This is a genomic window from Streptomyces macrosporus (assembly GCF_039533145.1).
GTDB classification, from domain to species: Bacteria; Actinomycetota; Actinomycetes; order Streptomycetales; family Streptomycetaceae; genus Streptomyces; species Streptomyces macrosporus.
Window position 1 is genome coordinate 1 of sequence record NZ_BAAASZ010000020.1, and the last position, 57,671, is coordinate 57,671.

46 protein-coding genes and 2 tRNA genes are annotated in these 57,671 nt (G+C 73.4%); 27 read left to right on the forward strand and 21 right to left on the reverse strand.

Annotated elements, in window-relative coordinates; translation table 11 throughout:
• The 9 genes from ABD335_RS12155 to ABD335_RS12195 form a co-directional block, all read right to left on the reverse strand.
• Positions 1–272: zinc-ribbon domain-containing protein (locus ABD335_RS12155; RefSeq protein WP_344322276.1), on the reverse strand; the 272-nt coding region annotated here is incomplete at its 3' end.
• A gap of 2 nt (positions 273–274) precedes the next feature.
• Positions 275–2,770 (reverse strand): serine/threonine-protein kinase, encoded by a 2,496-nt coding sequence (locus ABD335_RS12160; RefSeq protein ID WP_344322278.1) that lies wholly within the window; start codon positions 2,768–2,770, stop codon positions 275–277.
• Complete coding sequence (locus ABD335_RS12165; protein ID WP_344322279.1) at positions 2,767–4,089, reverse strand: hypothetical protein; 1,323 nt, start codon at positions 4,087–4,089, stop codon at positions 2,767–2,769. The genes ABD335_RS12160 and ABD335_RS12165 overlap by 4 nt, the downstream gene beginning before the upstream one ends.
• 41 nt (positions 4,090–4,130) lie before the next feature.
• Entirely contained in the window at positions 4,131–5,120 is a 990-nt protein-coding gene (locus ABD335_RS12170; protein WP_344322281.1) for a glutamate ABC transporter substrate-binding protein, read from the reverse strand.
• 85 nt (positions 5,121–5,205) lie between these two features.
• Positions 5,206–6,624, reverse strand: coding sequence for a hypothetical protein (locus tag ABD335_RS12175; protein WP_425583614.1), 1,419 nt, complete (start codon positions 6,622–6,624; stop codon positions 5,206–5,208).
• Positions 6,625–6,952: 328 nt separating this feature from the next.
• Positions 6,953–8,035 carry an N-acetylglucosamine kinase gene (locus ABD335_RS12180; RefSeq protein WP_344322283.1) on the reverse strand — a complete coding sequence of 361 codons (1,083 nt, stop codon included), beginning with the start codon at positions 8,033–8,035 and terminating at the stop codon, positions 6,953–6,955.
• The gene (locus ABD335_RS12185) at positions 8,026–9,297 is read right to left on the reverse strand and encodes a family 4 glycosyl hydrolase (protein ID WP_344322286.1); all 1,272 of its coding nucleotides are present in this window, start codon (positions 9,295–9,297) and stop codon (positions 8,026–8,028) included. The genes ABD335_RS12180 and ABD335_RS12185 overlap by 10 nt, the downstream gene beginning before the upstream one ends.
• Before the next feature lie 32 nt (positions 9,298–9,329).
• Positions 9,330–10,553, reverse strand: a complete 1,224-nt coding sequence (locus ABD335_RS12190) for an ROK family transcriptional regulator (RefSeq protein ID WP_344322287.1) — start codon at positions 10,551–10,553, stop codon at positions 9,330–9,332.
• Between the two features lie 155 nt (positions 10,554–10,708).
• Positions 10,709–11,905, reverse strand: coding sequence for a mechanosensitive ion channel family protein (locus ABD335_RS12195; RefSeq protein ID WP_425583615.1), 1,197 nt, complete (start codon positions 11,903–11,905; stop codon positions 10,709–10,711).
• A 226-nt stretch (positions 11,906–12,131) separates the two neighbouring features.
• Between ABD335_RS12195 and ABD335_RS12200 the strand changes: the two genes are divergently transcribed.
• A complete protein-coding gene (locus ABD335_RS12200) occupies positions 12,132–12,671 on the forward strand; it encodes an HNH endonuclease (RefSeq protein ID WP_344322288.1) in 540 nt (179 codons plus the stop codon).
• 145 nt (positions 12,672–12,816) lie between these two features.
• Here ABD335_RS12200 and ABD335_RS12205 read toward each other — a convergent pair whose 3' ends face one another.
• Entirely contained in the window at positions 12,817–16,047 is a 3,231-nt protein-coding gene (locus ABD335_RS12205) for a beta-N-acetylglucosaminidase domain-containing protein (RefSeq protein WP_344322289.1), read from the reverse strand.
• 416 nt (positions 16,048–16,463) lie between these two features.
• Between ABD335_RS12205 and ABD335_RS12210 the strand changes: the two genes are divergently transcribed.
• The 6 genes from ABD335_RS12210 to ABD335_RS12235 all read left to right on the forward strand — a co-directional run bounded on the left by ABD335_RS12210 (position 16,464) and on the right by ABD335_RS12235 (position 22,095).
• Positions 16,464–16,718, forward strand: a complete 255-nt coding sequence (locus tag ABD335_RS12210; RefSeq protein WP_344322291.1) for a hypothetical protein — start codon at positions 16,464–16,466, stop codon at positions 16,716–16,718.
• Between the two features lie 40 nt (positions 16,719–16,758).
• Complete coding sequence (gene malQ / locus ABD335_RS12215) at positions 16,759–18,954, forward strand: 4-alpha-glucanotransferase (RefSeq protein WP_344322292.1); 2,196 nt, start codon at positions 16,759–16,761, stop codon at positions 18,952–18,954.
• Between the two features lie 10 nt (positions 18,955–18,964).
• The gene (locus ABD335_RS12220; protein WP_486387925.1) at positions 18,965–19,258 is read left to right on the forward strand and encodes a hypothetical protein; all 294 of its coding nucleotides are present in this window, start codon (positions 18,965–18,967) and stop codon (positions 19,256–19,258) included.
• A gap of 442 nt (positions 19,259–19,700) precedes the next feature.
• Positions 19,701–20,360, forward strand: a complete 660-nt coding sequence (locus tag ABD335_RS12225) for a vWA domain-containing protein (RefSeq protein ID WP_344322295.1) — start codon at positions 19,701–19,703, stop codon at positions 20,358–20,360.
• 221 nt (positions 20,361–20,581) lie between these two features.
• The gene (locus tag ABD335_RS12230) at positions 20,582–20,764 is read left to right on the forward strand and encodes a hypothetical protein (RefSeq protein ID WP_344322296.1); all 183 of its coding nucleotides are present in this window, start codon (positions 20,582–20,584) and stop codon (positions 20,762–20,764) included.
• A 98-nt stretch (positions 20,765–20,862) separates the two neighbouring features.
• Positions 20,863–22,095, forward strand: coding sequence for an SMI1/KNR4 family protein (locus tag ABD335_RS12235; protein WP_344322298.1), 1,233 nt, complete (start codon positions 20,863–20,865; stop codon positions 22,093–22,095).
• 200 nt (positions 22,096–22,295) lie between these two features.
• Here the strand turns inward: ABD335_RS12235 and ABD335_RS12240 are convergent, their stop codons facing one another.
• Positions 22,296–23,012, reverse strand: a complete 717-nt coding sequence (locus ABD335_RS12240; RefSeq protein WP_344322299.1) for a DsbA family oxidoreductase — start codon at positions 23,010–23,012, stop codon at positions 22,296–22,298.
• A complete protein-coding gene (locus ABD335_RS12245; RefSeq protein ID WP_344322301.1) occupies positions 23,009–23,155 on the reverse strand; it encodes a hypothetical protein in 147 nt (48 codons plus the stop codon). Before ABD335_RS12245 ends, ABD335_RS12240 begins: the two co-directional genes overlap by 4 nt.
• 146 nt (positions 23,156–23,301) lie before the next feature.
• Between ABD335_RS12245 and ABD335_RS12250 the strand changes: the two genes are divergently transcribed.
• Entirely contained in the window at positions 23,302–23,790 is a 489-nt protein-coding gene (locus ABD335_RS12250; RefSeq protein ID WP_344322303.1) for a MarR family winged helix-turn-helix transcriptional regulator, read from the forward strand.
• 75 nt (positions 23,791–23,865) lie between these two features.
• Positions 23,866–25,362 carry an MFS transporter gene (locus ABD335_RS12255; protein ID WP_344322304.1) on the forward strand — a complete coding sequence of 499 codons (1,497 nt, stop codon included), beginning with the start codon at positions 23,866–23,868 and terminating at the stop codon, positions 25,360–25,362.
• Positions 25,363–25,478: 116 nt separating this feature from the next.
• Here ABD335_RS12255 and ABD335_RS12260 read toward each other — a convergent pair whose 3' ends face one another.
• Together ABD335_RS12260 and ABD335_RS12265 are read right to left on the reverse strand one after the other, a co-directional pair.
• A complete protein-coding gene (locus ABD335_RS12260) occupies positions 25,479–27,179 on the reverse strand; it encodes a TIGR03767 family metallophosphoesterase (RefSeq protein WP_344322305.1) in 1,701 nt (566 codons plus the stop codon).
• 219 nt (positions 27,180–27,398) lie between these two features.
• Positions 27,399–28,133, reverse strand: coding sequence for a Clp protease N-terminal domain-containing protein (locus tag ABD335_RS12265; RefSeq protein WP_344322306.1), 735 nt, complete (start codon positions 28,131–28,133; stop codon positions 27,399–27,401).
• Positions 28,134–28,381: 248 nt separating this feature from the next.
• On the opposite strand from ABD335_RS12265, the gene pepN (ABD335_RS12270) reads away from it, so the two are divergent.
• Entirely contained in the window at positions 28,382–30,958 is a 2,577-nt protein-coding gene (gene pepN / locus ABD335_RS12270) for an aminopeptidase N (RefSeq protein WP_344322307.1), read from the forward strand.
• Positions 30,959–31,058: 100 nt separating this feature from the next.
• Here pepN (ABD335_RS12270) and ABD335_RS12275 read toward each other — a convergent pair whose 3' ends face one another.
• Both ABD335_RS12275 and pepN (ABD335_RS12280) read right to left on the reverse strand, forming a co-directional pair.
• Positions 31,059–32,111, reverse strand: a complete 1,053-nt coding sequence (locus ABD335_RS12275; protein ID WP_344322308.1) for a hypothetical protein — start codon at positions 32,109–32,111, stop codon at positions 31,059–31,061.
• Positions 32,112–32,239: 128 nt separating this feature from the next.
• Complete coding sequence (pepN, locus tag ABD335_RS12280; protein ID WP_344322309.1) at positions 32,240–34,843, reverse strand: aminopeptidase N; 2,604 nt, start codon at positions 34,841–34,843, stop codon at positions 32,240–32,242.
• A 222-nt stretch (positions 34,844–35,065) separates the two neighbouring features.
• Here pepN (ABD335_RS12280) and ABD335_RS12285 point away from each other — a divergent pair, with 222 nt between their 5' ends.
• On the forward strand, positions 35,066–35,716 hold the full coding sequence (locus ABD335_RS12285) for a mycothiol-dependent nitroreductase Rv2466c family protein (RefSeq protein WP_344322310.1): 651 nt from the start codon (positions 35,066–35,068) through the stop codon (positions 35,714–35,716).
• A 335-nt stretch (positions 35,717–36,051) separates the two neighbouring features.
• Here ABD335_RS12285 and ABD335_RS12290 read toward each other — a convergent pair whose 3' ends face one another.
• Complete coding sequence (locus ABD335_RS12290) at positions 36,052–37,464, reverse strand: amino acid permease (RefSeq protein WP_425583616.1); 1,413 nt, start codon at positions 37,462–37,464, stop codon at positions 36,052–36,054.
• A gap of 306 nt (positions 37,465–37,770) precedes the next feature.
• Here ABD335_RS12290 and ABD335_RS12295 point away from each other — a divergent pair, with 306 nt between their 5' ends.
• Genes ABD335_RS12295 through ABD335_RS12305 form a run of 3 tightly spaced genes read left to right on the forward strand, consistent with a single transcriptional unit; the run spans position 37,771 to position 39,729 of the window.
• Positions 37,771–38,379, forward strand: coding sequence for a biotin transporter BioY (locus tag ABD335_RS12295; protein ID WP_344322311.1), 609 nt, complete (start codon positions 37,771–37,773; stop codon positions 38,377–38,379).
• Positions 38,380–38,405: 26 nt separating this feature from the next.
• Positions 38,406–38,894 carry a ribose-5-phosphate isomerase gene (locus ABD335_RS12300; RefSeq protein ID WP_344322312.1) on the forward strand — a complete coding sequence of 163 codons (489 nt, stop codon included), beginning with the start codon at positions 38,406–38,408 and terminating at the stop codon, positions 38,892–38,894.
• Between the two features lie 7 nt (positions 38,895–38,901).
• Positions 38,902–39,729 (forward strand): Fpg/Nei family DNA glycosylase, encoded by an 828-nt coding sequence (locus ABD335_RS12305; RefSeq protein WP_344322313.1) that lies wholly within the window; start codon positions 38,902–38,904, stop codon positions 39,727–39,729.
• A gap of 16 nt (positions 39,730–39,745) precedes the next feature.
• Here the strand turns inward: ABD335_RS12305 and ABD335_RS12310 are convergent, their stop codons facing one another.
• A complete protein-coding gene (locus tag ABD335_RS12310) occupies positions 39,746–40,978 on the reverse strand; it encodes a GNAT family N-acetyltransferase (protein ID WP_344322314.1) in 1,233 nt (410 codons plus the stop codon).
• 113 nt (positions 40,979–41,091) lie between these two features.
• Between ABD335_RS12310 and ABD335_RS12315 the strand changes: the two genes are divergently transcribed.
• Together ABD335_RS12315 and ABD335_RS12320 are read left to right on the forward strand one after the other, a co-directional pair.
• Positions 41,092–42,246 (forward strand): PP2C family protein-serine/threonine phosphatase, encoded by a 1,155-nt coding sequence (locus ABD335_RS12315; RefSeq protein WP_344322315.1) that lies wholly within the window; start codon positions 41,092–41,094, stop codon positions 42,244–42,246.
• Complete coding sequence (locus tag ABD335_RS12320) at positions 42,239–42,994, forward strand: endonuclease V (protein ID WP_344322316.1); 756 nt, start codon at positions 42,239–42,241, stop codon at positions 42,992–42,994. The genes ABD335_RS12315 and ABD335_RS12320 overlap by 8 nt, the downstream gene beginning before the upstream one ends.
• A 53-nt stretch (positions 42,995–43,047) precedes the next feature.
• Here ABD335_RS12320 and ABD335_RS12325 read toward each other — a convergent pair whose 3' ends face one another.
• The gene (locus ABD335_RS12325) at positions 43,048–44,274 is read right to left on the reverse strand and encodes an acyltransferase family protein (RefSeq protein WP_344322317.1); all 1,227 of its coding nucleotides are present in this window, start codon (positions 44,272–44,274) and stop codon (positions 43,048–43,050) included.
• A 565-nt stretch (positions 44,275–44,839) separates the two neighbouring features.
• Between ABD335_RS12325 and ABD335_RS12330 the strand changes: the two genes are divergently transcribed.
• Positions 44,840–45,034 carry a hypothetical protein gene (locus tag ABD335_RS12330; protein ID WP_344322318.1) on the forward strand — a complete coding sequence of 65 codons (195 nt, stop codon included), beginning with the start codon at positions 44,840–44,842 and terminating at the stop codon, positions 45,032–45,034.
• A 55-nt stretch (positions 45,035–45,089) separates the two neighbouring features.
• Here ABD335_RS12330 and ABD335_RS12335 read toward each other — a convergent pair.
• Positions 45,090–45,163 (reverse strand) — tRNA-Gly (locus ABD335_RS12335).
• Positions 45,164–45,266: 103 nt separating this feature from the next.
• Here ABD335_RS12335 and ABD335_RS12340 point away from each other — a divergent pair.
• The 5 genes from ABD335_RS12340 to clpX all read left to right on the forward strand — a co-directional run bounded on the left by ABD335_RS12340 (position 45,267) and on the right by clpX (position 49,941).
• Positions 45,267–45,343, forward strand: a tRNA-Pro gene (locus tag ABD335_RS12340).
• A 96-nt stretch (positions 45,344–45,439) separates the two neighbouring features.
• The gene (tig, locus tag ABD335_RS12345; RefSeq protein WP_344322319.1) at positions 45,440–46,849 is read left to right on the forward strand and encodes a trigger factor; all 1,410 of its coding nucleotides are present in this window, start codon (positions 45,440–45,442) and stop codon (positions 46,847–46,849) included.
• A 258-nt stretch (positions 46,850–47,107) separates the two neighbouring features.
• Entirely contained in the window at positions 47,108–47,710 is a 603-nt protein-coding gene (locus ABD335_RS12350) for an ATP-dependent Clp protease proteolytic subunit (RefSeq protein WP_324921986.1), read from the forward strand.
• Between the two features lie 64 nt (positions 47,711–47,774).
• Positions 47,775–48,461, forward strand: a complete 687-nt coding sequence (locus ABD335_RS12355) for an ATP-dependent Clp protease proteolytic subunit (RefSeq protein ID WP_344322320.1) — start codon at positions 47,775–47,777, stop codon at positions 48,459–48,461.
• A 190-nt stretch (positions 48,462–48,651) separates the two neighbouring features.
• Positions 48,652–49,941, forward strand: coding sequence for an ATP-dependent Clp protease ATP-binding subunit ClpX (clpX, locus tag ABD335_RS12360; RefSeq protein ID WP_344322322.1), 1,290 nt, complete (start codon positions 48,652–48,654; stop codon positions 49,939–49,941).
• 166 nt (positions 49,942–50,107) lie between these two features.
• On the opposite strand, the gene ABD335_RS12365 is transcribed toward clpX, so the two are convergent.
• Positions 50,108–51,031 carry a hypothetical protein gene (locus tag ABD335_RS12365; protein ID WP_344322323.1) on the reverse strand — a complete coding sequence of 308 codons (924 nt, stop codon included), beginning with the start codon at positions 51,029–51,031 and terminating at the stop codon, positions 50,108–50,110.
• Between the two features lie 133 nt (positions 51,032–51,164).
• On the opposite strand from ABD335_RS12365, the gene ABD335_RS12370 reads away from it, so the two are divergent.
• From ABD335_RS12370 to ABD335_RS12390, 5 genes are all read left to right on the forward strand, one after another.
• Positions 51,165–53,813, forward strand: coding sequence for a valine--tRNA ligase (locus ABD335_RS12370; protein WP_344322324.1), 2,649 nt, complete (start codon positions 51,165–51,167; stop codon positions 53,811–53,813).
• Positions 53,814–53,902: 89 nt separating this feature from the next.
• Positions 53,903–55,441, forward strand: coding sequence for a bifunctional tetrahydrofolate synthase/dihydrofolate synthase (gene folC, locus ABD335_RS12375; RefSeq protein ID WP_425583617.1), 1,539 nt, complete (start codon positions 53,903–53,905; stop codon positions 55,439–55,441).
• Complete coding sequence (locus tag ABD335_RS12380) at positions 55,442–55,783, forward strand: DUF4233 domain-containing protein (protein WP_344322325.1); 342 nt, start codon at positions 55,442–55,444, stop codon at positions 55,781–55,783. It begins immediately after the preceding gene.
• A gap of 92 nt (positions 55,784–55,875) precedes the next feature.
• Positions 55,876–56,289 (forward strand): nucleoside-diphosphate kinase, encoded by a 414-nt coding sequence (ndk, locus tag ABD335_RS12385; RefSeq protein ID WP_344322326.1) that lies wholly within the window; start codon positions 55,876–55,878, stop codon positions 56,287–56,289.
• Between the two features lie 285 nt (positions 56,290–56,574).
• Positions 56,575–57,594 (forward strand): rod shape-determining protein, encoded by a 1,020-nt coding sequence (locus tag ABD335_RS12390; RefSeq protein ID WP_344322993.1) that lies wholly within the window; start codon positions 56,575–56,577, stop codon positions 57,592–57,594.
• Positions 57,595–57,671: the final 77 nt, after the last annotated feature.

Sequence of the window (57,671 nt, forward strand, 5' to 3'; positions counted from 1 at the left end):
GGCGAGGTGGCGCAGGGCGGCGGCACGGGCGGCGGCGGGGCCGCCGCGGGCGGCGGTCCGGGCGGGGGCGGCACCGAGGGCATCGGAGGCACGACGGGCACGGGCGGCGCGGGGGGCATCGCGGGCGGCATGGCGGGCGGCGGCGGCACCGGCGGTCGCGGGGCGTTCGCCGCGGCCGCCAGGTCGGCACCGCACGCACCGCAGAAGCGGTCGCCCTCTTCGAGGGGCTCCTCACAGCGGGGGCAGACGGAGAGTTGGTCGAGCTGCGGCATGGTCACACCCACGTTCTGGGGCGGAGACGGTTGGCCCGTTCCACCAGTTCGATCCTTTCGGCGCCGGTCTGCGCGAGCCGGGCGAGCAGCCGGAGCGACCGTTCCAGCCCCAGGCGGAGCCCTCGCTCGTCCAACTCGCAGCCCAGCAGGGGCGGAAGCCGCCCCGGACCGGCGGGCGCGGGCGCGCCCTGCCGGCCCGCCAGCACCCAGTCCAACGCACTGCCCAGTACCTCGGTGGTCAACCGTTCGCGGCGCAGCGCGTCCAGGCCCGCCTCCCGCAACCGCTCCACCTCGCGGGCGGCGGCCCGCAGGTCCTCCGACAGCGGTTCGTGCGGGGAGCGGTGCCGCAGTCGGGCCCGTACGGCGGCCACGCGCGCGGCCGTGTGGTGGACGGAGGACTCCGGCACGGACTCCAGCGTCCGCACGGCACCGTGGCGGTCACCGGTCGCCAACCGTACCCGGGCCAGGCCGAACGCGGCGCTCACCCAGCTCCGGTCGGTCGCCCACACCAGGTGGTAGTACCGCGCGGCGTCCTCCCGGCGGCCGAGCGCCTCGGCGCAGACGCCGAGCGCCAACTTGGGGGCGGGCTCCCCGGGGAAGGCGCCGTGGATCGCGTCGAAGGCCGTCGCCGCCGTCTCCCGGTCGCCGGTCGCCAGGGCGTACAGCGCCCGGTGCCAGACCACCCGCCAGTCGTCGGCGTGCCGTTCCTCCAGTTCGGCCAGCGTTCCGGCGGCCGGCGCGCGGCCGTGCGCGTCGTCCGTCTCCAGCCACGCGCGCAGCTCCCGCAGCCGCCGCTCCACGGAGTCGGTCGGTGCGGCCCGCAGCGCGGCGACGAGTTCGGCGGGTTCGGCGGCCGGCAGACCGGCGAGGAAACCGGCGTTCGGATCGGCCGGGTCCACCAGGGGAACCGGAAGCGCCAGTGCCGCAGCCCGCGCGTCCAGCGGCTTCGGCGCGGGGGCCGCGCCCATCGCGCCCGCGCTCGCCACGGAGTGCGCCGCCGAGCCGCGCGCCCTGCGCGACCGCCGGGGCGCGCGGACGCCCAGCAGCGAGGTGTCACCGGTGACGGGCGCCAGCACCTGGGTGTCCACGACCCTCGTCTCCGGGCCGAACAGCGTGGACACCGACGGCCGCGGCTCGCCCGTCCGGAGCGCCACGACCTCCCGCAGCACGCCCACGAGTTGCTCGGACATCTCCTCGGCCGAGGCGAACCGCCGCCGCGGATCGGGGTCGGTCGCCCGCACCAGCAGCCGGTGGAACGACTCGTGCCGCCGGAAGACCTCGATGTGCTCCGGGCCCGGCAGGCTGTGCGCGAACACGGTGGTGTAGCCCTGGAAGTCGAAGGTCAGCACGGCCAGCGTGCGCGCCACCGTGTACAGGTCGGAGGCCACGGACGGGCCCGTCTCCGTCACCTCCGGCGCCTGGTAGCCGATCGTGCCGTAGATCGCGCTCTCGTGGTCGTCCATCCGCCGGACCGCGCCCATGTCGATCAGCTTGAGGCGGTCCCCCTGCTGGATGGCGTTGTCGACCTTGAAGTCGCAGTAGAGCAGGTTCCGGCCGTGCAGGTGGCCGAGCGCCTCCAGGGCCTCGATGCCGTACGCGCACGCCTGCTCGACCGGCAGCGGATCGCGGCGACCGCGCGGCGTGCGGCGGGAGTTGGCGATCTCCTTCAGCGACCTGCCGCCCACGTACTCCATCACGATGTAGCCGTCGAGGCTGCCGGTGCGCCGGTCCAGGTGCTCGACGAAGTTGTGGATGCGCACGATGGAGGGGTGCTCGATCTCCGCGAGGAACCGCCGCTCGGAGATCGCCGCGGCCATGGCGTCCTCGTCGCCGGTGTCCAGCAGGCCCTTGAGCACCACCCAGCGGCCGGAGACCGCGTGGTCCACCGCCAGGTAGATCCAGCCCAGGCCGCCGTGCGCGAGGCAGCCCACCACCTCGTACTGGCCGTGCACCACGTCGCCCGGCCGCAGTTTGGGGACGAAGGAGTAGGGGTGCCCGCACCGGGTGCAGAAGCCCTCGGCGCGGCCCGGCCGGCCGTGGCGCGACCGTCCCACCGGGGCGCCGCACTCGTGGTTGCCGCAGAATCGCTTCCGCTCGGGCACCTCCGGGTTCTCCAGCACCGCCGACCGCGGGTCCGGGCGCGGCACCGGGGGCACGGACACCAGCCCGGCGCCCAGCGCGCCGCGTCCGGAGGAGGACGACGACGAGCGCGAACCGCGCACGGAGACGGGCCGTCCGCCGGAGGAGCGGCCCGACAGCCGCCCGGACGGCCCCGACGGTTCCGAGGAGGGCTCCGACGGCTCGGAGGACGGGGAGGGGACCGGACGGGAGGGCGGGACGCCGTGGGCGCTCGTCGGCGGCGAGGCCACCGTGCCGTCCGGGGAGACCGGCGGCGGCGTCCCGCAGGCGCCGCAGTACAGCCCGCCGCCGGCGTCCTCGTACGACCCTCCGCAGCCGGGCCGGCGGCACGCCCGCGCCGTCCCGGCCTCCGCGGTCACCGGACGCCCCCTTCCCGGCCGGTCGGGCCGCCGCCGTCCGACGCCGCCAGGGCCTCCAGCGCCGCCTGCCGGTAGCGCAGCACCGCCTGCTCGGCGGCCCGCAGGTCGCACGGCGCGCTCCACAGCAGCCGCCGCGCGATGTCGTACCGCTCCGACAGCAGCGGGTCGTCCGCCAGGCCGTGCCGGGCCACCTTCGCCCGGTACGCGTCAAGTCGGCCGCGCAGCTCCGCGCGGACGGCCAGCGGCGCGGTCACGGCGGTCAGCGAGGCGCGGGCCCGCTCCAACTCCTCCTCCGCGCGCTCCTCCAGGCTCTCCAGCAGCGGCGACAGCCGGTGCCAGCGGGCGTGCCGGCGGTGTTCGACCGCGGCCTCCAACTGCTCGTACAGCACGGTCGGGGGACCGCTCACGGCGGGCACCTCGGAGGCGGCGATCTTCGCCAGCACCTCGCCGCGCGCCGTGCGCGCCTCCGCCAGGGTGCGGTCCGCCCGGGAGAGCACGTCGCGCAGCCGCATCAGCCGCTGTTCGGCGTCCTGCCGCACCTGGAGCACGGCGTCGATCTCGCGCCGGATGTCGTCCAGGGCGCGGGCCGCCCGGTCGTACCGCTCGGTGTCGGGACGGCCGCCACCGGGGGCCGAACTCCCGCCCGCGGGAATCCAGAAGGCCAGCGGGTCGGCGACCACCTCGGCGCGCAGCGAGGTCAACTCCTCGGTCGTGCGCTCCAGTTCGTCGCCCGCCGGGTGCTCGCCGGGGCGTACGCCGACGGAGTGCGCCAGGGAGCGGACGCGCTGCAACTCGGCGGAGAGCATGTCTATCCGGGCGGGCAGGGCGGACCACACGGAGTCGGCGGCGGCGACCACGTCCAGGGCCTGGGCGTACCAGGCGTTGATCCGGTCGACCAGCTCCGGCAGGCCGATCCGCTCGCCGTCCCCGCCATCCGGTCCGTCCGGTCCGTCCGGTCCGTCCGGTCCGCTCGGGACGGTCACCGAGGGGTTCCGCAGCCCGGCGGTCAGCTCGGCGAGGTCGTCGAGGGTCGGCCGGCGGTGTCGGGCGCGCAGCTCGCGGAGCGAGTCCAGCGCGGCGGTGTAGACCTCGAAGTGGGTCCACAGCAGCGAGATCGCCTCCTCGGCCCGAGCCCACCGCTCCTTGGTGACGCCCGTCAGCTCGGCGCCCTCCAGCAGTCTGCGCCCCGCGTGGTCCTGGAGTGAGAGCAGGGACGTCTCGATCGCCTCGTGTTCCGCGGCGAGCCGTGCCAGGGCACGGTCCGCCTCCTCCCGGCTCATCACCGGTTCACCGGGCTCCGGACCTCCGCCGTCCCCCATGGATCACCTCGCCGTTCTCGTCGTCGCTCGTGTCCGACGCGTCATCGGTCCCTGTACGCCGGAGCCGGGGGTGCCGGCTCCGCTATCTCCATCTTGTCGGCGAGCCACCGTTTGTATGCGGCCATCCACGCACTGTTCCCACCACCCCGGCGGTAGTCCTCCAGCACCTTGTTGACCCGGCGCACCAGATCCTCGTCCTCCAGGTGCATCGCGACGCCGTACGGCTCGACGGTCAGCGGGGCGCCGACGAGGTGCACCGAGGGGTCCTGGGCGGCCTGTCCGGCGGCCAGGGCGCTGTCGGTCAACACCGCGTCCACCTCGCCGAGTTGGAGCCGCACCAGGCAGTCGAGCTGGTTGTCGACGTAGACCGGCCGGGCGCCCCCGTCGTCCTTCTCCAGCAGGGTCTGCGCGGTCGAACCGGCCGCGGTGCACAGCCGCTTGCCGCGCAGCGTTCCGTCGAACCCCGTGATCGGCGAGGACCGCGGCGCGAGGACCTGCTGCCCGGCCTCGAAGTACGCCGTGGAGAACGCCACGTCCTTCAGCCGGCCGCAGGTGATCGACATGGTGCGCACCACCATGTCCACCTCGCGCCGCTGGACGGCGGGGATGCGCTGGTCGGTCGGGACGGTCTTGTAGACGATCTCCGGGTCCTCGCCGAGCAGGTCCTCGGCGATGGCCTTCACCAGATCGATGTCGAAGCCGGTGATGTCGCCGGAGGACGGGTCGCGGTAGCCCCACAGGTAGCTGTTCTGGTCGACGCCGACCACCAGCCGTCCCGCCCGCTGGATGCGCCTGACCGCGGGCCCGGCCTTCTTCGAGGGGCGCAGGCTCTCGGCCGGGTCGGTGCCGTCGGCGCAGGTCTCCCGCTCGGCGGTGGGCAGCGCCCGGGTGGCGCCCGGCCCGTGCCCCGCCTCCCGGCCGTCGTCCACGGGCACCGGCGTGGGCACCGCCGTGGACAGCACCGTCTGGACCAGGATCGCGGCGGCCAGGGCGAGTCCGCCCACCGCCACGGCGGCGGCCCGGACGGACACGCCGTTCCGCGTCCCGGCACCGCTCCTCCCGGGGCCTCCGCCAGGCCCCCTTCCGGGTGTTCTCACGTGTGCTCCTTCGCCGGTCTCACCGGTACTCCGACAGCCTGCGGCCGATGCCCAGCACCACGCCCGCGGCGCCGAGCACGGCCAGCGCCCCGGCCCCGACGGGCAGTCCGTCCAGGGCGTCCCGCCCGCGCCCGGCCGCCCGCTCGAACTCCCGCTGCTCGTGCCGTACGGCCTCGGCCAGACCGGTGTCCACCGCGTCGAACGCGCTCCGCGCGGTGTTCCGGCCGGGCCCGACCACCAGGGCGACCGCGTCGTCGTAGCGGCCGTCGTTCTCCGCCTCGCGGGCGGCGGCGTGGTGTTCGCGCCAGTCGGCGGCGGCCCGCAGGGCGTCCTCGACCGGTCCGCGTCCCTCCGGGTCGTCGGCCAGGGCCAGCGCCTTCGCCAACCGTCCGCCGTCGTCCGCGACCTCGCGCATGCCCGCGCGGTAGCTCTCCTCGTACGCGGCGCCGCCGCCGCGCGCCACCAGCGTCATGTTCTCGTCGCCGCGGGCCCGGAGGACGCCCGTCCACGCCTCGTTGAGCACCTGGAGCGACCGGGCGCCGCACCGGTCGGAGGCGTCGAGGCCGGACCGGGCGAGCCCGTGCGCGGTCACCAGCCACACCAGCAGCGCGGTCGTCGCGGCGGTCGCGGCCAGCAGTCCGGGGTTGAACACCCGGTTCGTCCGCAGGAAGTGGCGCCGCTGGGCCCAGCCGAGCGCGGCGAGCGCGGCGACCCCGGTGAGCAGGGCGGGGACGGGCCGGGAGCGCGCGTCCCGGTGGTCCTCGCGGAACCGGGCGGTCTCGGACCGGTGGAGCGCCTCGGCGGCGGGCAGCAGGTCCTCGCGCATCCGCTCGCTGGCGTGGCGCAGGTAGGCGCCGCCCAGGGGCAGGCCCTGCCGGTTGTTGGCGCGGGCGGTCTCCACCAGGCCGGTGTAGACGGGGAGTTGTTGGTTGAGTTCGGCGATCTCGTCGTGACCGCGGTTCGACGGCCGGCTGCCGGCCCCCGCCCGGGCCAGCAGCCGGGCGGCGGTGCGGATGTCCCGCTCGTACCGCTCGCGCAGCTCGGGCGGCTCGTCGCCCCCGGCCAGGAAGGCGCCGGCGGCCGTGGTGTCGGCGTCGGCGAGCGAACGGTAGATGCTCGCCGCGTCCGCGCTCAGCGGCTGGCTGCGGCCGACCACGGCGTCGGCCGCGGCGGCCCGGTCGGAGACCTGCCAGGCGGTCACGGCCCCGAACGCCAGCACCAGCGCGGCCAGGGCGGCCCCGATGATCCGCAGCCGTCCGGGCTCGGTCACCGCCGCCGCGCGCAGCCGGTCCACACCCTCGGCCCAGGCCGTACGGCGCGGCGGATCGGGAACGGCCGGGGGAGGGGCGGCGGGCGCGCTCCGGGGCATCGGGACGGGACGGGCCGGGACGGAAGGGGTCGCGGGGGACGGGGGCGGACCGCTCGGCGGGTGTGTCACTGCTCGGGACCTCCCCCTCGGTCGCTGACGCACCGGGCCCCGCGCCCTCCCCCGCGCGGCGGAGCCGGAGGGGCCCCGTCCAGCAGTATGGCGGCCGGGGGCGGCGACGACACCGTTCCTGCCGGGATCTTGTTCCGATCGCGATCTCCACGGACCGCCCGGACCGCTCGCGGCCGCTGCGAGCGGCGCGTTCCCGCCTCCGCACCACCTCTTCTGCTCCAACACGCGACGGGGGCGCGGTCGGTTCCCGCCGCCGCTCGTCCCGGTCGCCGCCACCGCGCCGGCAGGGGGCGCGGACGGACGCCCGACCGCCGCACGCACCCGGCGGTCAAGCGCGGGCGTGCGCGGCGTAGTGGGCGCGCAGCCGGGCACAGGCGGCCGGGCCGGCCGCCAGACGGTCCAGGGCCAGCAGCGCGGCGCCGAGCACCGGAGGGGCGGTGACCACCTCGACGCCGGCCCGGGGGGCGCGTGCGGCGAGGAGCTCCAGGAGCCTGCCGTGGAGGAGCCGGTGACGGGCCGCCACGACGCTGCCGCCCAGCACCACCGGGGTCGGGGTGTCGAGCAGGTCCAGACGCTCCAGCGCGACCGTCGCCATGGCCGTGATCTCCTCGGCCTGCCGGTGCACCAGCGCGCGGGCGACCGCGTCGCCGCCGTCGGCCACCGCGAAGAGGACGGGGACGAGTTCGTGGCGGCGCGCGCCCGGAAGGTCGCCCAGGTGGAACGCCTCGATCAGCGCGTACATGCTGGGCAGGCCGAAGTGGGCGGGCAGCGCCCGGGCCAGCTCGGTGTCCTCGCCCCGGCCGTCCTCGGCCCGGGCGGCGTGCCACAGCGCCTCCTCGGCCAGCCCCCCGCCGCCGCCCCAGTCGCCGGAGAGCCGGCCGACGGCGGGGAAGCGGTGGGTGCGGCCGTCCTCGGCGACCCCGACGCAGTTCACGCCCGCGCCGCAGACGACGGCGACCCCGTGCCGTACGGAGCCGTCGTCGGGCAGGCCCGCGCGGAGGATGGCGAACGTGTCGTTGGCGACGGCGCTGGTGCGGCCCCAGCCGCGGCCGTCGACCAGGGCCGCCAACTCCCGCTCCTCGCGCGGCAGGTCGGCGTTGGCCAGGCAGGCCGAGACGTGCTCGGCCAGGGGCGTGCCCGCGTCGGCGGCTTCGGCGTCCAGCCCCGCGTCCTGCGCGGCCCGGGCCACGGTCCCGCCCAGGGCGTCGACGGCCGCCTCCGCGCCGACCACCGGCGGCTGGAACCCCCCGCCCCGCGCGGCGCCCAGGACGCTCCCGTCCGCGGCCACCAGCGCCACGTCCGTCTTGCTGTTGCCCGCGTCGATCGCCAGGGCGGCGGCCGTGGGGGAGGGGGACGCCGAAGAGGCGGATGTCGAAGAGGGGGACGCCGAAGAGGCGGGCGTCAGGCCCATGCCAGGTACTCCCGGTTGTGCGCGATCAGACGGTCCGTCAACTCCTCGGCGAGGGTGTACTGCCCGACGAGGGGGTGGGCCAGCAGCGCGGCGAACACCCGGTCCCGGCCGCCGCGCAGGGCGGCCTCCAACGCCAGGTGCTCGTACGCCGTCACGGCCGAGATCAGGCCGGTGTAGAGGGGGGAGAGCGGCGGCACGGGCAGGGGCTTCGCGCCCGCCGGGGAGACCTCCGCCGGCACCTCGATCACCGCGTCGTCGGGGAGGAAGGGCAGGGTTCCGTCGTTGCGGGTGTTGACCACCTGCACACTGCCACCGCCGCTCCCGTCGCCCAGCAGCGCGGCGGTCAGGGCGACGGCGGCCTCGGAGTAGTGGGCGCCGCCGCGCTTGGCCAGCAGTTCGGGCTTGGTGTCCAGGGCCGGGTCGGCGTACATCTCCAGCAGCCTCCGCTCCATCGCGGCGACCTCCGCCGCCCGCGACGGCCTGGTGCGCATCTCGGCCACGACCTCGTCGTGCGCGTAGAAGTAGCGCAGGTAGTAGGAGGGCACGGCGCCCAGCCGGTCCAGGACGGCCTTCGGCAGCCGCAGGTCGGCGGCGATGGTCTCGCCGTGCTCGGCCAGCAGCCCCGGCAGGACGTCCGCCCCGTCCGGTCCGCCCAGGCGCACGCCCAGCTCCCAGGTGAGGTGGTTGAGCCCGACGTGGTCGAGGTGGACCTCCTCGGGGGACACGTCCAGCAGCGCGGCGAACTTCCGCTGGAGGCCGATCGCCACGTTGCACAGGCCCACCGCGCGGTGGCCCTCGGCCAGCAGCGCGCGGGTGACGATGCCGACCGGGTTGGTGAAGTCGACGATCCAGGCGTCGGGGTTGGCGCGGCGCACCCGTTCGGCGATGTCCAGCACCACCGGGACGGTGCGCAGCGCCTTGGCCAGCCCGCCCGCGCCGGTGGTCTCCTGCCCGACGCAGCCGCACTCCAGCGGCCAGGTCTCGTCCCGCTCGCGGGCGGCCTGGCCGCCGACGCGGAGCTGGAGCAGGACGGCGTCGGCGTCCGCGACGGCCGCGTCCAGGTCGGAGGTGGTGGTGACGGCGGCCGGGTGGCCGGCGCGGGCGAGGATGCGCCGGGCGAGCCCGCCCACCGTCTCCAGCCGGTCCTCCGCCGGGTCGGTCAGGACCAGCTCGGTGACCGGGAGGACGTCCCGCAACCGCGCGAATCCGTCGACGAGTTCGGGGGTGTAGGTCGAGCCGCCCCCCACCACTGCGAGTCTCACTGGGGCCTGGTCCTCCTCGGAAACGGCACGGATCACGGACGGCGGGAGGTGTCGAACACCTCGTCGCGGGTGGTGGCCAGGGCGCTCTCCAACGCCCCGCTGAGCACGGGGTGTTCGGTGACGGTGCCGATGACCAGCCGGGGGCGGGGGGCGGCCAGTTCGGACAGCTCCCGCTGGATCAGCGCGCGCAGCGCCTCGCCCCCGGCGATCGGCAGACCGCCGGAGAGGACGACGAGCTCGGGGTCCAGGACGGCGACCATCGCGGCGAGCCCGATCGCCAGCGCGGTGGCCGTCCGCCGCAGCAGCTCCCCCTCCGGGCCGGTCGGCTCGCCGTCGCCGACGTGTTCGGCCGCCCGGGCGAGCAGGGCCGCGGCCACGTCCCGCGCCGGGCCGCGCGGAGGTTCGAGGCCCAGCTCGCGGGCGGTGCGCACCACGGCGGCGGCGCCCGCCAGCTCCTGGAAGCCGCCGCCGCCCGCCTGCGCCACGTGGCGCATCAGCGGGACGCCGGGCACCGGCAGGAAGCCGACCTCGCCCGCGCCGCCGGTCCAGCCGCGGTGCAGCCGTCCGCCCAGCACCAGCGCGGCGCCGATGCCCTCCTCGTTCCACAGCAGGACGAAGTCGTCGTGGTCGCGGGCGACCCCCAGACGCTGTTCGGCGACGGCCACGAGGTTGACGTCGTTGTCGTAGTCCAGCGGCATCGGCAGCGCGGCGGCCAGCTCCTCCAGGAGGGTGGGGGAGTGCCAGCCGGGCAGGTGGGAGGCGTACCGCAACCGCCCGGTCCGCGGGTCGAAGGCGCCCGGGGTGCCGATGACGACGCGGTGGAGCTCGCCGCGGGCGAGCCCGGCGTCCTTGGCGGCGCCGTCCACGGCGGCCACGACCCGCTGGACGGCGCCCTCGGAGGACTGCCGTCCGGGGGTGGGCAGTTCGAAGGTGCCGACGGTCCGGCCGGTGATGTCGGCGACCGCGGCGCGGATGCGGGCGGCGGTGACGTCCACGCCGGCGACGTGGGCGACGGCCGGGTTGAGGGCGTACAACTGGGCGCCCGGTCCGGGACGGCCCCGGCTGGTGCCGGTGACGACGACCAGGCCGGCGGCCTCCAGACGGGCCAGGAGCTGGGACGCGGTCGGTTTGGACAGCCCGGTCAGCGTGCCGATGCGGCCGCGCGACAGCGGGCCGTGGGCGAGCAGCAGCTCCAGCGCCGCGCGGTCGTTCATCGCGCGCAGCACCCGGGGCGTCCCCGGGGTCGTACCGGCCATCGGCTCCCCCGCCCATTACTGTCAGGAAAGTTTCCAGTTGTGCGGGACAGGACAGTAGACCCGCTCCCGGGCCGCGTCAACGGACGGGCCGGGAGCGGGCCCCGCGCCCACCCGCCCGCCGCACGTCCGCGCGGCGGCGCCGCCCGTGTGCCGCGCTACGGGGCGGGCCGACCGCCGCCCGCGCCCCTGCCCGGCTCCGGGCCCGCCTCCCTGGCCGGAGCCGCCGGAGCCGCGGGGGCCCTGCCGGGTTCGGCCGCCTCCACCGACGGGGCCCGCCCGCCGTCCTCCGCCGGGGCCTTGGCCGGGTTCCTGACGGGGGACGCGGGCAGGGAGCCGCCCCGGTCCTTGACGTCCTTCGCGCCCGTGACGTCCCGGACGCCCTTGACGTCCTTCTTCACCAGGCCGGGGCCCAGCCCCTTGCCCAGGTCGCGCTCCAGATCGGCGTCCAGCCTGCGCAGCGTGGTCAGCGACTCCTCGTCCACCATCCGGATGCCCCGCAGGTCCAGCGCCCGCTTGATCCGCCAGCGCAGCTCGCGCTCCACCGGCAGCGCCTTGCCCGGCATGGTCTTCGCCGAGACCCGGATCACCATGGTCTCCAGCGTCACCGAGTTCAGGCCCAGCACCTCCACCGGCGCCCACAGGACCTCGTCCCACGGCGTGGTCGTGGACATCTCCTCACCGGCCGCCACGATGGCCGCCCGGACCTCCTCCAGGTCCTCGTCGGAGCGGACCTCCACGTCCAGGGAGGCCGTCGCCCACCCCTGGCTGAGGTTGCCGACCCGCTTGATCTCGCCGTTGCGGACGTACCAGATCTCGCCGTCGTCGCCCCGCAGCTTGGTCACCCGCAGACCGATCTCCAGCACCGTGCCGGTGGCCTCGCCCGCGTCGATCCGGTCGCCGACCCCGTACTGGTCCTCCAGGAGGACGAACATCCCGCCCAGCACGTCCGTGACCAGATTGCGGGCGCCGAAACCGATCGCCACACCGGCGACACCGGCGCTGGCCAGCAGCGGCGCCAGGTCGATGCCCATGGTGGACAGGGCGATCAGCACCGCCGTGCCCATGATCACGAACGTGGCGACGCTGCGCAGCACCGAACCGATCGCCTCGGTGCGCTGGCGCCGCCGCTCGGCGTTGACCAGCAGACCGCGCAGCGCGTTGCCGCTCGCCTCGGCCTCGGCGTTGCGGTTCATCCGGGTGATCAGCCGGGTGATGGCCCGGCGGATCACCGAGCGCAGCACGACCGCTATCACCAGGATCAGCAGGATGCGCAGCCCGGCGGCGAGCCAGGCGCCCCAGTTCTCCTCTATCCATCCCGCGGCGTTCGTGGCCGTCTCGTGCGCGTCGTCCATCGATTCCACCCTCGACACACTAACGGGGGACACACCGCCCGACCGGCCGCTCTCTCCCGGACGACCGTGGAATAGCGGCGGGGCAGGGCGGGGGAGAAACGGTGTGTGGTCGAAAACACGCTCAGCGCGTTACGCGATCGTGGTGGCGCCGCCACCGGGACGCGGGACACACTGGGGGAGATCGTCCCGGCGCGAGCCACGCGCCGCCGACGTACAAGGAGGCACCGTGCCGCACGTCCTGGTCCTCAACGCGTCGTACGAGCCGCTCGGCGTCGTACCGCTCCGCCGCGCGCTCATCCTCGTCCTCAACGGAAAGGCGATAAGCCTGGAGGATTCCGGCGCCCTCATGCACAGCGCCACCCAAGCCATACCCGCCCCGAGCGTCGTACGCCTGAAACGCTTCGTACGCGTGCCCTTCCGCGGCACCGTGCCGCTCACCCGCCGCGCCCTGTTCGCCCGTGACGGTGGCAGATGCGTGTACTGCGGTGGCGTCGCAACCAGCGTCGACCACGTCGTTCCGCGCAGCCGTGGCGGGCAGCACGCCTGGGACAACGTCGTGGCGGCCTGCCGCCGCTGCAACCACGTGAAAGCCGATCGCCACATCTCCGAGCTGGGCTGGCCGATGCGGCATCAACCCGCGCCGCCGACGGGCCTGGCCTGGCGGATCATCGGCACGGGGCACAGGGACCCGCGCTGGCTGCCGTATCTGCGGCCGTACGGCGCGGAGGAGGCACTCGCCCGGATCGACGGCAGGACATCGGCCTGAGATCCGGGTTTCGTCGTCTTCGAGGCGGTCCCCGCGGTCCCCGCGGTCTCCGCGGTCTCCGCGGTCTGCGCGGACCTCCTCGGGGCCGGCCGCGGAACCGTGACGGGGCCGCGGCCGGCGTCGGGGCCGGAGCGCCCGCGTCCCCTCACTCCCGAGGGGCGCCGGCCCTCCCGCCGTCCTCGGCGTTCCGGCCGTTCCCGTCGCTCCGGCCGTTCCCGTCGTCCCGCACCGCGTAGACCTCCACGGACCACAGGGACACCCCGAAGCGGGTCGCCCGCTCGTCGCCCACCACCCGCACGTAGCGGGTGTCGGCCGGGGCGTCCATGCGCACCGTCTCCCGTCCGCCCCGCCCGTCGCGCACGGTCGCGGCCGTGCGCCACCGCCTGCCGTCGGCGGAGACCTGGACGCGGTAGCGGGAGGCGTACGCGTCCTGCCAGTGCAGCCGCACCTCGCCGACCCGGGTCGGCCGGTCCAGCTCCACCTGCACCCACTGCCCGTCCTCGGCGAGGGAGGACCAGCGGGTGTTCGGGTCGCCGTCGACGACGGCCGAGGCGGGGAAGTCCTCGGTCTCGTCGGCGGAGGAGTCCGCCCGCGCGCCCCGGGCCAGGTCCGGCCCGCCGGTGGGCGGGTAGGCGCGGACGGCGAGCGTCGCCTCCCGGGTCTCGCCCTCCGCGGTGGTGAGGGTGATCGGCACGTCGTACGTGCCCGACCGCACGTCCTTCCCGGCCCGCACCTCGACGGCCACCGTCGCCGGGACGCCGCGCCGGAGCACCACCCGGCGCGGGGCGCGCACCGTGAAGCCCTCGGGCGCCCGCACCGTCAACCGGCCGCGCACGTCGGTGGGGCGGTTGCCGGTCAGCCGCGCCTCGACCACGGCCGCTTCGCCGCCGACGACGGCGTTGGCCTCGGTGCGGGCCAGTTCCAGCTCGGCGCCGGGGGCGTCGGAGTACCAGGGCGTCAGCTCGTGGATCACCGGGGCCTTCGAGCCGCTCCGCCAGGCCAGGCGCACGGCGTCCGCCCGCAGTCCGTCGGCCCGCACCTCCGTCCAGCCGCGGTCGGAGAGGGCGCCCAGCTCCTTCCAGCCCTCGCCCGGCACATGGGCCTCGACGGCGGCGCGGACGTCCGACCCCGGCGCCGACTGGACGGTGACCGCCTCCAGCGAACGCGGCCGGGGCAGCCGCAGCTCCAGCTCCTCGGAGCCGGGATCGGGGGCCTCCGCGGCGCGGAAGGCGGTGACCGGATCGCCGTCGGCGGCGTCCTCCGGCGAGGAGCCGGGCGCCGGGGCGGGGCCGCCGCGCACCCGCTCGCCGGAGCGCTCGGCCTCCGGGGCCCGGGCGCCGGCGCCCGACCAGTCGTCGGCGATCCGCAGCGCCTCGTCCACGAAGGCCGGCAGGACGCCCTCGCCGACCGTCGCCCCGCTCCGGTCGGCCTCGCCGCGCAGCCTCTCCAGCTCCAGCCGCGCCTTCCAGGCCGCCGCGCCGTCACCGCGCCGCTGGGCGGCCAGCATGTCCAGCGCGTACTCGCCCGCCCGGCCGTAGCGGGCGAGCTGCCGCACCCAGGGGCGCGCCTCGTCGCTGAGGGCGCCGCCGGCCACGTCCGCCAGGTGCTCGGGGACCTCGCGCAGCTCCGCGAAGGCGTCGCGCAGCCGGCTCTCCGCACCGGCGAACCGCTTCTCGTCGCGGTCGGCGTGGGCGTCCCGGTAGGCGTCGAGCAGCGGGACGAGGTAGGCGGACTCCTCCTCGTCCAGCACGGAGGAGGAGCTGTTGGCGGCGAGCGCGCGCAGCGCCTCGCGGGCCTCGCGGTCCGCCACGCCGCCCGGCCGGCCGGTGCCCGCCAGGTCGTCGACGGCCGCCTCCCAGGACTCCTCGGGCCGGTAGCCGCGGGGGTTCCAGGCGTAGTCGGCGACCGTGAACAGCGGGACGCGGGAGGCCGTCGGCTGTTCCATCGCGTTGGCCAGCAGCTCCGCCGAGCCGTTGGCGACGGCCGGGTCGCGGCCGGTGTACGGGCCGAGGAAGATCCGGTCCGCGGCGTAGTCGTTGACCGGGTAGTTGTCCATCGTGGCCAGCGGGTGACGGAAGACGGAGCGGGCCTCGGCCACCTCTCCGCCGGTGATGGTCGCCGGGACGACCCCCACGCCCGTCCAGGCCACCTCCACGTCCGCGCGCAGCCGCCGGGCGAACGCGCGGCGGTACTCGGTGGAGCCGTCCTGGTAGAACTCGGTCGGCAGCACCGACAACGGCACCGCGCCGCGCCCGGTGCCGTACCGCTTCGCCAGGTGCGCGGCCACCTCGTTGGCCAGGTCGGCGTGGGCGGAGGCGGCGGCCCGCGGGCCGGAGCCGTAGCGGTCGGCGTCCTCGTCGCAGTGCCACTCGTTGTAGCTCGCGTCCTCGAAGCGGAGCTGGATCGCCCGCACCCCCAGCGCCACCATGGCGTCGATCTTGCGCAGCAGCGCCCGGCGGTCGTCGCCGGAGACCAGGCACATCGACTGCCCCGGCGAGACGGCCCAGCCCAGCACCACGTGGTTGCGCCGGGCCCGCTCGGCGAGCTCGCGGAACTGCGCGCGCCGCTCGGCGGGGTAGGGGTCGCGCCAGCGGGACTGGCGGAAGGGGTCGTCGCCGGGGGCGTACAGGTAGCGGTTCTGCTTGGTGCGGCCCATGAAGTCCAGGTGCGCCAGCCGCTCCCGGTGCGACCACGCCTCGCCGTAGAAGCCCTCGGTCGTGCCGCGCACGGCCGTGGCCGGCCAGTCCCGCACGGTGACCCCGGCGAACGCGCCGCGCCCGTCCTCCCCGGTGACCACCAGTTGCCGCAGCGTCTGCGCGGCGTGGAACAGCCCGTCGTCGCCGACGCCCGCCAGGGCGACCGTGCCGCCCGGGTCCCCCAGGCCGGCCGCCCGGCCGACCGCCAGCCGGTAGCCGCCCGAGGGGAGGTCGCCGCGCTCGGAGGCGCGCAGGGCGCTCAGCGCCCTCTCCGCGGCGGCGCCCCCGGCCCGGACCACCAGGCCCCGCGCGCGGGACTCCTCGCCGGGCCGCAGGGTGCGCACGTCGCGCGCCCCGGCCGCGCGCAGGGCGTCGCGGACGACGTCGAGGGCGCGGGGGTCGGCGTCCTCGTCGGCGATCACGGTGGCCTCGTCCCCGACGGGCAGGGCCGCGCCCCGCTCCCGCAGGGACTGCGGACGCGGCCAGACCGCCGGGACGCCGCTCCGTGCCGCGGGGTCCTCCCGGCCGTCGGCGGTCGGTGCCGTGCCGTCGCCCGTGTCGGGCCGGGGCGGCGCCGCCTGTGCGCCCGGAGCACCCGTGAGCAGCCCGCCGAGAACGGCCGCGACCAGCGCCGTCGCCCCGGTCCGGCGCGCGCCGCGGCCATGCGTCGCATGGTTCACGTCGTCGTAGGCCCTTCTCGCCCGCTCGTCTGTCCGTCCGTCTCCACCCGCCCGGACCCCGCCGACCCGGTGCGTCGGCCGCAACGAGCCCACCACCGGGCGGCGAGGGTGTCAACGGCGACGGTCGAAGTGTCCGACTTGTCGGTGCGACAGGGTGGCGCGAAGGGGGTTCCGGAGTGGTGCGCGGCTGCCGTGGAGACCGGTGACGCGCGGGTGATCGCCTCTCAGGGATCGGCAAATTCTGGATGTGACAACGGTTTCAAACGAATTCTCTGCGCTGACAAGCGCGACGTGCCGTGAAATCATCGGCTGTGGGCCAGGGTGGCCTGGCTCACGTCGCACGCCGAAGGGGACTGGGCTCCGCCTCAGCGGGTAGGGCCCACCATGTCCGACCGAGAAACGAACGGAGGCCCCCTGTGGCCACGTCCGCCGATCTGCTGACCTTCCCGCCCGAACAGGGGCAGGGGCCGCTCGACCTCTCCGGGATCTCCGACCCCGACTCCGGACTGGACGGCTCCTGCGTTCACGACCGTGCCGAAGCCCCTCTGACCAGCGAACCTCCCCTCGCCGACGTCGCTCCCCTGACCAGCGAGCCACCCTTGGCCGCCGGGCTTCCCCTCACCAGTGAGCCGACCGGGGTGGGATACGCCGCGGAGTCCGCGGGCATCTAGTTCTCCACAAGGGGGCCGTAGAGAGCCGAGGGAGATCCAGATGGGCCGACTGGCGAGGCTCGCGGCGGCACACGGAGTCTGCACCTCCTACGAACCCGCGCCGGGCCGTACGGTCCGGGTGCCCGAGGAGACGGTCGTGGAGGTCCTCGCGGCACTGGGCGTCGACGCCTCCACACCGGAGGCCGTCGACAAGGCCCTGGAGCGCCACGCGCGCGACGAGGCCGGCCGGCTGCTCCCCCCCACCGTGGTGGTGAGGGCCCGACACGCCTCGCCGCCCGCCGCCGCTCCCACCGCCGTCCGGGGCGGCCTGCCCCCGCTGCCCGACGGCACGGCGCTCCACGTGGAGACCGAGGACGGCCGGTGCGTGGAGTGGGGCACGGAAGACCTGGTCGACGACGGCAGGCGGCTGCCGCTGGGCTGTCACACCCTGTACGCCAAGGCGCTCGACGGCCGCTCCGCGCAAGCCACCCTGATCGTCGCGCCGGACCGCTTCCCGCCGTTGAAAGAGCGGTCCTTCGGCCTCCTCGTCCAGCTCTACTCCCTGCTGTCCTCCCACTCCTGGGGCATGGGCGACCTCGCGGACCTCGCCGACCTGGCCGCCTGGGCCGGGCGCGCGACCGGCGCCGGGTTCATCCAGCTCAACCCCCTGCACGCGGCCGTCCCCGCCGCTCTGGGCGACACGGTCGACCCCTCCCCGTACCGCCCGTCCTCGCGGCGCTTCGCCGACCCCGTCCACCTGCGGATCGAGGCGATCCCCGAGTACGCCTACCTCGCCGGCGAGATCCGCGCGCGGGTGGACGAACTGCTGGCCCGCGCCGCCGACCTGCGCGAGGCCACCCTCGCCAAGGACGGCACCATCGACCGCGACGCGGTGTGGGCGCTCAAGCTCCGGGCGCTGGAACTGGTCCGCACCGTCCCCCTCGGCCCCGGCCGCCACGTCGCCTACTGCGACTTCCTCGCCGAGCAGGGCCAGGCCCTGGAGGACCACGCCACCTGGTACGCCCTGGCCGAGGTCCACGGCCCCGACTGGCGCTCCTGGCCGGGCGGCCTGGACGACCCGCGCTCGCCCGCCACCGCCCGTGCCCGCAACGACCTGCTGGACCGGGTGGACTTCCACAGTTGGCTGGCCTGGCTCACCGACGCCCAACTCGCCCGCGCCCAGCGCACCGCCTGCGACGCGGGCATGTCCATCGGCTTGATCCACGACCTGGCCCTGGGTGTGCACCCCTCCGGCGCGGAAGCCTGGGCACAGCAGGACTTCCTCGCCTCCGGCATGTCGATCGGCGCGCCACCGGACGCCTTCAACGCCCGCGGCCAGAACTGGGGCCTGCCGCCGTGGCGCCCCGACGCGCTGGCCGCCTCCGGCTACGCCCCGTACCGCTCGCTGCTGGCCGGGCTGCTGCGCCACGCGGGCGGGTTGCGCATCGACCACGTCATGGGCCAGTTCCGGCTGTGGTGGATTCCCGAGGGCCGCTCGCCGACGGAGGGCACGTACGTCCGCTACGACGCCGAGGCGATGCTCGGCGTGCTCGCCCTGGAGGCGCACCGGGCGCAGGCCGTCGTCATCGGCGAGGACCTGGGCACCGTCGAGCCGGGGGTGCGCGGGGAACTGGCCGGACGCGGGATGCTGGGCACGTCCGTGCTGTGGTTCGAGCGCGACTACGAGCACCGGCACACCCCGCCGGGCGACACGCCCCAGCCGCTGGACCCGCAGCACTGGCGCGCCGACTGCCTGGCCACCGCCACCACCCACGACCTGCCCAGCACCGCCGCCCGCCTCAGCGGCGAGCACGTCGAACTGCGCAGCCGACTCGGGCTGTTGAGCGGCTCGCTGGAGGAGGAGCGCGGTCAGGACGCCCAGGAGACGGCCGAATGGGTGGCGCACCTGTCCCGCCTGGGCCTGCGTCCGGAGGGCGAGGGCGACGAGGAGGACGAGATCAAGGCGGTCTACCGCTTCCTGGCCCGCACCCCCGCCCGGATGGTCGGCGTCTGGCTGCCGGACGGCGTGGGCGACCGGCGTCCGCAGAACGTCCCGGGCACCTGGGACCAGTACCCCAACTGGCGGCTGCCCATCGCCGACGGCGACGGCCGGCCGGTCACCCTGGAGGAACTGGTCGCCTCGCCCCGCCTGCGCGCCCTCCTGGAGACGGTCAGCGACGAGTTGTACGGCAGGCAGGGCACCCGCCGGCGCGCCCAGTGCCACCCTGGGCGCGTGACACCGCCGGACGTTCGCTAGCGTTGACACCGTGGACACCAAGGTCATCCAGAACACCAGGAAGGCCCGCACTGCCGTGCGCGCCGGGGCCGTCACCGCCTTCACGGCGCTGACGCTCCTGCTCACCTCCCCCAGCGCCCTCGCCCTCTACCGCGACGACGGCGACGACCCGGGCCCCGGCATCAGCCCGGTCGAGACCATCGGCCTGTTCGTCGTGCTGCCGATCGTCCTCTTCCTGGTCATCGCCGGTCTGGTGGCGGTGGCCGACAAGTCCTCGCGCAAGAGCGGCCAGATCGCCGGCCGCCAGGAGCCGAACCTCGGCTGACCCGCGGCGACCTGCGGAGGGCGGCTCGTCGAGGGCGGCCGGGCGAGTGGCCCGCCGACCGGCCGCCGACCGACCCTGTCGAGGGGGCGGGCCGGTCCGTGGCGTCACCGCGTGACCCCACGGACATCCCCGTCGTCCGCCCCCGCCGTCGGCCGGGCGGACGGCGCCGGGCGCGGCAGGCGCCGCCCATGACCCCGGCCCCGGCGCGGGAGCGCGTCCGCGTGTGTCCGCGGTCCGCCGGAAACGCCGGACCGACCTCCGTACCGGACCTCCGCCGCGCTCGGCTCGGGAGGGCCGCGGGGCCGACGACACCGCCGGCGACCGGTCGTCACCGGGCTCCCGCCACGCTCGTTCCTGCGGTGTTCATGGGCGCCCTTGTGGAGAAAATTCGGCCTTTCGGCGCGCTTTCGATAAACACGGCGCCCGGTGCTACGGTCTTCGCATGAGTAGCGCAGGCGTCCGCGTCGCTCTTGTCCTCCCGACCTCCTGGGAGTGGTACTTCGAGCCGCAGCGGAAGCATTCGATCGCCGGGTACGCGGAAAAGGCGCTGAAGATCGCTGAGAAGATCTCCCCCGGTTCCGGCGTGGAGGTCTTCCTGTACGGAGAGCCCGTGAACGGCGAGGGAACGGATGTGGTCCGTTCCCGGCTGGAACCCGGCTCCCTCTCGGAATGGGTGCGGGAATGGGGCGTCCGGCCGAACGCCCGGAGGAGGGTTTTCGACGAGCCGGTCCCGTCGAACCGGGCCGAGGAGCACTTCGGCACCGGTGAACAGCCCTGGTACGGCAGGCCCCTCCCGGCGGTGCGCGCGGTGAACGAATGGGCGGCCGGCACGGACGGCATCACGTTCGTGATCTTCTGGCTCGACCGGAAGATCGAGACCGACGACATGCTGCGGTTCATCGCCGAATCCGGCGACGCGAGGATCTTCTGGCAGTTCTTCGGTGAATCCGAGGAGATCTACCAGACATTCTGGAGCAGGGACAGCACGAGCCAGCGGCGGGTGCTGCCCAACGTCTGGTTCTGTTTCGACGAGCACTGGAGCCGTCGGTCCATCAGCCGGGGATTTTCCCAGTGGCGCGAGAAGGTCGTCGAAAAGACCTGACGCATTCGGGCGGCGGATGACGTGCCACCCGCGTTCGAAGCCCGGGGAGCGCGTCCGGCCCGCCCGCCCGCGTCGGGGCGACGCCTCCTCGGAGCCGGACGCGTACCGCCGTTCGGGGCGCCGCGCCCGCCTCCGTGTCGGGGCGGCGGCTTTTCGGGGTACCCGGGCGACAGGAGTTCGGGGCGGGACGTCCGCGCCGTACGCTCCGGTCGGGAGGCACCGTGATCGAAGGGAAATGGGGCGAATCCGGCGATCACCGGGACGCGGCCGAAGGGGCCGAGCGTGCCACGCGGTTCGCCTGGACCGCGATCGCGGGACTGATGTGGCTGTTCGTCCTCGCCGCGGTGGTGCTCTGCCTCCTCGCCGTGTTCGTCCTGGCGTACGCCGTGGCCGCCGTGGGCTGAGCCCGCCCGGGCCGCCCCGCGTCCGCGGGGGAGAGCGTGGGCGCGGGGCCGGACCCCTGACCAGGGGGTGTCGGTGCGGGATGCCAGCATGTCCCCCCATGAACGTCTCCGCCCTCATCGCACGGCTCGGGTCACCGCGGCCGACGGACCCCTGGGACCGGGTCACGACACCCGCGCCCGTCCCCGTCGACTGGGACGCGGTCGAGGACTGGCTCGGGCTGCGGCTGCCCGCCGACTACAAGGAACTGGTCTCGGCCCGCGGGCCGCTGGACATCGGCGAGTTCCTCTGGCTGCACGCGCCGTGCGCGCAGGGGGAGCGTTTCGACTACGGGGACTGGCTGTGGGAGACGCACCGCGCGTGCCGCATCTCCTCCCGCCAGGCCCCGCCGTACGAGCCGCCGCCGTTCCACCCGGCGCCCGGCGGACTGCTGGCCTGGGGGGAGACGCGGGGAGGCGGCCACCTGTTCTGGGACACCGGCGCGTCGGACGACCCCGACCGATGGCCGGTCGTCGTGTACGACCAGGATGCCGTCCGAGGCGGGAACACCCCGTGGCGGAACTGGGGAATGCCGCTGGTGGAGACGGTGGCGGCCCTCCTCGACACCGGGCTCCCGCTCCCCGGCGGGGCCGACGACAGGACGCTCGGTCCGCTGCCGGCGACCGCGCGCCGCACCGCCTTCCTGACCGACGCCCGCCCCTGGACGCCGCCGGAGCCGGACCCCGAGGCGGCGGCCGGACGGGTGTCCGAGGCCGTGCGCCGCGCGGCGCTCACCGAGGGCGGCGGGCTGGAGGCCCTGACCCGGCTGGTGCCCTCGCCCGAGGCTCCGGTGCTGGGCGACGGTGGTTGGGAGGAGGTCTTCGAGGCGCTCGGCACCCGACTCCCCACCGAGTACGTGGCGCTGATGAACCGTTACGGCGGCGGCGCGTGGATGCGCTGGCTGCGGTTCGACACGCCCCTGGGGAAAGGCGAGCGGAGCCTGCTGCACCGCTCCCGGGAGACGGCCGACATCTACCGCGAACTGCGCGCGGACTTCCCCGAGTTCCACCCGCTGGCCGTCTGGCCCGAGCCGGGCGGCTTCCTGCCCTTCGCCGACACCGTCGACGGCGACCACCTGGGATGGCTGACCGTGGGGGAGCCGGACGACTGGCCGCTGGTGGTCTGGCCCCGCCACGCCGACCAGGGCCCGCCCCTGTCGGGCAACCTGACGGACACGCTGCTGGAGTGGCTGCGCGGACGCTTCGGCACGGCGGGGCTGCCCCGGCTGGACGTGGACGACGACCCGTTGCGGTACGCGCGGTTCGAGCCGTGGGAGGACGCGAGCCAGGAGTGAGTCCGGCCGGCGGAACACCACCGGACACCGCCGGACACCGCCGGATCTCTCCGGCCCGCCGCACCGGCGCGGCGATCACGACGAGACGCGCACGCGAGCGGGGCCTGCCCGGCTTCCTCGCTTCCTCGCACGGACGCCGCGGCCGGTGCGCCCGGGTTCTCCGTGAACGGCCCGTCCCGGCCGGGACGGGCCGGGAGGAGCTACCGGTCGGCCGCCCCCCGGCCGGCCGACGCCGCGAGGGCGTGCTCGCGGGCTTTGCGGAGCCCCGTCAGGAACGTCTCGACGGGCTGGGCGCCGGAGATGGCGAAGGCGCGGTTCAGGACGGAGAACGGCACGCCGGTGACGCCCAGTTCACGGGCCGCGCGGAGGTCCGCCTCGACCTCCCGCGCGTACGCGTCGCCGGTCACGACCCCGCGCACCTCCTCCTCGTCCAGCCCGATCTCGACACCCAGCCGGACGAGGGTGTCGGGGTCGTCGAGGGTCCGCGCCTCGACGAGTTGGGCCCGCAGCAGCCGCTCGTGGGCCTGTCCGCCGAGGCCGCGCTCCTTGGCCAGGTGGGTCAGCCGGTGGGCGTCGACGGTGTTGACCATGACCGAGCGCTCCAGGTCGTAGGCCAGGCCCTCCGCCGCGGCGAGTTCGGTGACCCGCGCGTTCATCGCGCGGACCTGTTCGGGGGAGCCGCCGGTCTTCCGCGCCAGCATCTCGGGGACCGGCTGCCGCACGCCCTTGGGGAAGGACGGGTCGAGTTGGAAGCTGCGCCAGGTGATCTCCACCTCGTCGGCGTGCTCGAACTCCTCCAGGGCGCGCTCCAGACGTCGCTTGCCTATGTAGCACCAGGGGCAGACGACGTCCGACCAGATCTCGACCCGCACCGTGCGCGTGGTGCTCGCCGTCCCGCCCGTCTCCGTCCCGCTCACAGGGCACACACCCCGTCCGTGCAGACGGGAGCCTCGTCGGAGCCGAGGACGACCAGCCCGGACGCCGTCCGCGCCTCCGCTTCCGTCTCCTGACGCTCCGGCTCCGTCGGAGCCACCGTTTCCTCCGGCTGGGACCCGCTCATCGGCACCTCGCTCGATCGTCGTACGGCCTCACGGCGCGCAGTGCGCCACCCGGTCGAACCCGGACGGCTCCCGTCCGCATTCCCGCGAGGGGAATAAATCCCGTTCTGGACGATCTGTCACGGAACGGATTGCTACCCTGGCGGACATGACCGCCATGGCCCCCTCCCGCACCGAACCCGACCTGTCCTACCTGCTCGACCACGCCGGTCACGTCCTGCGGACGCGGATGGCCGCGGCGCTCGCCGAGATCGGACTCACCGCGCGCATGCACTGCGTGCTGGTTCACGCCCTCCAGGAGGAGCGCACCCAGGCCCAGCTCGCGGAGATCGGCGACATGGACAAGACCACGATGGTGGTGACGGTCGACGCCCTGGAGAAGGCGGGGCTCGCCGAGCGCCGTCCGTCGAGTCGGGACCGGCGGGCCCGGATCGTCGCGGTCACCGAGGAGGGCGCGCGGCTCGCCGAGCGGAGCCAGGAGATCGTCGACCGGGTGCACCGGGACGTGCTGGGGGCGCTTCCGGACGAGGAGCGGGAGGTGTTCCTGCGAGCCGTGAAGCGCCTGGTCGAGGGCCCTCTGGCCACCCCGGTGGAGAGTCCTCGTCCCGCTCGGCGGGCACGTCAGCGACAGAAGTAGTCCCGAAATAAATCGTCTACAACAAAACAATCTGCTACGGTCTGACCTGTCGATTCCAACGACAGGAGAAGACCCATGTCCTCCGTCCCCACCCCTTCCGCCCCCACGGCTCCTCCCGGCCGGCCCGCCGCGCCCCGCCGGCCCGTGCCCCGGTCGCGCGGCCTCGCCCTCGCGGTGCTGACCACGGGGATGTTGACGAACATCCTCGACGGCAGCATCGTCACCGTCTCGATGCCCGCCATCCAGGGCGACCTCGGCCTCTCTCCGGCCGGCCTGAGCTGGGTCGTCAACGCCTACCTGATCGCGTTCGGCGCCCTGCTGCTGCCGGCCGGCCGGCTCGGCGACCTGATCGGCCGCAAGCGCGTCTTCCTGGCCGGCACCGCCGTGTTCACCGCGGCCTCGGTGGCGGCGGGCGCGGCGGGTTCCCCGGCGGTGCTGATCGCCGCCCGCTTCCTCCAAGGGGTGGGCAGCGCGATGGCCGCCGCCGTCAGCCTCGGAATCCTCGTCACCCTCTTCACCGACCCCGCCGAACGCGCCCGGGCGCTCGCCGTCTTCGCCTTCACCGGCGCCGCCGGCGCCTCGATCGGACAGGTGCTCGGCGGCGTCCTCACCGACACCCTCGGCTGGCACTGGATCTTCCTGATCAACCTGCCGATCGGGCTCGCCGTGCTCGGGCTCGCCGTACCCGCCCTGCCCGCCGACCGCGGGCTCGGCCCGAGGGCCGGAGCCGACGTCCTCGGCGCGGGACTGGTCACCGCCGGGCTCGTGCTGGGCATCCACACCGCCGTCCAGGCCGGGACGCACGGCTGGGTCTCGACGCACACCCTCGGCTTCGGCGCGCTCTCCGTGGCCCTGCTCGTCGCGTTCGTCCTCCGCCAGGCCGGCGCCCGCACTCCGTTGTTGCCCCTGCGGATCCTGCGCTCGCGCGGGGTGGCGGGGGCCAATCTGGTGCAGGTCCTGATGGTCGCCGCGCTCTACTCCTTCCAGGTCCTCGTCGCCCTCTACCTGCAGAAGGTGCTCGGCTACGGCGCGGCCGAGACGGGGCTGGCGATGCTCCCGGCCGCGGTGATGATCGGCGCGGTCTCCCTGGGCGCCTCCGCCCGGCTCGTCGCCCGCTTCGGCGAGCGGACCGTCCTGCTGGCCGGGCTCACGCTGCTGGTCGGCGTCCTCGGGCTGCTCGCCCGCGTCCCCGTCCACGCGAACTACCTCGTCGACCTGTTCCCCGTGATGCTCCTCGCCGCCGGCTTCGGGCTCGCCCTCCCGGCGCTGACCGCGCTCGGCATGGCGGAGGCCGGGGAGGACGACGCCGGGCTGGTCTCCGGCCTGTTCAACACCACCCAGCAGGTCGGCATGGCCCTGGGCGTCGCGGTGCTGTCCACCCTGGCGTCCTCCCGCACCGACGGTCTGCTCGCGGCCGGCGCGGGCCGGGCCGAGGCGCTGACCGGCGGCTACCGGCTGGCCTTCGCCGTCGGCGCCGGACTCCTCCTCGCCGCCCTCGCCCTCGCCGCCGGCGTCCTGCGCCGTCCCGGCCGCTCCGACGTCCCCTCCGGACGGGGAGCCCGAACCCGATGAGCGCGCGCACCGAGACGGGGGGCGCCACCGGCGCCGCGCCCCGCGTCCTCACCGAGGGGAGGAACCGTCCCGGTCGCGCGCCGAGCGGCGGTCCGGGGGCTCGCGGCCGTCCGTGCTCAGCGCCGCCGCAGCAGCAGCTCCGTGTTGCGGTCGCCCGGTTCGCCCGTCAGGGTCGTGCTGCGGCCCGGGGCGTTGAAGGCCAGCTCCCGGTAGAGCGAGGCCAGGCCCGTGCGGGAGAGGTCGCCGAGGTCGGTGCCGTAGGGGGCCGCCGACTCGACGCAGGTGGTGAAGAGGGACAGCGTCCCGTCGCGGTTGTCCACCAGCTCGAACACCCGGGCGAGCTGCGGCCAGTCCACGTGCGAGGCCGTGGTGACCTCCCAGAACCCGCCGTGCGGCGTGATCCGGTTGCGGTGGCTGTGCCCGTTGATCCACGCGACCACGTTGGCGTGCCGCTTCAGCAGCGCGAGCAGCTCGGCGCCGCCGGCCCGCACGGAGGTGCTGTAGTGGTGGCTGAAGACGAGGACGTGGTCGTCGGCGTGGCGGGCCAGTTCGCGGTCCAGCCAGCGCAGTTGGGACGCGGTGATGTGGCCCCGGTAGTCGCCGTCGGGGTTGGTGGTGTCCAGGCTGATCCCGACCACGTTCTCCGCTGCGCGGAAGCTGTAGTACAGCCGTCCCTGGGCGACGGACTCCCGCGTGTACCCGTGCCCGGCGGGGCCGGCGCCGGTGTACGCCGGGTCCAGGTGCGCCTCGGCGTACTCGCGGGAGGTGAGCGGCGCGCGGGACGGGTCGGGGGTGACGGTGCGCATCGCGCGGGCGTGGGCGCGCAGCAGCCGCTTGAGGCTCTCGCCCCGGGTGTCCCGGCCCTCCCGCACCGTCCTGTGCAGCGCGGCGGCCTCGGCCTCCGGCAGGGAGTACAGCTTCCGGTCCCCCACGGCCAGTTCGGCGAAGTACGGGTCGCTCGCGTAGTGGCCGCCGTAGAGGTCGTCGTGGTTGCCGACGGTGGAGTACCAGGGGATGGCCAGGCCGGGGCTGGTGACCTGCGCGATGGCGGCGTCGAGGAAGCCGTCGACGCGGGGGAAGCCGTGCCGCTTGTCCAGGTCGCGCAGCGCGGCTTCCGGCTGCCAGTACAGCGGCAGCCCGGAGTTCTGCACGCCCTCGTAGCGCCGCGGGTCGCCGGTGTTGGGGGTGATGCGGCCGCCGCTCATCGCGGTGAGGAACCACTCCAGTTCGGCGCGGCAGTTGTTGTCCGTGTTGTCCCCGGTGGTCATCACGAAGGACAGCGGCGCGCCGGTGGCCGGGCCGCCGCGCAGCGAGTTGATCCGCTCGACCAGCGAGATCAGGCCGTGGACGGTCAGCGCCTCGTGCGGACGCCAGGCGCCGGGCTTCCCGGCGCGCTGGTACTCGAAGCGCACCGGGTGCTGCACGTCCGTCACGTGGGTGTCCGTGAACTGCACGAAGGAGGCCAGGACCGTGCGCCGGTCCTCGCGTCTTCCGTCCGCGGCGGCCAGGTCCTGCCGCACCACCCGGTCCCAGCCCGGTCCCTCGCCCAGCCGCCGGTAGCCGCCGGTGCCGCGCGGGGTGGCGACGCTCTCCAGCGTGGTCCCGACCGGTGAGGGGGCCACCGGCGTGGGAGTGGGGGTGGAGGCGGGGGAGGGCGTGCGGGTGGGCGCGGGGGGTGCGACGGGGGCGGCCCCGGCCGGATCGCCGCCGGTGCCGAAGGCCACCCCCAGTCCGGCGGTGATCCCGGCCGCCCCGGCGGCGGTGAGCAGCGAGCGGCGGTCGAGGGGTTGGTGGGCGAGTCGGCTGCGGCGGGACATGAGCGTCTCTCCCCGGTTGCGAACGCGAAGTCACGGGCGGGTTCCTCCCCGCCCACCGGGGATCGTCGACAGCCACGGTGACCTGTGGTGCAACGGCATGGAAACGTCCGGCGCCGAACTCCATTCATGGATCACTCGTGTTCGCGACCGCCATGTCCCGCTCGCCGCGCGGTGCGGCTTTGCTCACCGCGCGTTCATCTGCCGGTCGGACGCGGCGGGTCACTCCTGTTCGCGCGCGGCCGCGATGGCGGCGAGGGCCTCGGCGATGTGGGCCTCGGCGGCGGCCTTGTCGAGTCCGAGGTCGCCGAGCGGGCCCCGGCCGTTCTCCTGTTCCAACAGCGCGAGCAGGACGTGCTCGGTTCCGATGTAGTTGTGGCCCAGTCGCAGCGCCTCCCGGAAGGTCAGCTCCAGCACCTTCTTCGCCGCCGCGTCGAACGGGACGAGCTGGGGCACCTCCCCGGTCGCGGGCGGCAGCGCCGCGGTGAGGGCCCGCCGGGCGGCGTCGGGGGACACGCCCTGCGCGACGATCGCCTTCCCGGCGAGCGACTCCGGTTCGCTCAGCAGCCCCAGGGCCAGGTGCTCGGGCCGGATCTCGGCGTGGCCCGCCGCGCGGGCCTCCTCCTGCGCCACCACCACGACCTTCCTCGCCCGCTCGGTGAACCGGCCGAAGCCCTGGGACGGGTCGAGGTCCGGCGCGGAGCCCTTGGGGACGAAGCGCTTCTGGGCCGCCTGCTTGGTGATGCCCATGCTGCGGCCGATGTCGGTCCAGGAGGCGCCCGAGCGGCGGGCCTGGTCCACGAAGTGGCCGATGAGGTGGTCGGCCACCTCGCCCAGGTGCTCCGCGGTGAGGACCGCGGTGGAGAGCTGCCGGAGGACGTCGGGGTGGGCCTTCTTGATGCCCTCGATCAGGTCGTCGAGACGGACGGACGCGGGGATGCGGACGGGATTCTCCATGCGTCAACCCTAGGTTGACGCATGGCGGAGCGTCAACCCGAAGTTGACGGTTGCACGGGTCTCCCGGGGGATCGGACGCCTCGTGGTGGAAGCGGACGCGGCCGGGAACGCGGGAGGGACGCCGGCCGTCGTCCGCCCCTCGCCGCGGCCGTCGTCCGCCCCGGGCCGCCGGGGAAAGACGATCCCGCTCGCGAGGGCCGACGTGCGAGGATGGCCGGACACACGGACACACGAAGGAGATGACACAGGTGCCTGGTACGAACCTCACGCGTGAAGAGGCGCGGGAGCGGGCCCGTCTGCTCGAGGTGGACGCCTACGACATCGAGCTGGACCTCTCCGGAGCCCAGGAAGGCGGGACGTTCCGCTCGGTCACCACGGTGAGGTTCGACGCCCGCGAGGCCGGGGAGAGCTTCATCGACCTGGTGGCGCCCACCGTGCACGAGGTCGTCCTCAACGGCACCTCCCTCGACCCGGCCGAGGTCTTCGCCGACTCGCGCATCGCCCTGCCCGGCCTGGTGGCCGGGCGCAACGAGCTGCGCGTCGTCGCCGACTGCGCGTACACCAACACCGGCGAGGGCCTCCACCGCTTCGTCGACCCCGTGGACCGACAGGCGTACCTCTACACCCAGTTCGAGGTGCCCGACGCTCGCCGGGTCTTCGCGAGCTTCGAGCAGCCCGACCTCAAGGCGACCTTCACCTTCACCGTCACCGCCCCCGAGGGCTGGACGGTGATCTCCAACTCGCCCACCCCCGAGCCGCGGGACAACGTCTGGCGCTTCGAGCCGACGCCGCGGATCTCCACCTACGTCACCGCCCTGATCGCCGGCCCGTACCACAGCGTCCACAGTGTCTGGGAGAGCGGCAAGGGCGACGGCCGCAGCGTGCCGCTGGGCATCTACTGCCGCCCCTCCCTGGCCGAGCACCTCGACGCGGACGCGATCTTCGAGGTCACCCGGCAGGGCTTCGACTGGTTCGAGGAGAAGTTCGGCCTCCCCTACCCCTTCGCCAAGTACGACCAGCTCTTCGTCCCGGAGTTCAACGCGGGCGCGATGGAGAACGCGGGCGCGGTGACCATCCGCGACCAGTACGTCTTCCGCTCCAAGGTGACGGACGCCGCCTACGAGACGCGGGCCGAGACGATCCTCCACGAGCTGGCCCACATGTGGTTCGGCGACCTGGTCACCATGGAGTGGTGGAACGACCTGTGGCTGAACGAGTCGTTCGCCACCTACACCTCCATCGCCTGCCAGGCCGCCGCCCCCGGCAGCCGGTGGCCGCACGCGTGGACGACCTTCGCCAACTCGATGAAGACCTGGGCCTACCGCCAGGACCAGCTCCCCTCCACGCACCCGATCATGGCCGAGATCCGGGACCTCGACGACGTCCTGGTCAACTTCGACGGCATCACCTACGCCAAGGGCGCCTCCGTCCTCAAGCAGCTCGTCGCCTACGTCGGCGAGGACGCGTTCTTCCGCGGCGTGCAGACGTACTTCAAGCGCCACGCGTGGGGCAACACCCGCCTGACCGACCTGCTCACCGCGTTGGAGGAGACCTCCGGCCGGGACCTGAAGACCTGGTCCAAGGCGTGGCTGGAGACCGCGGGCATCAACGTGCTGCGCCCGGAGGTCGCCACCGACGACGACGGGACGATCACCTCCTTCGCGGTGCTCCAGGAGGCCCCGGCCCTGCCCGCCGGCGCCAAGGGCGAGCCCGTCCTGCGCCCCCACCGCATCGCCATCGGCTCCTACGAGCTCCGGGACGGGAAGCTGGTGCGCACCGGCCGCGTCGAGCTGGACGTGGACGGCGAGCGGACCGAGGTGCCCGAGCTGGTCGGCACCCGCCGCCCGGACGTGATCCTGCTCAACGACGACGACCTGTCGTACGCCAAGGTCCGCCTCGACGCCGAGTCGCTGGCCGTGGTCACCGGGCACCTGGGCGACTTCCCCGAGTCGCTGCCGCGCGCCCTGTGCTGGGCGTCGGCCTGGGACATGACCCGCGACGGGGAGATGGCCACCCGCGACTACCTGGAGCTGGTGCTCTCCGGCATCGACAAGGAGTCGGACATCGGCGTCGTCCAGTCCCTCCAGCGGCAGGTCAAGCTCGCCCTGGACCTGTACGCCGCCCCGAGTTGGCGCGACACCGGCCTGCTGCGCTGGTCCGAGGCCGCGCTGGAGCGGCTGCGCACGGCCGAGCCGGGCAGCGACCACCAGCTCGCCTGGGCGCGGGCGCTGGCCGCGACCGCCCGCACCGACGAGCAGCTCGACCTGCTCGCCGGGCTGCTGGACGGCAGCGAGAGGATCGAGGGCCTGACCGTGGACACCGAACTGCGCTGGGCCCTGCTCCACCGGCTGGTGGCCACCGGACGCGCCGACGAGGCGGCCATCGAGGCCGAGCTGGAGCGCGACCGGACCTCGGCGGGCGAGCGGCACGCGGCGTCGGCGCGGGCGGCCCGGCCGACGGCGGAGGCCAAGGCGGAGGCGTGGGCGTCGGTCGTGGAGTCCGACAAGCTGCCCAACGCGATGCAGGAGGCCGTCATCGGCGGCTTCGTCCAGACCGACCAGCGCGAGCTGCTCGCCCCGTACACCGCCAGGTACTTCGAGGCGGTCAAGGACGTGTGGGAGTCGCGCAGCCACGAGATGGCGCAGCAGATCGCGATCGGGCTCTACCCGGCGCTCCAGGTCTCCGAGGAGACCCTGCGGGCCACGGACGCCTGGCTGGAGTCGGCCGAGCCCAGCGCGGCCCTGCGCCGTCTGGTCGTCGAGTCCCGCGCGGGCGTCGAGCGCGCCCTGAAGGCGCAGGCGGCGGACGCCGCCGCGGCGGTCTGACTGCCGGCGCCCACCGCGCCCGCCCTTTTCGGAGCCCGCGCCCGTGCCCCGCGCACGGGCGCGGGCTCCGCCGTCGTCGGACGCCTCCGCCGGGCGGCGGTCACCGCGGCAGGACCACCACGGAGGCGGCCGGTTCGCGCTCCGGCGCGGTCAGCAGGGTGGTGCGGACCACGGCGGCCTGCTGCTCGGGGTGGTCGCGGAGCTTCGCCGGGGTGATGTGGAGGACCGAGATCCCCAGGCGCTCCAGGGTCTCGCGCTTGCGGACGTACCGGGACCACACCGCGCCGTCCCCGCCGAACGCCCCGTGGATGGCGCGGGTGTCGAGCTCCACGGCGACGGCCTGCTCGGGCCAGTAGGCGTCCACGCCGCCGAGGTGGGAGCCGCCGGGCAGCCGCAGGTCGACGTTCCAGCAGGGCTCGGGCAGCCCGTGGGAGCGGACCAGGCCGTACAGCAGGCTCTCGGCCACCGCCCGGCTCTCGGCCAGGACGGCGTCCACGGCGTCCACGACGTGGGGACGGTTCAGCAGCCGGGCCCGGGACAGTTCGCGGACGACGGCCGGGGGCTCGCAGTGGCCCTCGCGGACCGCCTCCGTCAGCAGCAGACGCACCGCCACGGCGTCGTCGGGACGGCCGAGCCGGCCGACGGTGTCGGCCAGGGCGCGCTCCACGGGGGCCACGGGCAGGCCGGTGACCTCTCGGGGGCGCGGCAGGGACCGGGTGCGCACCACCCGGGCGCAGCCGATGGAACGCAGCCGCCGGGTGCGGGGGACCAGGACGTCGATGTGCTCCAGGGAGAGCAGCGGGGGAGCGGCGGAGAAGCCGTACAGGGCGAGCGCGGCCGGCCCGGTGATCATCGCCTCGGGACCGTCGTCCGCGGCGGCGGACGCGGCGCACGCGGCACCGGTCTGGACGGGGAAACGCTCCCGGCTCGCGTACAGCAGCACGGCGCGCAGCCGCTCCTCGCTGGTCGGCGGACCGGGGTGCAGCAGGTAGACGCCGGGCAGCGGCATCTGCCAGGGACCGCCCGGCCGGCAGCGCTCGTCGGCGGTGGCGGCGGGGACGCCGTGCTCGCGCAGGGTGCGGGCCGTCACCACCCGACGCTCCGCGTGCGGGAGGGGGAGGACGGAACGGGGGGAGAGCGGGGTGTTGTTCATGTCCCCGCGATTCCCGTCCCCGTTCCGTCCCCCAACCTCTGTTACACGGCTGTCGACGAATCCGGACAAGCCCGTCCTAAAGTACGGGCGTTCGAGTGCCGATCAGACTCGGCCGGATCGGGGGCCGATCAGGCGCCGACCGCCGCGTCGCACCGCTGCGCCCGCAGGGCCCGGGCCGTGTCGTCGCGGGCCTCCAGGACCAGCCGCCGCAGCGCCGGGGGCGCGTCCTGGTGCGCGGCCAGCCAGGCGTCCGTCAGCTCCAGCACGGTCCGGTTGTCCTGGAGGGCCGGGTACAGGCCGCGGACGATCGCCATGCCGATCTCGATGGACCGCTCGGCCCAGATCCGCTCGATCACCTCGAAGTACCGCTCGGCGTAGGGCGCCAGCAGTTCCCGCTGCCCCGGCTGGTCGAAACCGGAGATGGTCGCCTCCACCAGCGCGTTGGAGAGCCGGTCGGAGTCCACCACGTCCGCCCACGCCCGGGCCTTGACCCGCGCGTCCGGCCGCGCGGCCAGGCAGCGCACCTGGTGCCGCTTGCCGGAGGCGGTGTCGTCGCGGGCCAGCTCCGCCGCCAGCCGCGCCTCGTCGGCCGCGCCGTGGGCGGCCAGGGGCTCCAGCAGGGTCCAGCGCAGCTCCTGGTCGATCTCCAGCCCGTCGATCCGGCCGGTCCCCTCCAGCAGCGTGTCCAGCAGCCGCAGGTCGGACTCGTCGCTCGCGACGGACGCGAAGAACCGCGCCCAGGCGAGCTGGTGGTCGCTGCCCGGCTCGGCCTGCCGCAGGTGCCGCAGCGCGCCGTGGGCGAGGGTACGGCCGCACTCCTCGCGCGTGTCGGGCGCGACGTAGTGCACCAGGGCCGTGCGCGCCCAGGCGTGGAGCATCTGCACCACGCCGATGTCGCTCTCCTGGCCGCCGAAGCGCAGCAGCAGGTCGAGGAAGTCGCGGGCGGGCAGCAGCGCGTCACGGGTGAGGTTCCACAGCGCCGACCAGCACAGGGCCCGTGCCAGGGGGTCGGCGATCGAGCCCAGGTGGTCGCGCAGGGTGTCCAGGGACGCCTCGTCGAAGCGGACCTTGCAGTACGTCAGGTCCTCGTCGTTGACGAGGACCAGCTCCGGGCGCTCGGCCCCGGCCAGCTCCTCCACGACCGTCCGCACCCCGGTGACGTCCACCTCCGCGCGGGCGTAGCGCTCCAGCGGGCCGCCCGCGGTCTGCCGCCGGTACAGGCCGACGGCGACCCGGTGCGGGCGCAGCGTCGGGTGCTCCTCGGGCGCCTCCTGGGTGATGGCGAGTTCGGTGATCCGCCCCGAGGAGCCGTAGGTGACGTGCGGCGTCAGGGAGTTGACGCCGGCCGTCTGGAGCCACGCCCGCGACCAGGCGGCCATGTCGCGTCCGGAGGTCTCCTCCAGCACCGCCAGCAGGTGCTCCAGCCGGGTGTTGCCCCACTCGTGGCGCTTGAAGTACCGGCGCGCGCCCTCCAGGAAGGCGTCGCGCCCCACATAGGCGACGAGCTGCTTGAGGACGGAGGCGCCCTTGGCGTAGGTGATGCCGTCGAAGTTGAGCTTGGCGTCCTCCAGGTCCCGGATGTCGGCGGTGATCGGGTGCGTGGAGGGGAGCTGGTCGGCGCGGTACGCCCACGCCTTGCGGCGGTTGGCGAAGGTGATCCAGCCGTCGGTGAACCGGGTGGCCTCGACCATGGAGAAGGAGCCCATGAAGTCGGCGAAGGACTCCTTGAGCCACAGGTCGTCCCACCACTCCATGGTGACCAGGTCGCCGAACCACATGTGCGCCATCTCGTGGAGGATGACGTTGGCCCGCCCCTCGTAGGCGGCCTCGGTCACCTTGCCGCGGAAGACGAACTCCTCGCGGAAGGTCACGCACCCCGGGTTCTCCATCGCCCCGAGGTTGTACTCCGGCACGAACGCCTGGTCGTACTTGCCGAACGGGTACGGGTAGTCGAAGTGGTCGTGGAAGAAGTCCAGGCCCTGCTTGGTGATGGTGAAGACGTCGTCGGCGTCGAAGTGGCGGGCCAGGCCCTTGCGGCACAGCGCGCCCAGCGGGATCACCAGTTCGCTCCCGTCGGGGAGGGCGCGCCGGTAGACGTCGGTGACGTGGTGGTACGGGCCGGCGACGACGGTGGTGATGTACGTCGAGATGGGCTTGGTCGTCGCGAACCGCCAGACGGCGGCGCCGTCGCCGATCGGCTCCGGCTCCCCCTCGACCGCGCCGTTGCTCAGCACCGTCCAGCCGGCGGGGGCGGTGACGGTGAAGGTGAAGGGCGCCTTGAGGTCGGGCTGCTCGAAGTTGGCGAAGACCCGGCGGGCGTCGGCGGGCTCGTACTGGGTGTAGAGGTAGGTCTCGCCGTCCTCGGGGTCGACGAAGTGGTGCATCCCCTCGCCGGTGCGGCTGTAGGCGCACCACGCGTCCACGGTCAGCGTGTTCTCGGCGGCCAGGCCGTCCAGGGCGACGCGCGTGCCGTCGAACACCTTCGCCACGTCCAGCTCGCGGCCGTTGAGGGTCACCGAGGAGACCGAGGGCGCCAGCAGGTCGGCGAAGGTGGAGGCGCCGGGCTCGGCACAGCGGAAGCGGATCGTGGTGGTGGAGCGGAAGGTGCGCGGTCCGTCCCCGGTGTGGGGCCCGACCGCGGACCGCAGATCGAGCGCGACATCGTACCCGTCCACACGCAGCAGCCGGGCGCGCTCCCGGGCCTCGTCACGGGTCAGGTTCTCACCGGGCACGGCGTGACTCCCTCGTCTCACATGTCGAACACGGCAGAAGGTCAGCATCGCATGGGGCGCCCGTCGCCGTGCGGTCGGTGTGGTCGCCGGTGCGGTCGGGAATCAGCGGGCGCCCTCCGACGTTCCCCGTGACGCATGTCCCCGCGGTCGTCCCGCTCCGCCGGCGGCGACCGCCGACGACCCCTGCCGACCGCCGTGAACCCGTGTGACGAGGAGAGCCACATGTCCCGGACGTCCGAGAGCGTCACCAGAACCCCGGCCGACTTCTGGTTCGACCCCCTGTGCCCGTGGGCCTGGATGACCTCCCGTTGGATGCTGGAGGTGGAGAAGGTCCGGCCGGTCGAGGTGCGCTGGCACGTGATGAGCCTGGCCGTGCTCAACGAGAACCGGCTGGACGAACTGCCGCCGGAGTACGCCGAGATGCTGCGGACCGCCTGGGGTCCGGTGCGCGTGCTCATCGCGGCCGAGCAGAAGCACGGCACCGAGGTGCTCGGCCCGCTCTACACCGCCCTCGGCACCCGCTTCCACAACCAGGGCCGTCCCAACGAGCGCGCGACGATCGTCGACGCCCTGGCGGAGGTCGGCCTCCCGGCGGAACTGGCGGACGCGGCGGACTCCGACGCGTACGACGAGCGGCTGCGGGCCTCCCACGAGGAGGGCATCGGCCTGGTCGGCGAGGACGTCGGCACCCCGGTGATCGCCGTTCCGGGCGCGGACGGGGAGCGGGTCGCCTTCTTCGGCCCGGTCGTCACCCCCGCCCCCAAGGGCGAGGCCGCCGCCCGGCTGTGGGACGGCACGCTGCTGGTGGCCTCCACCCCGGGCTTCTACGAGCTCAAGCGGACTCGCACCGAGGGACCGCGGTTCGACGACTGAGGACGACCGAGAACGACCGAGGACGACCGGGCCGGCCGACCGGCTCCGGTCGCGCCGGAGCGGCACGGACCCCGCGCACCAGGGCAGCGCGGGGGCCGTGCCGCTCCGTTGCCTTCCCTCGGCCCTGCCTCCCGCGCGGCCGGTGACGGATGAGAAGACGATCACGTCCGCGGCGGAGGTCCCGCCACGGGGGAGGGCGGGACACGGCGCACGGCCGCCGGGCGTCGGGCCTTGTCGCACAGTATGCGCAACAAGGTGTCGTCGGCAACGAGGCGTGCGCGGCGGTGTTCCCCGAGCGGAGGACGCCGGCCGGGGAGCGGGCGGAGCCGGCCGGGCTACCGGGCGCGCGCCGCCGCCCGCTGCCGCAGCAGGCCGACCAGGGCCAGGGCCAGGGTGAGCCCGGCGGTGAAGGCGAGCTGGACGCGGGTGGCGTCCTCGCGGAGCATCAGCAGCAGCACCGCGGCCACCGCCGCCAGCGACGCCCAGGTCAACACGGGGAACAGCCACATCCGCACCACCAGCTTCTCCGGCGCCTCGCGCTCCAGCCTCCGGCGCGTGCGCAGCTGGGAGACCGCGATGAAGCTCCACACCACCAGCACGGCCGCGCCCACCATGTTCAGCAGCCAGGTGAACACGGTGTCGGGCCACCAGAAGCTCAGCAGCACCGCGAAGAACCCGAAGGCGGAGGAGGCCAGCACCGCCCGGCGCGGCACGCCGCCGGCGACCCTCCCCAGGAAGGCGGGCCCCTCGCCGCGGCGGACCAGGGAGTAGGCCATGCGCGAGGCGCCGTAGATGTTGGCGTTCATGGCCGACAGCAGGGCGACCAGCACCACGACGTTCATGATCTGCGCGGCGGCCGGGATGCCCAGGTGGTCCAGCACGGCGGCGTACGGGCCGGAGAGCACCGACTCGTCGTGCCAGGGGATCAGCGTGACGACCACCAGCATCGAGCCGACGTAGAAGACCGCGACGCGCCACATCGCCGTGCGCACGGCCTTCGCCACGCCCCGCACCGGGTCGTGCGACTCGGCCGCCGCGATGGTCACCGTCTCCAGACCGCCGTAGGCGAAGAGGGAGGCCAGCAGGCCGGCCACCAGGCCCTCCGCGCCGCCCGGGAAGAAACCGCCCTCGCCGACGAGGTTGGCGGCGCCGGGGGAGTCGACGCCGGGCAGCAGACCGAGCACGGCCGCGGCGCCCAGGAGGAGGAAGAGGACGATCGCGGCGACCTTCAGGGCGGCGAACCAGAACTCGTACTCGCCGAAGTTCCGCACCGAGAGCAGGTTGGTGCCGCAGAAGACCGCCATGAAGACGGCGACCCACAGCCAGTCCGGCGTCCCCGGGAACCACTCGGCCATGATCGCCGCGGCGCCCAGCGCCTCCACGGCGACGGCCACGCACAGCAGCGTCCAGAAGATCCACCCGGAGGTGAAGCCCGCCCAGGGGCCGATCGAGCGCTCGGCGTGCACGGAGAAGGAGCCGGAGGCGGGGTGGGCGGCCGACATCTCGCCGAGCATCCGCATCACCAGCATCACCAGCAGCCCGGAGAGCGCGTACGCCAGCACGATCGACGGGCCGGCGGCGGCGATGCCCGCCCCGGATCCGACGAAGAGGCCCGCGCCGATCACGCCGCCGAGGGCGATCATCGACAGGTGCCGTTGCCGGAGGCCGTGGGTGAGGGAGGACTGTTCGGTGCCGGCGGGACTCTCCGGGGGAGAGCCGTCGGTCTTCAGGTCGGGCGTTCCGGGCATGGAAAGAAGTGCCGTCCAGGAGGGGTCAGGGATACGGAATAATGAATTCCGGACCGGGCCAGTGTGATCGCAGGCCATCCTCCAGGGCAAAGAATCGCACATCCCTGTCCGCGATGCGGACACCGCGGTGACCCTCCGTGCATCCCGACGGGCTCGCCGGAAACACCCCGTGACCCCGCTCCGGCCTCCGGCCGCACCCCACAAGCCGGACCGGCGTCCTTTGTCGCCAATCTCACGGGAGCGCGGGGGCTAACGTCGGTTAACGTCAGGACGTCCCCCGAAAACCCACGACACCGGAGCCGTGAGATGAGCACACCCGCCGTGAACAGCGCCACCGTCCGTCCGGGCAGCGTCCTCGCCGACGTCCTGCCCGCGTCCACCGCCGCCCGCGCCCGCCTGCGCGACGTGGCGCTGGTCGTCGGCGGCGCCGCGCTCACCGGCGTGGCCGCGCAGCTCGCCGTCCCCGTGCCGGGCTCGCCCGTCCCGGTCACCGGCCAGACCTTCGCCGCCCTCCTCGTCGGCGCCGGTCTGGGCGCCCGCCGCGCCTTCGCCGCCCTCGGCCTGTACGCCGCCGCGGGCATGGCCGGAGTGCCGTGGTTCGCCGAGGGCACCTCCGGCGCCGCGATGCCCTCCCTCGGCTACGTCCTGGGCATGCTGCTGGCCGCCGTCGTCGTCGGCGCCCTGGCCCGCCGCGGCGGCGACCGCGGGGTGCTGCGCACGGCCGGGACCATGGCCGTGGGCACCGCGATCATCTACGCGGTCGGCGTCCCCTACCTGGCGCTGGCCACGGGCATGTCCGCCGGCGAGGCCGTCGCCGCGGGCCTGGTGCCCTTCCTGATCGGCGACGCGCTCAAGGCGGCCCTGGCCATGGGAGCCCTCCCCGCGGCCTGGAAGCTGGTCGGCCGGAACGCGTGACCGAGACCGTGAATAGACTCGGCCCCATGCGCGTGTACCTCGGCTCCGACCATGCCGGCTACGAACTGAAGAACCACCTCGTCCAGTGGCTGAAGGAGGCCGGGCACGAACCCGTCGACTGCGGCCCGCACATCTACGACGCCGCGGACGACTACCCGCCCTTCTGCCTGCGCGCCGCGGAGCGCACGGCCGCCGACGAGGGTTCCCTGGGCATCGTGATCGGCGGCTCGGGCAACGGCGAGGCCATCGCGGCCAACAAGGTGAAGGGCGTCCGGGCCGCCCTCGCCTGGAGCCTGGAGACGGCGCGGCTCGGCCGGGAGCACAACAACGCCAACGTGATCGGCATCGGCGCCCGGATGCACACCACCGAGGAGGCCGTCTCGTTCGTGGAGGCCTTCCTCGCCACGCCGTTCACCGGCGACGAGCGGCACGTCCGCCGCATCGGCATGCTCACGGAGTACGAGCGCAGCGGCGAGCTCCCGCCCATCCCCGCCCACCACCCGAAGCAGGACTGACCCGCACGTGCCCGAAGGCCACACCATCCACCGGCTGGCCGCCGACCTCGACGAGAGGTTCGGCGGCCGGTCCGTGCGGGCGTCCAGCCCGCAGGGCAGGTTCGCGGGCGGGGCCGCCCTCGTCGACGGCCGGACGTTCACCGGTGCCGACGCCCACGGCAAGCACCTCTTCCTCGGCTTCGAGGGGGTCGCCGGAGGCGACTGGATCCACGTCCACCTCGGCCTGTACGGCACCTTCGCCCACGGCGACGGGCCGCCCCCCGCCCCCGTCGGGCAGATACGACTGCGGCTGGCCACCGCCGACGCCCCCCACGCCCACGCCGACCTGCGCGGCCCCAACACCTGCGAACTGCTCACCGAGGAGGGCAAGCGCGCCGTCGCCGACCGCCTGGGCCCCGACCCGCTGCGGGCCGACGCCGATCCCGAACGGGCCTGGGCGCGCGTGTCCCGCAGCCGCACCACGATCGCCGCGCTGCTGATGGACCAGAAGGTCGTCGCGGGCGTCGGCAACGTCTACCGCGCCGAGGTCCTCTTCCGGCACGGCATCGACCCCCACCGGGCGGGCAGGGACCTCACCCGCGCCGAGTGGGACGCGATCTGGACGGATCTGGTCGAGCTGATGCGCGAGGGCGTGCGCAACAACCGCATCGACACCGTGCGCCCCGAGCACACCCCCGAGGCCATGGGCCGACCGCCGCGCGTGGACGACCACGGCGGCGAGGTCTACGTCTACCGCCGCGCCGGAATGCCCTGTCACCTGTGCGGCGACGAGGTCCGCACCGCCCCGCTCGTCGGCCGCAACCTGTTCTGGTGCCCCACCTGCCAGAAGGGATGACCGGCCCGGCGGCCCGTCAGAACCCGTGCGGCAGCCACGGGGCCACGGGGGAGGAGAACGCCGACGCGGCCTCGGCCAGCGCGCCCGGCCGCAACTCCCGCACCCGCCCGGCGCCCGCCAGCGCCGCCAGGGACTCCCCGCCCAGGTACGCCGCGCCCAACTCCCGCACGGTCAGCGCCAGATCGGCCTCGTCGTCGGTGCGGACGCAGGAGGCGCCCGAGGCGTCGCCGGTCAGCCGCCAGCGCCCCGTGTTCCAGGGGCAGAAGGCGTCCTCGACCTCCAGCACCACGTCGACCGGGGCCGTGTACGTCCGTGCCGCGAGCGCCGCGCCCACCTCGACCGGGCGCAGGTGCAGCGAGTCGCGGATGCGGAGGCCGCAGCGCCGGGGATCGGTGACCATGTGGAGCAGCGGATCGTCCACCGGGCGCGTCTTGGCCCGCACCGTCGAGGTCAGGTCGATCTCGAACAGGAAGCGCCACAGCGCCGCGTACGCCGCCGGGCTCAGCGCCTCCAGATCGCGCAGCACCACCGTGCCGCGGGGACCGGACAGGTCCCACTCCGGCTTGACGGAGTAGCGCGCGTACCCCAGCAGCTCGCCGCCGGACTCGGCCAGCACGCACTGCAGCGGCGACGCGCCGTCGCGCTCGCCCGCCGGGTCCAGCACGCCCAGCCGCTCCCACCCCGGGAGCCGCCGGAGCATGCCCGGTCGGGACGTCACCCGGTGGGCGTACAGCGCCTCGCACTCCTCGAGCGCCGCCACCGGATCGGCGCGCCGCAGCCGCACCCCGTCCGTGCCCGGCGGCACCCGGAGGCCCACCCGGGCCGTGTCGATCTCCGCGTACAGCTGCCGGCTGGCGATGCCGTACCCGAAGCGCCCGTAGATGGCGGGCTCGGAGGCGACCAGCACCGCCAGCGGCTCCCCGGCGGCCCGCACGTCGTCGAGTTGACGCCGCATCATGGCGCGGAGGATGCCGCGCCGCCGGTGCGTCGCGGCCACGCTCACCGCCGTCACCCCGGCCGCGGGCACGATCGCGCCGCCCGGCACCGACAGGCCGAAGGGGAACGAGCCGGCCGTGCCGACGATCCCCCCGTCCTCCCAGGCGGCGATCATCCGGTCGAATTCGGTCAGATCGCGCCAGAGCGCCCGCTCCTCGGGGGAGTCGGCCACCCCGCCGAAGGCCAGTTCGAGGTTGGCGTACCAGGCGTCCCACTCGTCGCGCCGCAGTACCCGTAGATCCGTGGTCGTCATGAGGTCATCCCTATCAATCGGACGGAGCGGGGGCGACTGGATATCGAACAGGGTTTCCGTCACCCCGAATCGGGAATCGACGCGCCCCCGAACGGGTGGATAAGGTCCGGGATATGGCAGGTCGTACGGGCAAGACCCTTCCCACGACCCGGTGGTCCCAGGCGCGCAAGGCCCTGCACCGGGTCCGCACCGCCCTGCGCCGGTCCGCCGTCGACTACTTCCGCGGCGACGGTTCCGACTGGATCGCCTTCGCCGCTCTGATGGCGGCCGTCCCCGCCCTCGCCGGCGCCACGATCGCCGAGCCCCTGTGGTTCGCGCCCGAGAGCCTGGTCCTGCCGATCGTCGCGGGCGGACTGCTGCTGCGCCCCGCCAACCTGCTGATCCTCTACGCCACCGCGGCCGGCGCGCTCGTCGTCGAGGCCACGGTGCTCGGCCCCTACACGGCCGGCCCGGGCCGGGTCACGCCCGGCACCATCCTGGTGGTCGGCGCGGTCGGACTCTCCGGGCTGCTGGTCGCCCAGTTCCGCAGCCGGGTCGGCGTGCCCTGGCGGCGCGGCGGCACCATGCTCTTCGACCTGCGCGAACGCATCCGCGTCCAGAGCAAGCTGCCGAAGCTGCCCAAGGGCTGGCACCGCGAGATGGCCCTGCGCCCGGCGGGCGGCCAGTACTTCTCCGGCGACTTCGTCGTCGCGGCCCGCACCGGGCCCGACCGCCGCACCCTGGAGGTCGTCCTCACCGACGTCTCCGGCAAGGGCATGGACGCCGGCTCCCGCGCGCTGCTGCTCTCCGGGGCGTTCGGCGGACTGCTGGGCTCCCTGCCCCCGCACGCCTTCCTCCCCGCCGCCAACGCCTATCTGCTCCGCCAGGACTGGCAGGAGGGCTTCGCCACCTCCGTCCACCTCGTCCTGGACCTCGACAGCGGCGACTACGAGCTGTTCTCCGCCGGCCACGTCCCCGCCCTCCAGCTCCACGCGGGCAGCGGACGCTGGGAGGAGAAGGCCGGGGACGGGCCGCTCCTGGGCGTCTACGACGGCGCCCAGTTCGACGCGGTCAAGGGCAGTCTGCGCTCCGGCGACGTCCTGATGCTCTTCACGGACGGTCTGGTGGAGACCGCCGAACGCGAGCTGACCGAGGGCATCGACCGGCTGACGGGCGAGGCCGACCGCTATGTCGTCACCGGGTTCGAGGGGGCCGCGTGGCACCTGATCGAGGCCGTCGCCCGCGACGTCAACGACGACCGGGCCCTGCTGCTGATACGCCGTGACTGACCGGGAGGGCGCGGTGGGAGCGGAGACGGCCGGACGGTGGCCCGCCACGGAGGCGGAGGCGGTGGCCGCGCAGGAGCGGATCCGCGCGGCGGCGGACCTGACGAGCCCGGGGCCCGCGCCGGGAGAGGTGCGCCGGATCGCCGGGGTCGACGTGGCCTACGACGAGGAGAGCGACCTGCTGGTCGCGGCGGCCGTGGTGCTGGACGCCGACACCCTGGAGGTCCTGGAGGAGGTCGTCCACACCGGCCGCAGCGGCTTCCCGTACGTCCCCGGACTGCTCGCCTTCCGCGAGCTGCCCGGGGTGCTGGCGGCGCTGGAGAGGCTGCGCACCCCGCCCGAGGCCGTGGTCTGCGACGGCTACGGCTACGCCCACCCCCGGCGGGCGGGGCTGGCGGTGCACCTGGGGGTGCTCACCGGGCTGCCGTGCTTCGGGGTGGCCAAGTCGCCCTTCGTCTTCGACCACACCGAGCCGGGGCCGTCGCGCGGCGACTCCTCGCCCCTGCTGGACCGGGGGCGGACCCCGCCGGAGGTGGTGGGCCGGGCGCTGCGCACCCAGGCCGGGGTCAAGCCGGTGTTCGTCTCGGCCGGCCACGGGATCGGCCTGGACCACGCCTGCGCCCACACACTGCGCCTCGCGCCGCGCTACCGCCTCCCGGAGACGACGCGCGTCGCCGACGGCCTCGGCCGCAGGGCCCTGAGGGAGCTCAAGGCCGGGCGGCGGGAGCCGTACGGCGCCGCGGAACGCTAGCCCCGACGGACGGATCGGCACGGACGGATCGACACGGCCGGCCGGTGCGGCGGTCAGCGGGAGGCGGGCACCTTGCTCTCCGGCGCGCCCGTGCCCGTGCCGCCCTGCCCGGCCGTCCGCTCGCGGGCGGCCTCGGCGGCGTCCTTCTTGAAGAACCACGCCATCTTGGGCTCCATCACGAACCGGAACGTCCGCTGCACCGGCGTGGTGCACAGCACCGTGCCGACGACCGCGGCGACGACCGTCACCGCGACGATGCCCAGCGGCTCGGTGAGCCAGGCGTGGGTGTCCATCACTTCCTCGGCCCGGGCCCACCGGATGAGGAACCCGTGCAGCAGGTAGCCGTACAGCGTCCCGGCGCCCAGCGCGGTGAACCACATGTGGCGCCGGGGGACCAGGGCGAGGAAGCAGGCGGTCAGCACGAGCGAGCAGCCGAACAGCGCCAGGTTCATCAGGATGCCGACCCACCAGGGCACCCCCAGCTCCTGGCCGCTGTCGCGGTGGTAGAACCACTCGAAGTTCATCCGCGGTGCCGCCCAGTAGGCGAACGCCAGGGCCACCGCCATGATCGGCACGGCCAGCAGCCGCGCCTCGCGCCGCCGCACCAGCTCGAAGTGCTCGGGCCGCAGGCACAGCCCGATGACGAAGAAGGGCAGGAACTGCAGCACCCGCTGGAAGTCCAGGTCGTCGCCGATGTCGGGGGAGGCGGAGGCCAGGAGCGCGATCCCCAGGGCCAGCGGCACGGGCCGGCGCACGACCTTCCACAGCGGGGTCGTCAGCCGCCACACGAACAGCGCCACCAGGAACCAGGTCAGGTACCAGGGGTCGAGCAGGCTGATGGGGTAGTCGGGCTCGCCCTCCACGCGCTGCTTGACGAGCAGGGTGTACGCGGTCTCGAAGACCACGTACGGCACGAGCACGCCGGTCACCAGCCGTCGCAGCCGGTCCGGGCGCATGTCGAAGCTGCGGGAGAAGTAGCCGGAGATGACGATGAACGCCGGCATGTGGAAGGTGTACACGAAGTTGTACGCCGCGTTCACGGCCCGCGAGTCGGAGAGCATCAGACCCCAGGCGTGGCCCATGACGACCAGGACGATCGCCAGGTACTTGGCGTTGTCGAAGAACGCGTCCCGCCGCTTCGCCCCGCCGGGCGTCTTCGCTCTTCCGGGTCTGTCTCCCGGACCGGCCGAGGGGGGCTCCGGAACGGGCGGAGCCTGCCGCTCGTCCGTGTGGGGCCGGACCGGGGGAAGCGGGGAGCGCTCGTAGCCAGCGTGGAACATCTGCCGCACCTTAGTGGAAAGCCGTCCGAGGGTAAATTCGCGATGATCCGAGTACCCCCGGCGGATGAATTATTCCAGGTGCGCGTCGGACCGCCTGTCCGGGGAACGCATGGACAGGGAATTGTCCATTGAAGAGTTGTTTGTCTTCGGGGGAATGTCTCTTATGTCCGGGATGGCAGCCAACGGGCCGTTGTCTTTCGATCACTTTGTTTCCCGGGTGGTTCGTGCCGCAATGCCGTCGAATTCGCTCCCGGTGAGTTATCGGTGACATCCGTGGTCGGATCGTGTGGAGAAGGCCGTTGCACGCCACACGGACCAGGGCCAATTCCCGCCGCGGGTCTCCGCGGTCCCGGGCCCGCCCCGCCGGTCGGCCGCCCCCCGGGGTCCGTTCCGCCGGCGTCCCGCGGGCCCGGCCGAGGTGACACGCCCGACCCCCGCCGATCCTCCGACAGCCTGCATATACGCGGCAGTTGGTGGCACGATGGTGCTCGGCGGGGACGCGGCGGAGGGTTCCCGGGCCGGCGCGGCCGGCGCAGAGGCGTTGCGACCGAGGGTGTGATCAGTTGTGGCCATTTCACTGTCAGTGGTGCTGCTCTTGGCGGTCATCATGGTCGTGCTCATCCGCGGCGGTTCCCTGAAGGCCGGGCCCGCGCTCGTCGCGGTCCTCTTCGGCTTCTTCCTCGCCTCCACGGGCATGGCCCCGGCGATAAACCGCTTCCTCAACTCGCTCGCCGAGTCGATCAACCAGATCAGCTTCTGAAAGGCCGCGGGACGACGAACGGCCCGACTCCCGAAGGAGCCGGGCCGTTCGTCCGTGGAGCGGGCGACGGGAATCGAACCCGCGTAGCCAGTTTGGAAGACTGGGGCTCTACCATTGAGCTACGCCCGCAGCGCCACCGCGGATCACGGACAGGCAGATCATAGCCGCCCGATCACGTACCGCGTGCGGCACGCTCTGCATCGTACGGCATGTACGCTACGTGTCGCACGGACGGGGTGTGGCGCAGCTTGGTAGCGCGTCCGCTTTGGGAGCGGAAGGTCGTCGGTTCGAATCCGGCCACCCCGACCACGTACTATGAAAGACGCGCCTGCCTGCGTCGTGTCTGCGTACGGGGCGCCTCGAGAAGTAAGAAGTTCCCAGCAGTCAGCCCCAAGGAGACCGACCGTGAAGAGCGCCGTGGAGACCCTGAACCCCACCCGGGTTCGGCTCACTGTCGAGGTGCCCTTCGAGGAGCTGAAGCCCAGCCTCGACGCGGCGTACAAGAAGATCAACCAGCAGGTCACGGTGCCCGGCTTCCGCAAGGGCAAGGTCCCCGCACGGGTGATCGACCAGCGCTTCGGTCGCGGTGCGGTCCTGGAGGAGGCGGTCAACGACGCGCTTCCGAAGCTCTACCAGGAGGCCGTCGACGAGGGCGAGCTGAGCCCGCTGGGCCAGCCCGAGGTCGACATCACCGAGCTCAAGGACAACGAGCTCCTCACCTTCACCGCCGAGGTGGACGTCCGTCCCTCGATCGAGATCCCGGACTACTCGGGCATCGAGGTCACCGTCGACGCCGTCGAGGTCACCGACGAGGAGGTGGAGAAGTCGGTCCAGCAGCTGCGGGAGCGCTTCGCCTCCACCACCGTCGTCGAGCGTCCCGCCGCCGAGGGCGACGTCGTCAAGGTCGACCTGGAAGCCAAGGTCGACGGCGAGGTCCTGGAGGACGGCGTCGCCAAGGGCATCGACTACGTCATCGGCTCCGGCGAGCTCCTGGACGGCATCGACGAGGCCGTCACCGGTCTGGAGGCCGGCGGCTCCGCGACCTTCACCTCCGAGCTCAAGGGCGGCTCCGCCGCGGGCCGCGAGGCCGAGGTGAAGGTGGACGTCACCTCCGTCTCCGCCCGGGAACTCCCCGAGCTGGACGACGACTTCGCGCAGATGGCCAGCGAGTTCGACACCCTCGAGGAGCTGCGGGCCGACACCCGCAAGCGCCTGGAGCGGATGAAGAAGTACGACCAGGCCACCCAGGCCCAGGAGAAGGTGCTCGACGAGCTGATCTCCCTGGTCGAGGTCCCGATCCCGGAGAAGCTCCTCCAGGACGAGATCAACACCCGCAAGCACAACCTGGTCAACCACCAGCTCCCGCAGCTGGGCATGGACCTCGCGGCCTACCTGCGGATGCAGGAGAAGTCCGAGGAGGAGTTCGACGCCGAGCTCAAGGAGCAGGCGGAGAAGGGCATCCGGACCCAGTTCGTCCTGGACGAGCTGGTCGGCAAGGAGAAGCTGAACGTCAGCCAGGAGGAGCTCACCGAGCACCTCGTCCGCCGTGCCCAGTCCTCCGGCATGAGCCCCGACCAGTTCGCCCAGGCCATCGTCGAGAGCGGCCAGGTGCCGATGCTCGTCGGCGAGGTCGCCCGCGGCAAGGCCCTCGCGCTGGTCGTCGACGCCGCCAAGGTCGTCGACACCAACGGCGAGACCGTCGACCTGGACGACGAGGAGGACGAGACCGGCGAGACCGTCGAGGCCGGCTCCGAGACCGCCGCCGAGGCCGCCGAGACGTCCGAGGAGCGGGGCGAGGAGAAGTCCGAGGGCTGACCCGGGCGACGACCCGCCTGCCCGAACGGTTCCCCGGGACGGGCCCGTGCGCGACACCGCGTGCGGGCCCGTTCGCGTACGGCGGAACACGCCGACCTCACCTGCGGGAACGCTCCCTGCGCTCACAGCGAACAGTTCTCGGACCGGGATGGCGCAGTCGGACCCGCGCGTTAGGGTCCAAGTACACGAAGACTCAGAGACGGCCCAGTGAGAGACGAGCCGTCCGTTACACGAGCAGGTGGACACGTGAAGCTTCCGATGCCCTACGCCGCCACCGAGCCGACCATCGGTGGCCTCGGCGACCAGGTCTACAACCGACTGCTCAACGAGCGGATCATCTTCCTCGGCCAGCCGGTCGACGACGAGATCGCCAACCGGATCACCGCTCAGCTGCTCCTCCTCGCCGCTGACCCGGACAAGGACATCTACCTCTACATCAACAGTCCGGGTGGTTCGATCACGGCCGGCATGGCGATCTACGACACCATGCAGTACATCAAGAACGACGTGGTGACCATCGCGATGGGCCTGGCCGCCTCCATGGGCCAGTTCCTGCTCAGCGCCGGCACCCCCGGCAAGCGCTTCGCGCTGCCGAACGCCGAGATCCTCATCCACCAGCCCTCCGCGGGCCTGGCGGGATCGGCCTCCGACATCAAGATCCACGCCGAGCAGCTGCTGCGCACCAAGAAGAAGATGGCGCGCCTGTCCGCGCTGCACACCGGCCAGACCGAGGAGCAGTGGAACCGCGACGCCGACCGCGACCGCTGGTTCACCGCCCAGGAGGCCAAGGAGTACGGACTGATCGACGAGGTCTACGGCTCTGCCTCGCAGCTTCCGGGCGGTGGCGGCACGGGCGCGTGAGCCCGGACGTTCCGCAGCCCCACGACCGCAGCCAGCTCACCTCACCAGGACGGTGCACAGCCCCATGAACAGTCAGCACACCTTCCCCGGCGCCGGCCTCTACGAGCGGCTCCAGGCCCGTTACGACGGGCCGGCGCCCGAGGCCCGGTACGTCGTTCCGCGCTTCGTGGAGCGCACCTCGCAGGGCGTGCGCGAGTACGACCCGTACGCGAAGCTCTTCGAGGAGCGCGTGATCTTCCTCGGCGTGCAGATCGACGACGCCTCGGCCAACGACGTCATGGCGCAGCTGCTGTGCCTGGAGTCGATGGACCCCGACCGGGACATCTCGGTCTACATCAACTCGCCTGGTGGTTCCTTCACGGCGCTGACGGCGATCTACGACACGATGCAGTTCGTCAAGCCGGACATCCAGACGGTCTGCATGGGGCAGGCCGCCTCCGCCGCGGCCGTGCTGCTCGCCGCCGGCACGCCCGGCAAGCGGATGGCGCTGCCCAACGCCCGGGTGCTGATCCACCAGCCCTACACCGAGACCGGTCGCGGTCAGGTCTCCGACCTGGAGATCGCGGCCAACGAGGTGCAGCGGATGCGGTCGCAGCTGGAGGAGATGCTCGCCAAGCACTCCAACAAGCCGATCGAGCAGATCAGCCAGGACATCGAGCGGGACAAGATCCTCACCGCCGAGGAGTCGCTGGAGTACGGACTGATCGACCAGATCATCTCCACCCGCAAGACCTCGGTCGGGCTCGGATAATCCCGCCGAATCCGCCCGATTCCCTGGAGCATCCACGCCCCCCTCGGGTCGAGTCGGTCCGAGGGGGGCCCATTCAGGGGGTCGGGCAAGGTACCGTCATAGGGGGTCCGGGGGCCGCCCCCGCCAAGGCCCAGAGCAAGCACCCGGGTTCGTGGAACTCGACGGATCCCAGGCGAAGGAGAAGCACCTCGTGGCACGCATCGGTGACGGCGGCGATCTGCTCAAGTGCTCGTTCTGCGGCAAGAGCCAGAAGCAGGTGAAGAAGCTCATCGCGGGGCCGGGCGTCTACATCTGCGACGAGTGCATCGACCTCTGCAACGAGATCATCGAGGAGGAGCTCGCCGACACCTCCGAGATGCGCTGGGACGAGCTGCCCAAGCCGCGTGAGATCTACGAGTTCCTGGAGGGCTACGTCGTCGGCCAGGAGGCCGCGAAGAAGGCCCTCTCCGTCGCCGTCTACAACCACTACAAGCGGGTGCAGGCGGGCGAGAACGGCGGCCCGCAGGGCCGGGACGACGGCATCGAGCTGGCCAAGTCCAACATCCTCCTCCTCGGCCCCACGGGCTCCGGCAAGACGCTGCTGGCGCAGACCCTCGCCCGGATGCTGAACGTCCCCTTCGCCATCGCCGACGCCACCGCCCTGACCGAGGCCGGGTACGTGGGCGAGGACGTCGAGAACATCCTCCTGAAGCTGATCCAGGCCGCCGACTACGACGTGAAGAAGGCGGAGACCGGGATCATCTACATCGACGAGATCGACAAGGTCGCCCGCAAGAGCGAGAACCCCTCCATCACCCGGGACGTCTCCGGGGAGGGCGTGCAGCAGGCGCTGCTGAAGATCCTGGAGGGCACCACGGCCTCCGTGCCGCCGCAGGGCGGCCGCAAACACCCGCACCAGGAGTTCATCCAGATCGACACCACGAACGTGCTGTTCATCGTGGGCGGCGCCTTCGCCGGTCTGGAGAAGATCATCGAGGCCAGGGCGGGCGCGAAGGGCATCGGCTTCGGCGCCACGATCCGCTCCAAGCGCGAGATCGAGGCGAGCAACCAGTTCGAGGACGTCATGCCCGAGGACCTGGTGAAGTTCGGCATGATCCCGGAGTTCATCGGCCGTCTCCCGGTGATCACCTCCGTCCACAACCTCGACCGCGAGGCCCTGCTGAAGATCCTGGTCGAGCCGCGCAACGCGCTGGTCAAGCAGTACCAGCGGCTCTTCGAGCTCGACGGGGTGGAGCTGGACTTCGACCGCCCGGCGCTGGAGGCCATCGCCGACCAGGCGATCCTGCGCGGCACGGGCGCGCGCGGCCTGCGCGCGATCATGGAGGAGGTGCTGATGTCGGTGATGTACGAGGTGCCCTCCCGCAAGGACGTGGCGCGCGTGGTGATCACCGCCGACGTCGTCCACTCCAACGTCAACCCCACCCTGGTGCCCCGCTCCCGCGGCGACCAGGGCCAGGGCCCGCGCGAGAAGAGCGCGTAGGGCCGCGCGACGGTCGTGACACGGAAGGCGCCCGGCGGGAACCCCCGCCGGGCGCCTTCGTGTGCCCGGGCCCGAACGCCGGGCACACGGAAGGGGCACCCGGCTCCCACCGGGTGCCCCTTCCGGTCCGTCGGTTCCGCGTCCGCGGCGCCCCGAGGGCGGCGGGTCACTTCGCGACGCGCAGGTCCTGACGCATCTTGCCGAGCAGCTCGGCCGTGCCGTCGAGGTCGTGCGGGCCCTTCTTCCCCGTCGGCATCACCACCCCGAAGGTGCTGTAGTCGGCCCAGGCGCACACGTGGATGCTGTCCGGCTCGCCCGGGTCCACCTCGACGCCTTCGGCGGGGACCATCTTCTGGCACTTCGCCAGGGCTCCGTCGGCGCCCTCGGGGGTCACCCCCTGCGGGGCGCCCTCCATGCGGGTGTCCTTGTTCTCGGAGCTCTTCAGCATCTCGCTCTTCATGAGGGTGAAGAAGGAGTCGAGGGCCTTCTCGGGGTCCTCGATCTCGCCGTAGACACCGGAGAAGCCCACCATGTCGCTCAGGGCCTCGAGGGAGTCGAGGCCCTCGCCCGCCTTGGTGGCGCTGTAGGCGGCGCCCACGTTGGTGGGGTTCTTGATGGGCAGCTTGCCGTTCATCGAGTCGTCCTGGCGCCCGCTGTCCGAGCTGGGGATCTTGTACATCCCGGCGGCGGTGTCCTTCATCTCCAGCTTGTGCGGGCCGTCGTCCGCGAGGTCGCCGCTGCCACCGCTGCCGAAGACCAGCCAGGCGCCCACCGCGAGCGCGGCCACGGCCGCGACGGCGCCGACGACGATGCCGACCTTCTTGCCGTTGCCGCCGCCCTGCGGGGGCGGAGGCACATAGGGGCCGGGCTGCTGCGGGTAACCGGGCTGCTGCGGGTAGCCCGGCGGCGGCGGATAGCCGGGCTGCCCGGGGTGGCCCTGCTGCTGGGGGAAGCCGGGCTGCTGCGGATGGCCGTACCCGGGCTGCTGGGGGTACCCCGGCTGCTGCGGGTAGCCGTAGCCGTAGCCGGGCTGCGGCGGAGGCTGCTGACCGTACGGGCCGGGCTGCGGCGGTGGCTGGTTGTGGCTCACGACGAGGCTCCCCCTTGTTTGGGCATGTGCATGAATACGCAGCCCCCATCCTGGCGGACCGCGGCTCTTCCCGGTGCTCCGGGACCCCAAACCGATTCGAGACTGCTACATAGCGGCCCGTACACTGGCGGTCGTGACCGAGAACACTCAGCAGAGCCCGACCCCCGCCGGGGCGGAGCCGTCGAACAGCGCCCACGCCAGTCTGCCGACCCAGTACGTTCCGGCCGAGGTAGAGGGGAAGCTGTACGAGCGCTGGGTAGAGCGCGGTTACTTCGAGGCGGACGCCAAGAGCGACAAGCCGCCGTACGCCATCGTCATCCCGCCGCCCAACGTCACCGGCAGCCTGCACCTGGGCCACGCCTTCGAGCACACGCTGATCGACGCCCTCACGCGCCGCAAGCGCATGCAGGGCCACGAGACGCTGTGGCAGCCGGGCATGGATCACGCGGGCATCGCCACCCAGAACGTCGTCGAGCGCGAGCTGGCCAAGGAGGGCAAGTCCCGCCACGACCTGGGCCGCGAGGCGTTCGTCGAGCGCGTGTGGCGGTGGAAGGCCGAGTCCGGCGGTCAGATCTCCGGCCAGATGAGGCGCCTGGGCGACGGTGTCGCCTGGTCACGCGAGCGCTTCACCATGGACGAGGGGCTCTCCCGGGCCGTCCAGACGATCTTCAAGCGGCTCTACGACGACGAGCTGATCTACCGGGCCGAGCGGATCATCAACTGGTGCCCGCGCTGTCTGACCGCCATCTCCGACATCGAGGTGGAGTACTCCGACGAGGACGGCGAGCTGGTCTCGATCCGCTACGGCGAGGGCGAGAACTCCATCGTCGTCGCCACCACCCGCGCCGAGACGATGCTCGGCGACACCGCCGTGGCGGTCCACCCCGACGACGAGCGCTACACCCACCTCGTCGGCACCGAGATCGAGCTGCCCCTCACCGGCCGCCGCATCCCCGTGGTGGCGGACGAGCACGTCGACCCGGAGTTCGGCACGGGAGCCGTCAAGGTCACCCCGGCCCACGACCCGAACGACTTCGAGATCGGCCGCCGCCACGACCTGCCCGGCGTCACGGTCATGGACGAGCACGCCGTGATCACCGCCCACGGCCCGTTCCAGGGCCTGGACCGGCTGGAGGCCCGCTCGGCGGTCGTCGCCGCGCTGCGCGCCGAGGGGCGGATCGTCGCCGAGAAGCGCCCGTACGTCCACTCCGTCGGCCACTGCTCGCGGTGCAAGACCACCATCGAGCCGCGGCTGTCCATGCAGTGGTGGGTCAAGGTCGGCCCGCTGGCCAAGGCCGCGGGCGACGCGGTGCGCGACGGCCGGGTCTCCATCCACCCCAAGGAGATGGAGAAGCGCTACTTCGACTGGGTCGACAACCTCCACGACTGGTGCATCTCCCGCCAGCTGTGGTGGGGCCACCGCATCCCGGTCTGGTACGGCCCGAACGGCGAGACGGTCTGCGTCGGCCCGGACGAGGAGCCCCCGACGGGCGAGGGCTGGCACCAGGACAGCGACGTCCTGGACACCTGGTTCTCCTCCGGCCTGTGGCCCTTCTCCACGCTGGGCTGGCCCGAGCACACCGAGAGCCTGGAGAAGTTCTATCCGAACTCCGTCCTGGTCACCGGCTACGACATCCTCTTCTTCTGGGTCGCCCGGATGATGATGTTCGGCCTGTACGCGATGGACGGCACCCCGCCGTTCCACCAGATCGTGCTGCACGGCATGGTCCGCGACCAGTTCGGCAAGAAGATGTCGAAGTCCTTCGGCAACGCGGTCAACCCGCTGGACTGGATGGACAAGTACGGCTCCGACGCGCTGCGCTTCACGCTGGCGCGCGGCGCCAACCCCGGCACCGACGTGCCCATCGGCGAGGACTGGGTCCAGGCGTCCCGCAACTTCGCCAACAAGGTCTGGAACGCCACCCGCTTCGCGCTGATGAACGGCGCCACGGTCGAGGGCGAGCTGCCCGCGCCCGAGGAGCTGTCGGCGACCGACCGCTGGATCCTCTCCCGGCTGAACACGGTCGTGGCGCAGGTGGACGCGTACTTCGACGACTACCAGTTCGCCAAGCTCTCCGACCTCCTCTACCACTTCGCGTGGGACGAGGTGTTCGACTGGTACGTCGAGCTGTCCAAGACCACCTTCGCCGAGGGCGGCGCCGCGGCCCGGAACTCCGCCCGCGTCCTGGGCGAGGTCCTGGACGTCACCCTGCGGCTGCTCCACCCGGTGATGCCGTTCGTCACCGAGACGCTGTGGACGACGCTGACGGGCCGGGAGACCGTCGTCGTCGCCGACTGGCCGACCGACTCCGGCTTCCGCGACGCCGAGGCCGAGCGGGAGATCGCCACGCTCCAGCAGGTGATCACCGAGGTCCGCCGGTTCCGCGCCGACCAGGGCCTCCAGCCCGGCCAGCGCGTCCCGGCCCGGCTCACCCTCCAGGGGACGGTCCTGGTGGCGCACGAGGCGTCCATCCGCTCCCTGTCGCGCCTGACGCCGGCCGGGGAGGGCTTCCAGCCCACCGCGTCCCTGCCGGTGGCCGGGGCGAGGGTCGAGCTGGACCTCTCCGGCGCGATCGACTTCGCGGCCGAGCGCAAGCGCCTGACGAAGGACCTGGCGGCGGCGGAGAAGGAGCTGGCCCAGACCACGGCCAAGCTCGGCAACGAGGGCTTCCTCTCCAAGGCCCCCGACCACGTGGTGGAGAAGATCCGCGCCCGCAAGGCGCGGGCCGAGGCGGACATCGCCCGGATCTCCGCCCAACTGGAGGCACTGCCGCAGGGCTGACGCGGGCAGGAGACAGGTACGACGAGAGGGCCACCGCCGCCACCCCCGCCCGGGCGTGGCGGCGGTGGCCGTCTCCGTACACTGAAACAGTGAGTGAGCACTCCCCGCACGACGACCCCGGCAACGGCCACGACGACGAACCCGACCTGGTCGAGAAGTTCGACGAGATCATCGGCGCCGAGACCGACCGTGACCCCGACATGGCCGTGATCGAGGCGGGCAGCCGCACCCTCCGCACCCAGGCGGGACCGCCCCCGAGCGACCTGCCCACCCGGCCAGAGGACCCCGAGCTGGACCGGGAGCTGCGGGAGGTGGAGAACGAGCTGGTGGGACGCTGGCCCGAGACGCGGCTGGACCCGTCGCTGAAGCGCATCGGCGCCCTGATGGACGTCCTGGGCGACCCCCAGCGCTCCTACCCCTCCATCCACATCACCGGCACCAACGGCAAGACCACCACCGCGCGGATGATCGAGGCGCTCCTGGGCGCGTTCGACCTGCGCACCGGCCGCTACAGCAGCCCGCACGTCCAGGCCGTGACCGAGCGGATCAGCCTGGACGGCGCGCCGATCCCGCCCGAAAAATTCATCGAGACGTACCGGGACATCAAGCCGTACGTCGAGATGGTCGACGCCTCCTCCGAGCACCGGCTGTCGTTCTTCGAGGTGCTGACGGGCATGGCCTACGCCGCCTTCGCCGACGCCCCCGTGGACGTGGCGGTCGTCGAGGTCGGCATGGGCGGGACCTGGGACGCCACCAACGTCATCGACGCGGGCGTCGCCGTCGTCACCCCGATCTCCCTGGACCACACCGACCGGCTGGGCGACACGCCCGAGAAGATCGCGGTGGAGAAGTCCGGGATCGTCAAGGAGGGCGCCACCGTCGTCCTGGCCCAGCAGCCGGTGGAGGCCGCCTCGGTGATCCTCCGCAAGGCCGTGGAGATGGACGCCACGGTCGCCCGCGAGGGGCTGGAGTTCGGCGTCGTCTCCCGCGAGGTCGCCGTCGGCGGTCAGCTGCTGACGCTGCGCGGGCTGGGCGGGGAGTACCCGGAGGTCTTCCTCCCGCTGCACGGGGCGCACATGGCGCACAACGCCGCCGTGGCGCTGGCCGCCGTCGAGGCGTTCTTCGGCATCGGCGCCGAGCACGCCCGCGCCCTGGACATCGACACCGTCCGCACCGCCTTCGCCTCCGTGACCTCGCCGGGACGGCTGGAGGTGGTGCGCCGCAGCCCGACCGTGGTGCTGGACGCCGCCCACAACCCGGCGGGCGCGCGGGCCACGGCCGAGGCGATCACCGAGGCGTTCGGCTTCAGCCGCCTGGTCGGGGTGGTCGCCCCCAGCGCCGAGAAGGACGTGCGAGGGCTGCTGGAGGCGTTCGAGCCGATCTTCGCCGAGGTCGTCGTCACCCGTAACGCCACTCCCCGTGCCATGGACGTCGACGAACTCGCGGCGCTGGCCGTGGAGGTCTTCGGCGAGGAGCGGGTCCAGGTCGAGCCGCGACTCGACGACGCCCTGGAGGAGGCCGTCACCCTGGCCGAGGAGGAGGGCGAGTTCGCCGGCGCGGGCGTGCTGGTCACCGGCTCGGTCTTCACGGTCGGCGAGGCCCGGCTGCTGCTCGGAAAGGATCGTTAGATGCGTACGCTCTGCGCCTCCACGCTGATCGGGGAGTTCTTCGTGATCGGCTTCGCCGGCCTGGTGGCGATGCGGCTCGGCGACCTGTCGGCGGGGACCGTGTGGACCGTCAGCGGCGTGGCGATGGCGCTGTGCCTGGTGCTGTGCGGCGTGCTCACCCGGCCCGGGGCGCTGCACCTGGGCTGGGCGCTGCAGATCGGCCTGATCGCGTCCGGTCTCGTCGTCCCGGCGATGTTCTTCCTCGGTGCCCTCTTCGCGGGCCTGTGGTGGGCTTCGATCCACTTCGGCCGGAAGATCGACGAGGCCAAGGCCCGCTTCGCGGCCGGGGCCGACACCGCTTGACGGTGGCGCCGCCGGGTTTCCGGCGGCGCCCCTGTAGCCTTTCGAGCACTTGGAATCACCTGTTCCGCTGTACCCCGAAGGAGCCGCAGCCCATGAGCCAGCGCACTCTCGTCCTCCTCAAGCCCGACGCGGTCAGGCGGGGCCTGATCGGCGAGATCGTCGGACGGATCGAGCGCAAGGCCGGCTGGACGATCAGCGCCATGGAGCTGCGCACGCTGGACCGCGAGACGCTGGAGCAGCACTACGCCGAGCACGTCGGCCGCCCCTTCTACGAGCCGCTGCTGGAGTTCATGGCCTCGGGCCCGTCCGTGGTGATGGTCGTCGAGGGCGAGAGGGTGATCGAGGGGGTGCGCGCCCTGGCCGGCCCGACCGACCCGATCGCCGCACCGCCCGGCTCCATCCGGGGGGACTTCGGCACCATCGTGCGCGAGAACCTCATCCACGCCTCGGACTCGGAGGAGTCCGCCGAGAGGGAGCTGAAGATTTTCTTCCCCTCCCGCGGCTGACGGCGTGTCACCATCGCGAAACTCTTGACCTGGGGCGATCGATGGAATTCGATCGCCCCATCGTGAATCCACCCCCACTCGGGGGAACGAATCACCCGGACGCGACGTCAGCCCTTACAGGGATGACACGCGTTCCGCCGACAATGACGGAGGAGGAACCCTCCCACCGCGTTCGAACGGGCGCGACTACGATGGAAACTTCTCCGGGCCCCTCAGCGCACGCTGTCGTCCTCCCTCTCACATCGCTCCAGTTGGAAGGCCTGACGTATCCTCATGGCGAACAACATGTCGTTCATCGGCCGTGACATGGCTGTCGACCTCGGGACCGCCAACACGCTGGTGTACGTCAGGGGTCGCGGGATCGTCCTCAACGAGCCATCGGTCGTCGCCATCAACACCAACACCGGCGGAATCCTCGCGGTCGGCGCCGAGGCGAAGAAGATGATCGGCCGCACCCCTGGCAACATCGTGGCGGTCCGCCCCTTGAAGGACGGTGTCATCGCCGACTTCGAGATCACCGAGCGGATGCTCCGCTACTTCATCCTCAAAATCCACAAGCGCCGTTACCTCGCCCGCCCCCGAGTGGTCGTCTGCGTTCCCTCCGGCATCACGGGCGTCGAGCGCCGCGCGGTCATCGAGGCGTCCACCCAGGCCGGCGCCCGGCAGGTGCACATCATCGAGGAGCCGATGGCCGCCGCGATCGGCTCCGGCCTGCCGGTCCACGAGGCGACGGGCAACATGGTCGTCGACATCGGCGGCGGCACCACCGAGGTCGCGGTGATCTCCCTCGGCGGGATCGTCACGGCGCAGTCCATCCGCGTCGCGGGCGACGAGCTGGACAACGCGATCATCCAGCACATCAAGAAGGAGTACAGCCTCCTCCTCGGCGAGCGCACCGCCGAGAGCATCAAGATCTCCATCGGCTCGGCGTACGACATGGAGACCGACGAGCACACCGAGGTCCGCGGCCGTGACCTCGTCAGCGGACTGCCGAAGACCGTGGTGATCTCCGCCGCCGAGATCCGCAAGGCCATCGAAGAGCCCGTCAACTCCATCGTGGACGCGGTGAAGACCACCCTCGACAAGTGCCCGCCCGAGCTCTCCGGCGACATCATGGACCGCGGCATCGTGCTCACCGGGGGCGGCGCCCTGCTGCGCGGCCTGGACGAGCGGCTGCGGCGCGAGACGGGCATGCCCATCCACATCGCCGAGAACCCGCTGGACTCCGTGGCGCTGGGCTCCGGCAAGTGCGTCGAGGAGTTCGAGGCGCTCCAGCAGGTGCTCGACGCGCAGCCACGCCGGTGACGGCGGCGGGACCGGGAGGGTGCCCGGTCCCGCCGCCGCGCGGGCGGAGCGCGGGGCCGTCCCGGCCGCGGCGCGCC

Bases quoted from the DNA above. Each gene is read 5' to 3' on its own strand.
- ndk (WP_344322326.1), top strand. From the start codon at position 55,876: ATGAGCCAGCGCACTCTCGTCCTCCTCAAGCCCGACGCGGTCAGGCGG.
- ABD335_RS12225 (WP_344322295.1), top strand. From the start codon at position 19,701: ATGAGTAGCGCAGGCGTCCGCGTCGCTCTTGTCCTCCCGACCTCCTGG.
- ABD335_RS12300 (WP_344322312.1), top strand. From the start codon at position 38,406: ATGCGCGTGTACCTCGGCTCCGACCATGCCGGCTACGAACTGAAGAAC.
- ABD335_RS12255 (WP_344322304.1), top strand. From the start codon at position 23,866: ATGTCCTCCGTCCCCACCCCTTCCGCCCCCACGGCTCCTCCCGGCCGG.
- ABD335_RS12180 (WP_344322283.1), bottom strand. From the start codon at position 8,035: ATGGGCCTGACGCCCGCCTCTTCGGCGTCCCCCTCTTCGACATCCGCC.
- ABD335_RS12235 (WP_344322298.1), top strand. From the start codon at position 20,863: ATGAACGTCTCCGCCCTCATCGCACGGCTCGGGTCACCGCGGCCGACG.
- ABD335_RS12390 (WP_344322993.1), top strand. From the start codon at position 56,575: ATGTCGTTCATCGGCCGTGACATGGCTGTCGACCTCGGGACCGCCAAC.
- ABD335_RS12380 (WP_344322325.1), top strand. From the start codon at position 55,442: ATGCGTACGCTCTGCGCCTCCACGCTGATCGGGGAGTTCTTCGTGATC.
- ABD335_RS12290 (WP_425583616.1), bottom strand. From the start codon at position 37,464: ATGCCCGGAACGCCCGACCTGAAGACCGACGGCTCTCCCCCGGAGAGT.
- ABD335_RS12325 (WP_344322317.1), bottom strand. From the start codon at position 44,274: ATGTTCCACGCTGGCTACGAGCGCTCCCCGCTTCCCCCGGTCCGGCCC.
- ABD335_RS12295 (WP_344322311.1), top strand. From the start codon at position 37,771: ATGAGCACACCCGCCGTGAACAGCGCCACCGTCCGTCCGGGCAGCGTC.
- ABD335_RS12275 (WP_344322308.1), bottom strand. From the start codon at position 32,111: ATGAACAACACCCCGCTCTCCCCCCGTTCCGTCCTCCCCCTCCCGCAC.
- malQ (WP_344322292.1), top strand. From the start codon at position 16,759: ATGGGCCGACTGGCGAGGCTCGCGGCGGCACACGGAGTCTGCACCTCC.
- ABD335_RS12350 (WP_324921986.1), top strand. From the start codon at position 47,108: ATGCCCTACGCCGCCACCGAGCCGACCATCGGTGGCCTCGGCGACCAG.
- ABD335_RS12355 (WP_344322320.1), top strand. From the start codon at position 47,775: ATGAACAGTCAGCACACCTTCCCCGGCGCCGGCCTCTACGAGCGGCTC.
- ABD335_RS12285 (WP_344322310.1), top strand. From the start codon at position 35,066: ATGTCCCGGACGTCCGAGAGCGTCACCAGAACCCCGGCCGACTTCTGG.
- ABD335_RS12250 (WP_344322303.1), top strand. From the start codon at position 23,302: ATGACCGCCATGGCCCCCTCCCGCACCGAACCCGACCTGTCCTACCTG.
- ABD335_RS12195 (WP_425583615.1), bottom strand. From the start codon at position 11,905: ATGGACGACGCGCACGAGACGGCCACGAACGCCGCGGGATGGATAGAG.
- ABD335_RS12245 (WP_344322301.1), bottom strand. From the start codon at position 23,155: ATGAGCGGGTCCCAGCCGGAGGAAACGGTGGCTCCGACGGAGCCGGAG.
- ABD335_RS12260 (WP_344322305.1), bottom strand. From the start codon at position 27,179: ATGTCCCGCCGCAGCCGACTCGCCCACCAACCCCTCGACCGCCGCTCG.
- ABD335_RS12190 (WP_344322287.1), bottom strand. From the start codon at position 10,553: ATGGCCGGTACGACCCCGGGGACGCCCCGGGTGCTGCGCGCGATGAAC.
- ABD335_RS12315 (WP_344322315.1), top strand. From the start codon at position 41,092: ATGGCAGGTCGTACGGGCAAGACCCTTCCCACGACCCGGTGGTCCCAG.
- ABD335_RS12165 (WP_344322279.1), bottom strand. From the start codon at position 4,089: ATGGGGGACGGCGGAGGTCCGGAGCCCGGTGAACCGGTGATGAGCCGG.
- ABD335_RS12265 (WP_344322306.1), bottom strand. From the start codon at position 28,133: ATGGAGAATCCCGTCCGCATCCCCGCGTCCGTCCGTCTCGACGACCTG.
- ABD335_RS12310 (WP_344322314.1), bottom strand. From the start codon at position 40,978: ATGACGACCACGGATCTACGGGTACTGCGGCGCGACGAGTGGGACGCC.